49 protein-coding genes, 2 pseudogenes and 1 riboswitch (1 of these 52 cut by a window edge) are annotated in these 55,843 nt (G+C 74.5%); of the genes and pseudogenes, 17 read left to right on the top strand and 34 right to left on the bottom strand.

Features of this window, described 5'->3' with window-relative positions; genetic code table 11:
- Positions 1-203, bottom strand: the 5' end (the start) of a protein-coding gene (locus ABD944_RS35325) for a helix-turn-helix domain-containing protein (protein WP_345184383.1). The gene continues 343 nt to the left of window position 1, outside the view; 203 of the gene's 546 nt are visible here — the first part of the coding sequence; its start codon is at positions 201-203; the stop codon falls past the left edge of the window.
- Between the two features lie 73 nt (positions 204-276).
- Here ABD944_RS35325 and ABD944_RS35320 point away from each other — a divergent pair, with 73 nt between their 5' ends.
- Positions 277-1,008 carry an aspartate/glutamate racemase family protein gene (locus tag ABD944_RS35320; RefSeq protein WP_345184381.1) on the top strand — a complete coding sequence of 244 codons (732 nt, stop codon included), beginning with the start codon at positions 277-279 and terminating at the stop codon, positions 1,006-1,008.
- A gap of 26 nt (positions 1,009-1,034) precedes the next feature.
- Entirely contained in the window at positions 1,035-1,826 is a 792-nt protein-coding gene (locus tag ABD944_RS35315) for an isocitrate lyase/PEP mutase family protein (RefSeq protein ID WP_345184378.1), read from the top strand.
- Here the strand turns inward: ABD944_RS35315 and ABD944_RS35310 are convergent.
- From ABD944_RS35310 to ABD944_RS35300, 3 genes are read right to left on the bottom strand one after another with little or no spacing between them, the layout of a single operon-like run.
- Positions 1,813-3,249 (bottom strand): NAD(P)/FAD-dependent oxidoreductase, encoded by a 1,437-nt coding sequence (locus ABD944_RS35310; RefSeq protein ID WP_345184372.1) that lies wholly within the window; start codon positions 3,247-3,249, stop codon positions 1,813-1,815. The genes ABD944_RS35315 and ABD944_RS35310 overlap by 14 nt on opposite strands.
- Before the next feature lie 50 nt (positions 3,250-3,299).
- Positions 3,300-3,887: a GNAT family N-acetyltransferase gene (locus ABD944_RS35305; protein ID WP_345184370.1), complete on the bottom strand. Its 588-nt coding sequence runs from the start codon at positions 3,885-3,887 to the stop codon at positions 3,300-3,302.
- On the bottom strand, positions 3,880-4,551 hold the full coding sequence (locus tag ABD944_RS35300; RefSeq protein WP_345184367.1) for a carboxymuconolactone decarboxylase family protein: 672 nt from the start codon (positions 4,549-4,551) through the stop codon (positions 3,880-3,882). The genes ABD944_RS35305 and ABD944_RS35300 overlap by 8 nt, the downstream gene beginning before the upstream one ends.
- A 162-nt stretch (positions 4,552-4,713) precedes the next feature.
- On the opposite strand from ABD944_RS35300, the gene ABD944_RS35295 reads away from it, so the two are divergent.
- Together ABD944_RS35295 and ABD944_RS35290 are read left to right on the top strand one after the other, a co-directional pair.
- Positions 4,714-5,778 carry a GNAT family N-acetyltransferase gene (locus ABD944_RS35295; RefSeq protein ID WP_345184363.1) on the top strand — a complete coding sequence of 355 codons (1,065 nt, stop codon included), beginning with the start codon at positions 4,714-4,716 and terminating at the stop codon, positions 5,776-5,778.
- Positions 5,762-6,547, top strand: coding sequence for a class I SAM-dependent methyltransferase (locus ABD944_RS35290; RefSeq protein ID WP_345184361.1), 786 nt, complete (start codon positions 5,762-5,764; stop codon positions 6,545-6,547). Before ABD944_RS35295 ends, ABD944_RS35290 begins: the two co-directional genes overlap by 17 nt.
- A 3-nt stretch (positions 6,548-6,550) precedes the next feature.
- Here ABD944_RS35290 and ABD944_RS35285 read toward each other — a convergent pair whose 3' ends face one another.
- The 10 genes and pseudogenes from ABD944_RS35285 to gap form a co-directional block, all read right to left on the bottom strand.
- A complete protein-coding gene (locus tag ABD944_RS35285) occupies positions 6,551-7,822 on the bottom strand; it encodes a serine hydroxymethyltransferase (RefSeq protein WP_345184359.1) in 1,272 nt (423 codons plus the stop codon).
- 53 nt (positions 7,823-7,875) lie between these two features.
- Positions 7,876-7,962, bottom strand: a riboswitch (ZMP/ZTP riboswitch).
- Between the two features lie 104 nt (positions 7,963-8,066).
- A pseudogene (locus tag ABD944_RS42570) lies at positions 8,067-8,900 on the bottom strand (DMT family transporter); the annotation flags it as partial.
- Between the two features lie 109 nt (positions 8,901-9,009).
- Positions 9,010-9,501, bottom strand: coding sequence for an Lrp/AsnC family transcriptional regulator (locus ABD944_RS35275; RefSeq protein ID WP_345184353.1), 492 nt, complete (start codon positions 9,499-9,501; stop codon positions 9,010-9,012).
- 77 nt (positions 9,502-9,578) lie between these two features.
- Positions 9,579-10,826 (bottom strand): MFS transporter, encoded by a 1,248-nt coding sequence (locus ABD944_RS35270; protein ID WP_345184350.1) that lies wholly within the window; start codon positions 10,824-10,826, stop codon positions 9,579-9,581.
- On the bottom strand, positions 10,823-11,758 hold the full coding sequence (bla, locus tag ABD944_RS35265; protein ID WP_345184347.1) for a class A beta-lactamase: 936 nt from the start codon (positions 11,756-11,758) through the stop codon (positions 10,823-10,825). The genes ABD944_RS35270 and bla overlap by 4 nt, the downstream gene beginning before the upstream one ends.
- Before the next feature lie 281 nt (positions 11,759-12,039).
- Positions 12,040-12,411: an RNA polymerase-binding protein RbpA gene (locus tag ABD944_RS35260; protein WP_149258133.1), complete on the bottom strand. Its 372-nt coding sequence runs from the start codon at positions 12,409-12,411 to the stop codon at positions 12,040-12,042.
- An 82-nt stretch (positions 12,412-12,493) separates the two neighbouring features.
- A complete protein-coding gene (gene secG, locus ABD944_RS35255) occupies positions 12,494-12,736 on the bottom strand; it encodes a preprotein translocase subunit SecG (RefSeq protein ID WP_089313386.1) in 243 nt (80 codons plus the stop codon).
- A gap of 139 nt (positions 12,737-12,875) precedes the next feature.
- Positions 12,876-13,685: a triose-phosphate isomerase gene (gene tpiA / locus ABD944_RS35250; RefSeq protein WP_345184344.1), complete on the bottom strand. Its 810-nt coding sequence runs from the start codon at positions 13,683-13,685 to the stop codon at positions 12,876-12,878.
- 2 nt (positions 13,686-13,687) lie between these two features.
- Complete coding sequence (locus tag ABD944_RS35245) at positions 13,688-14,875, bottom strand: phosphoglycerate kinase (RefSeq protein WP_345184342.1); 1,188 nt, start codon at positions 14,873-14,875, stop codon at positions 13,688-13,690.
- Positions 14,876-14,950: 75 nt separating this feature from the next.
- The gene (gene gap, locus ABD944_RS35240) at positions 14,951-15,955 is read right to left on the bottom strand and encodes a type I glyceraldehyde-3-phosphate dehydrogenase (protein WP_345184339.1); all 1,005 of its coding nucleotides are present in this window, start codon (positions 15,953-15,955) and stop codon (positions 14,951-14,953) included.
- Between the two features lie 210 nt (positions 15,956-16,165).
- Here gap and ABD944_RS35235 point away from each other — a divergent pair, with 210 nt between their 5' ends.
- From ABD944_RS35235 to ABD944_RS35220, 4 genes are all read left to right on the top strand, one after another.
- On the top strand, positions 16,166-16,906 hold the full coding sequence (locus tag ABD944_RS35235; protein ID WP_345184336.1) for a hypothetical protein: 741 nt from the start codon (positions 16,166-16,168) through the stop codon (positions 16,904-16,906).
- Positions 16,903-18,210 (top strand): hypothetical protein, encoded by a 1,308-nt coding sequence (locus tag ABD944_RS35230; RefSeq protein WP_345184333.1) that lies wholly within the window; start codon positions 16,903-16,905, stop codon positions 18,208-18,210. Before ABD944_RS35235 ends, ABD944_RS35230 begins: the two co-directional genes overlap by 4 nt.
- Before the next feature lie 143 nt (positions 18,211-18,353).
- On the top strand, positions 18,354-19,424 hold the full coding sequence (locus tag ABD944_RS35225; RefSeq protein WP_345184331.1) for a hypothetical protein: 1,071 nt from the start codon (positions 18,354-18,356) through the stop codon (positions 19,422-19,424).
- A 179-nt stretch (positions 19,425-19,603) separates the two neighbouring features.
- The gene (locus ABD944_RS35220) at positions 19,604-21,349 is read left to right on the top strand and encodes a heparinase II/III domain-containing protein (RefSeq protein ID WP_345184329.1); all 1,746 of its coding nucleotides are present in this window, start codon (positions 19,604-19,606) and stop codon (positions 21,347-21,349) included.
- Between the two features lie 239 nt (positions 21,350-21,588).
- Here the strand turns inward: ABD944_RS35220 and whiA are convergent, their stop codons facing one another.
- The 4 genes from whiA to uvrC form a co-directional block, all read right to left on the bottom strand.
- On the bottom strand, positions 21,589-22,569 hold the full coding sequence (whiA, locus tag ABD944_RS35215) for a DNA-binding protein WhiA (protein WP_345184327.1): 981 nt from the start codon (positions 22,567-22,569) through the stop codon (positions 21,589-21,591).
- Between the two features lie 61 nt (positions 22,570-22,630).
- Entirely contained in the window at positions 22,631-23,599 is a 969-nt protein-coding gene (locus ABD944_RS35210) for a gluconeogenesis factor YvcK family protein (protein WP_345184325.1), read from the bottom strand.
- A 52-nt stretch (positions 23,600-23,651) separates the two neighbouring features.
- Entirely contained in the window at positions 23,652-24,530 is an 879-nt protein-coding gene (gene rapZ / locus ABD944_RS35205; protein ID WP_345184323.1) for an RNase adapter RapZ, read from the bottom strand.
- Positions 24,527-26,515 (bottom strand): excinuclease ABC subunit UvrC, encoded by a 1,989-nt coding sequence (gene uvrC / locus ABD944_RS35200; protein ID WP_345184320.1) that lies wholly within the window; start codon positions 26,513-26,515, stop codon positions 24,527-24,529. Before uvrC ends, rapZ begins: the two co-directional genes overlap by 4 nt.
- Positions 26,516-26,683: 168 nt before the next feature.
- On the opposite strand from uvrC, the gene ABD944_RS35195 reads away from it, so the two are divergent.
- A complete protein-coding gene (locus ABD944_RS35195) occupies positions 26,684-27,853 on the top strand; it encodes a mechanosensitive ion channel family protein (protein WP_345184318.1) in 1,170 nt (389 codons plus the stop codon).
- Here the strand turns inward: ABD944_RS35195 and ABD944_RS35190 are convergent.
- From ABD944_RS35190 to ABD944_RS35175, 4 genes are all read right to left on the bottom strand, one after another.
- Positions 27,840-28,337, bottom strand: coding sequence for a Rieske (2Fe-2S) protein (locus ABD944_RS35190; protein ID WP_345184315.1), 498 nt, complete (start codon positions 28,335-28,337; stop codon positions 27,840-27,842). The two genes, ABD944_RS35195 and ABD944_RS35190, sit on opposite strands and share 14 nt — an antisense overlap.
- Positions 28,338-28,431: 94 nt before the next feature.
- Entirely contained in the window at positions 28,432-28,872 is a 441-nt protein-coding gene (locus tag ABD944_RS35185) for a Rieske (2Fe-2S) protein (RefSeq protein ID WP_345184313.1), read from the bottom strand.
- A 55-nt stretch (positions 28,873-28,927) separates the two neighbouring features.
- Positions 28,928-31,765, bottom strand: a complete 2,838-nt coding sequence (gene uvrA, locus ABD944_RS35180; RefSeq protein WP_345184310.1) for an excinuclease ABC subunit UvrA — start codon at positions 31,763-31,765, stop codon at positions 28,928-28,930.
- Between the two features lie 272 nt (positions 31,766-32,037).
- Entirely contained in the window at positions 32,038-32,829 is a 792-nt protein-coding gene (locus tag ABD944_RS35175) for an MBL fold metallo-hydrolase (RefSeq protein ID WP_345184308.1), read from the bottom strand.
- Positions 32,830-32,899: 70 nt separating this feature from the next.
- Here ABD944_RS35175 and ABD944_RS35170 point away from each other — a divergent pair, with 70 nt between their 5' ends.
- Positions 32,900-33,664, top strand: a complete 765-nt coding sequence (locus ABD944_RS35170; protein ID WP_345184306.1) for a maleylpyruvate isomerase family mycothiol-dependent enzyme — start codon at positions 32,900-32,902, stop codon at positions 33,662-33,664.
- Between the two features lie 13 nt (positions 33,665-33,677).
- Here the strand turns inward: ABD944_RS35170 and ABD944_RS35165 are convergent, their stop codons facing one another.
- Positions 33,678-34,376 (bottom strand): Crp/Fnr family transcriptional regulator, encoded by a 699-nt coding sequence (locus ABD944_RS35165; protein ID WP_345184304.1) that lies wholly within the window; start codon positions 34,374-34,376, stop codon positions 33,678-33,680.
- Between the two features lie 102 nt (positions 34,377-34,478).
- Positions 34,479-38,294 (bottom strand): tetratricopeptide repeat protein, encoded by a 3,816-nt coding sequence (locus tag ABD944_RS35160; protein WP_345184302.1) that lies wholly within the window; start codon positions 38,292-38,294, stop codon positions 34,479-34,481.
- 266 nt (positions 38,295-38,560) lie between these two features.
- Here ABD944_RS35160 and ABD944_RS35155 point away from each other — a divergent pair, with 266 nt between their 5' ends.
- Positions 38,561-39,226 carry an MBL fold metallo-hydrolase gene (locus ABD944_RS35155; protein WP_345184300.1) on the top strand — a complete coding sequence of 222 codons (666 nt, stop codon included), beginning with the start codon at positions 38,561-38,563 and terminating at the stop codon, positions 39,224-39,226.
- 141 nt (positions 39,227-39,367) lie between these two features.
- Positions 39,368-39,901, top strand: coding sequence for an ATP-binding protein (locus tag ABD944_RS35150; protein WP_345184298.1), 534 nt, complete (start codon positions 39,368-39,370; stop codon positions 39,899-39,901).
- On the opposite strand, the gene ABD944_RS35145 is transcribed toward ABD944_RS35150, so the two are convergent.
- On the bottom strand, positions 39,894-41,165 hold the full coding sequence (locus ABD944_RS35145; RefSeq protein ID WP_345184295.1) for a hypothetical protein: 1,272 nt from the start codon (positions 41,163-41,165) through the stop codon (positions 39,894-39,896). The two genes, ABD944_RS35150 and ABD944_RS35145, sit on opposite strands and share 8 nt — an antisense overlap.
- Before the next feature lie 159 nt (positions 41,166-41,324).
- Here ABD944_RS35145 and ABD944_RS35140 point away from each other — a divergent pair, with 159 nt between their 5' ends.
- Genes ABD944_RS35140 through ABD944_RS35130 form a run of 3 tightly spaced genes read left to right on the top strand, consistent with a single transcriptional unit; the run spans position 41,325 to position 43,849 of the window.
- Positions 41,325-42,410, top strand: a complete 1,086-nt coding sequence (locus tag ABD944_RS35140; RefSeq protein WP_345184293.1) for an S-(hydroxymethyl)mycothiol dehydrogenase — start codon at positions 41,325-41,327, stop codon at positions 42,408-42,410.
- Positions 42,410-43,054: an MBL fold metallo-hydrolase gene (locus ABD944_RS35135; RefSeq protein WP_345184291.1), complete on the top strand. Its 645-nt coding sequence runs from the start codon at positions 42,410-42,412 to the stop codon at positions 43,052-43,054. The genes ABD944_RS35140 and ABD944_RS35135 overlap by 1 nt, the downstream gene beginning before the upstream one ends.
- Positions 43,055-43,105: 51 nt before the next feature.
- On the top strand, positions 43,106-43,849 hold the full coding sequence (locus tag ABD944_RS35130; protein ID WP_345184288.1) for a hypothetical protein: 744 nt from the start codon (positions 43,106-43,108) through the stop codon (positions 43,847-43,849).
- Between the two features lie 22 nt (positions 43,850-43,871).
- Here the strand turns inward: ABD944_RS35130 and ABD944_RS35125 are convergent, their stop codons facing one another.
- Together ABD944_RS35125 and ABD944_RS35120 are read right to left on the bottom strand one after the other, a co-directional pair.
- Complete coding sequence (locus tag ABD944_RS35125) at positions 43,872-45,473, bottom strand: adenylate/guanylate cyclase domain-containing protein (protein ID WP_345184286.1); 1,602 nt, start codon at positions 45,471-45,473, stop codon at positions 43,872-43,874.
- A gap of 74 nt (positions 45,474-45,547) precedes the next feature.
- On the bottom strand, positions 45,548-46,042 hold the full coding sequence (locus tag ABD944_RS35120) for a winged helix-turn-helix transcriptional regulator (protein WP_345184284.1): 495 nt from the start codon (positions 46,040-46,042) through the stop codon (positions 45,548-45,550).
- A 91-nt stretch (positions 46,043-46,133) separates the two neighbouring features.
- Between ABD944_RS35120 and ABD944_RS35115 the strand changes: the two genes are divergently transcribed.
- Positions 46,134-47,522 carry an MFS transporter gene (locus ABD944_RS35115; RefSeq protein ID WP_345184281.1) on the top strand — a complete coding sequence of 463 codons (1,389 nt, stop codon included), beginning with the start codon at positions 46,134-46,136 and terminating at the stop codon, positions 47,520-47,522.
- A gap of 6 nt (positions 47,523-47,528) precedes the next feature.
- On the opposite strand, the gene ABD944_RS35110 is transcribed toward ABD944_RS35115, so the two are convergent.
- The 3 genes from ABD944_RS35110 to ABD944_RS35100 are packed head-to-tail and all read right to left on the bottom strand — an operon-like array spanning position 47,529 to position 50,228.
- Positions 47,529-48,926, bottom strand: a complete 1,398-nt coding sequence (locus ABD944_RS35110; RefSeq protein ID WP_345184279.1) for a vWA domain-containing protein — start codon at positions 48,924-48,926, stop codon at positions 47,529-47,531.
- A 1-nt stretch (position 48,927) separates the two neighbouring features.
- Complete coding sequence (locus tag ABD944_RS35105) at positions 48,928-49,797, bottom strand: AAA family ATPase (protein ID WP_345184277.1); 870 nt, start codon at positions 49,795-49,797, stop codon at positions 48,928-48,930.
- Complete coding sequence (locus tag ABD944_RS35100; RefSeq protein WP_345184275.1) at positions 49,794-50,228, bottom strand: hypothetical protein; 435 nt, start codon at positions 50,226-50,228, stop codon at positions 49,794-49,796. Before ABD944_RS35100 ends, ABD944_RS35105 begins: the two co-directional genes overlap by 4 nt.
- A 128-nt stretch (positions 50,229-50,356) precedes the next feature.
- Here ABD944_RS35100 and ABD944_RS35095 point away from each other — a divergent pair, with 128 nt between their 5' ends.
- Positions 50,357-50,698, top strand: coding sequence for a hypothetical protein (locus ABD944_RS35095; RefSeq protein WP_345184273.1), 342 nt, complete (start codon positions 50,357-50,359; stop codon positions 50,696-50,698).
- A 210-nt stretch (positions 50,699-50,908) separates the two neighbouring features.
- Here ABD944_RS35095 and ABD944_RS35090 read toward each other — a convergent pair whose 3' ends face one another.
- The 4 genes and pseudogenes from ABD944_RS35090 to ABD944_RS35075 form a co-directional block, all read right to left on the bottom strand.
- Complete coding sequence (locus tag ABD944_RS35090; protein WP_345184271.1) at positions 50,909-53,104, bottom strand: acyl-CoA dehydrogenase family protein; 2,196 nt, start codon at positions 53,102-53,104, stop codon at positions 50,909-50,911.
- Between the two features lie 75 nt (positions 53,105-53,179).
- The gene (locus ABD944_RS35085; protein WP_345184269.1) at positions 53,180-54,184 is read right to left on the bottom strand and encodes a TerC family protein; all 1,005 of its coding nucleotides are present in this window, start codon (positions 54,182-54,184) and stop codon (positions 53,180-53,182) included.
- Positions 54,185-54,411: 227 nt separating this feature from the next.
- Complete coding sequence (locus ABD944_RS35080; protein WP_345184267.1) at positions 54,412-55,605, bottom strand: glycosyltransferase family 4 protein; 1,194 nt, start codon at positions 55,603-55,605, stop codon at positions 54,412-54,414.
- Positions 55,598-55,843, bottom strand: a pseudogene (locus tag ABD944_RS35075) (virulence factor MviN); the annotation flags it as partial. The pseudogene ABD944_RS35075 and the gene ABD944_RS35080, both read right to left, overlap by 8 nt.

Genomic DNA, 55,843 nt, shown 5'->3' with positions numbered 1-55,843 from the left:
GGGTCCACCAGGCGGCTGAAGGGCACGCCCAGGGCCGTCGCCAGGGCCCACAGCGTCTCCACACTCGGGTTCCCGGCGCCCGACTCCAGCTGGGAGAGCGTCGACTTGGCCAGGCCCGCGCGCCTGGCCAGCTCCGTCTGGGACACCCCGGCGCGCTCGCGCTCCCGCCGGATCGACGCCGCGATCACCGCGATCACATCCACTCGCCCGCTCCCACCCTCCGAAGGTAGTGTTCACTGTACTGGACGATTGTTCGCTACAACGAACGGACTGAGCATGAGGCACCTCGGCATCCTCGCCCACAGCGCGGAAGGCGCCGCGCTGTGCTTCCGGACCTTCTGCCAGGAGGGCTTCCGCGAGCTGGGCCCCGACGACCACCCGGACGTGACGCTCGACCTCATCGCGCTCGCGCGCAGCATGCCCTCGTGGGACGCCGGTGACCACGCCCCGATCAGGGAGATCCTGGCCGAGAGCGCCCGGCGGCTCGCCGCGGCGGGCGCGGACTTCTTCGTCTGCCCCGACAACACCGCGCACCTGGCCCTCGAACACCCCGGCGCCGACCTGGCGCTTCCCGGCCTGCACATCGTCCAGGTCGTCGCCGACCAGGCCGCCCGCGACGGCCGCACGCGCGTCGGCGTGCTCGGCACCCGCTACACCATGGACGGGCCGCTCTACCCGCGCGAGCTGGCCGCGCGCGGCATCGCCGCCGAGGTCCCGGACCCGGCCGACCGGGAGACCGTCGACCGGATCATCTTCGACGAGCTGGTCAACGGGGTCTTCACCGAGGACTCGCGCCGCGAGTACGTCCGGATCATCGAGCGCCTCGCCGCACGCGGGTGCGACGCGGTCGCGCTGGTGTGCACCGAGATCCCGCTCCTGGTCACGCCCGAGGCGTCGCCGCTGCCCACGCTCGACTCCACCCGCCTGCTGGCCCGCGCCGCCTTCGACGTGGCCGCGGACCGGCGCCCCGTCCCGGCCTGGCGCGGCGGACGCTTCGACGCCCGTTGAAACGACCCGCCCCTAGATTGCCGGTCATGGACTTCGGCGAGGAGAAGGCGAGCCGCTTCCGGCGGCTCCACCACGGGGACCGTCCGCTGGTGCTGCCGAACGCTTGGGACTTCGCGAGCGGCGCGGCGCTGGTGGAGGCCGGATTCCCGGCGATCGGCACGACGAGCCTCGGCGTCGCCGCGGCGGCCGGGAAGACCGACGGGGCGGGCGGCACGCGCGCGGAGACGATGGCGCTCGCCCGGACGCTGGCGCGGCTGCCCGTCCCGGTGACCGTCGACGTCGAGGGCGGGTTCTCCGACCGGCCCGGCGACGTGGCCGCGCTCGCCGCCGAGCTCGCCTCGTACGGGATCGCCGGGATCAATCTGGAGGACGGCCGCGCCGGCGGCGCCCTCGCCTCCGCCCGCGACCAGGCGGCCGTCATCGCGGCCGTCAAGGAGGCCGCGCCGGGGGTGTTCCTCAACGCCCGCGTCGACACGTTCTGGCTGGGCGCGCCGGACCTGGAGGAGACGCTGCGGCGGGCGCGGGCGTACGCGCGGGCGGGAGCGGACGGGATCTTCGTCCCGGGGATCGCCGGCGACGCCGACGTCCGGGCGGTCCTGGAGGCCACCGGCCTGCCGCTGAACGTGCTCCACCTGCCGGGCGAGACCGACTACCCGCGGCTCGCCCGGCTCGGCGTGCACCGGGTGAGCACCGGTTCACTCCCGTTCCGCGCGGCACTGCGCGCGGCGGTCGCCGCGGCCCTCGGCGTGACCGGGGAGGGCGACGCCCCTCACGTGCCGTCGTACGGGGACGTCCAGCGGCTCGTCAGTGGCCGGTGATCCGGTCGGCGAGGCGGGCCAGGCCCGAGGTGCGCGCGGACGGCGCGGACGACTCGCGGGCGTCGGCCGCGCGGTAGAGGGCGTACATCGCGTGGACGCCGAGCCAGCGGAGGGGTTCGGGCTCCCAGCGGCGGACGCGGCGGTCCACCCACGGAAGCGCCGTCAGGTCGGTGTCACGGCCCAGGACGAGGTCGCGGAGGGTGCGGCCGGCGAGGTTCGCGGTGGCGACGCCGTGGCCGGTGTAGCCGCCGGCGTGGCCGAGCCCGGTCGCGCGGTCGAGGACGACCGTCGCGCACCAGTCGCGGGGGACGCCGAGGACGCCCGACCAGGCGTGCTCCACCGCCCCCTCATCGGCGACGGCGGGCAGCATCCCGGCGAGCATCGTCCAGAGCGCGTCGACGGTGGACGGCTCGGTCCGGCCGCCGTCGTCCACGCGCGACCCGTACCGGTAGGGGCGGCCCCGGCCGCCGAAGGCGATGCGGTCGTCGGCGGTGCGCTGCGCGTACATGTAGTAGTGCGCCATGTCGCCGAGCAGCTCGCGGCGCTCCCACCCGATCTCCTTCCAGGCGCGGGCGGGCAGCGGCGTCGTGACGATCATCGAGCTGTTCATCGGGAGCCAGTCGCGGCGGTGGCCGGGCAGCGCGGCGGTGAAGCCCTCGGTGGCCCGCAGCACGTACTCGGCGGCGACGGTCCCGAACGGGGTGACGGCGGCGGCCGCCCCGTCCGGCCGGCGTGGGTCGATCCGCACGACCGGCGTCCGCTCGTAGATCTGCACGCCGAGCCGCCGGACCGCCGCGGCGAGCCCCCGGACGAGCGCGGCGGGCTGCACGCGCGCGGCGTGCGGGCTCCACGCGGCGCCGGTCGCGCCCTCGACGCGCAGCCGCTCGTCGCGTTCGGCGGCGGGCAGCGGGACGAGGTCCTCGTCGCTCCAGCCCCACTCGCGCGCCTCCTCCACCAGGGCGGCGAGGCGGGCGCGCTGGGCGGCGTTCCGGGCCACGTGCAGGACGCCGCCCTTGACCAGGCCGGCGTCGACGTCCTCGGCGCCCGCGACGCGGACGACCTCGTCCACCGCCCGGAACATGGCGTGCTGCAGCGCGATCGCGGCGGGACGGCCGTGCCGGGCGGCGTAGCGCTCCCGGGATCCCGCGATCTCCCCCAGCACCCAGCCGCCGTTGCGCCCGGACGCGCCGAACCCCGCGAACTCGCGCTCCAGCACGACGATCCGCAGGTCGGGGCGGGCGCGCTTGAGGTAGTAGGCGGTCCAGAGCCCGGTGTAGCCGGCGCCGACGACGCACACGTCGGCGGTGCGCGGGCCCGGCAGGCGGGGGCCGGGTTCGGGGCGTCCGGCCGCCCGGTACCAGTGGGAGACGCCGCCGTTGGCGAAACCGGGAGCCAGGGGCGCCCGGCCCGGGGAGGAGCTCATGGGCTCATCCTGCTGCATTCCGCAGCAAAATCAACAGGCGGCAACGGATTCTAGGGCACAGCGTCGACTTTTCGACGGGATCCGACCCAACGCGAGCGTTCGGCGGCGTAGTACGCGGCGCCGTCGGGCCCGGCGGGGCCCTCCCGCCACCGGCGCATCCCGAGCTGGAGCGCGATCTGCGACGACGCGGGGTTGGCCGTGTCGATCTCGGCGGTGATCCGGTGCACCCCGACCACTCCGAACGCGTAGTCCAGGACGGCGCGGGACGCCTCGGCGGCCAGCCCCCGCCCCCAGTGGTCGGGCTCCAGGCTGTAGAGGATCTCGACGTCCACGCCGTGGCCGAGCGGACCCTCGTGGTGGCTGAGCCCGGCCACGCCCGCCAGCGGGCCGCCGGGCGCCGCCGCGCCGCCGCCCGGGGACGCGGGGGCGGGGCGCAGCGCCCACAGCCCGTAGCCCTCGGTGGCGAAGTCCCGCTCGCTGGCCTCGATGATCTCGCTGACCTGCACGGGCGTGACCACCCGGTCGTCGAACAGGTGGCGGCGGACGAGGGGCCCCGTCCAGTGCGTCAGCAGGGCTCCGTGGTCGCGCATCGACACCGGGTGCAGCACGAGCCGGACGGTGCGCAGCACCTCACTCATACCCGTCCCCCGCGGCGGGCCACTCGGGCGCGGCCTCCCCGTCGGGGACGCCGACGCGGAACACCCGCAACTGCAGCGCGAGCGCCTGGTAGTAGCCGACGAGCGTGACCAGCTCGACGAGGGCCGTGCGGCCGAGGGTGGCCACCGCCTCGGTGTAGACGGCGTCGGCGAGGTCGCCCTCGGCCACGAGCTGGCGCGCCGCCTCGTACACGACGCGCTCGCGGACGTCGGCGAGCATCGGCGCACGGCCCTCGCGCAACGCGTCCGTCTCCTCGTCGGCGAGCCCCTGCCGGCGCCCGATCCGCTCGTGGGCGTACCACTCGAAGTCGGAGCGCAGGTGCGCCGCCACGACGAGGGTCGCGATCTCGCGCTCGCGCTTAGTGAACCCGGTGCGGAAGCGCAGCGCGGCGCCGAGGTCCTGCAGCGGCAGCCCGACGGGAGGGCTGTAGAGCATCGCGTTGAACGGGCCCTGCAGGCGCCCGATGTCGTCGGCCAGGGCGAAGGGGGGATTGCGGTCGCCGGCGCGGGGCCCGCCCGTCACCGCCTCGTAGACGGCTCGCTGCTCCTCGCTGAGCGAACCGGGGAGGAGCAGCGGGAGCCTCGTCGGGGACGGGCCGCGCCGCGGTCGGTCGTTGACGCGCTCACCGGTCACGGGGTCGATCACTCACCGCACGCTAGGCGCTCGGAGCGGGCGGCTCAACCCCCGTCCGGAATGTGAAACCCCTGGCACACGATGACGTAGCGGCCGCGTAACACGCGTCGGCGACCCTTGTCGGCGACCGCACCGGACACGAACGGGGCACCCGGCCCCCGGAGGGAACCTCCCATGCCGCTGCTGCGCATCCGCACCGAGATCGAGGACCGTCCCGGCCGCCTCGCCTCCCTCACGGCCGCGCTGGCCCAGCGCGGCGCCAACATCCTCGGGCTGTCGGTCCAGCTCGACGCCGACGGGGTGGTCGACGAGTTCATCGTCGACGTCCCGCGCGGCGGCCCGGACGCCCGCGCCCTCGCCGAGGCGCTGGGCGCGGCGGGCGGCACCCGCACCGCCGTCCTCCCCGCGCGCCCCCACGAGCTGGTGGACGAGCCGACCCGCGCCCTCGCCCTGGCGGCCCGGCTCCGGGCCGAGCCGCACGCGGTGCCCGAGATCCTCGGCGAGCTGCTGCGCGCCGACGAGGCACGCTGGGACGCCCCCGGCGACGAGGACCCCGACCACCGCGACCTCCTCGACCCGGTTCGCGGACGCTCGGTCCGGCTCCGGCGCGCCGGGCTGCCGTTCACCGCGACGGAGGCGGCGCGGGCCGACGCGCTGGTGCGGGCCGCGCTCCCGGCGGCGCCGCGCCCGTCGGCGTCCCGGCGGATCGCGCTGCGCGACGGGACGCAGGTGGTCGTCCGGCCGGTCGAGCCGCGCGACGGCGACGCCGTGCGGGCGCTGCACGAGCGCTGCTCGCTGGACAGCCGCCGGATGCGCTACTTCAGCCCCAAGCCGTACCCGCCGCGCCGGTCGTTCGAGGGGTTCTGCGATCCCGCGCGGGGCCTGACGCTGGTCGCCGAGGGCCCGGACGGGTCGCTGCTGGCGCTGGCGCACCTGGTCCTCGTCCGCGACCCGGGCGCGGCGGAGGTCGCGTTCCTGGTCGAGGACGCCTGGCAGGGCCGCGGGCTCGGCCGCGGCCTCGCCGGGCTGCTGCTCGCGCTGGCCCGGGACCGCGGCCTGGTGGAGGTGCGGGCGACCGCGCTGAGCGAGAACGCCCGGATGCGGCGGCTGCTGACCTCGCTCGGCGGGCGGACGCGGCGCACCGGGGACGCCGCGATCGTGGAGATCAGGCTGCGGCTGGACGGCCGTCCCGCCGAGCCGGGGGCGCTGGCAGGATGGGCGGGTGAGCGGCGTATATGACGATCCCTGGGCCTACGAGCTGGCGTGCTCGTTCCGCGACGTGCCGGCCGAGGTGGACGTCCTGCTCGGCTGGTGCGCCGAGCAGGGCCTCGCCCCCGCCACGGCGCTGGAGCTCGCCGCCGGGCCCGCCGAGCACGCCCGCGAGCTCGCCCGCCGCGGGCTGGCGGCGACGGCGCTCGACCTGAACCCGCGCATGTGCGCCTACGCGGCCCGCGAGGCCGAACGCGCCGGCGTCGGGCTGGAGGTCGTCGAGGGCGACATGACGCGGTTCGCGCTGGGCCGCCGGTTCGACCTCGTCGCGACCATGCTGGACTCCACGTCCCACCTCATGACGCTGGACGCGTTCGTGGCGCACCTGCGGTGCGCCGCCGCGCACCTGTCCCCCGGCGGCCTCTACGTCGTCGAGATGTCGCATCCCCGCGACCGGCTGGGCGACGACCCGAGCGTCACCACCGGCTGGACGGTCGAGCGGGACGGCGTCCGGGCGAGCGTGCGCTGGGGCGAGCCGTCCGACCGGCTGGACCCGGTCACCCAGATCGCCGACGACCGCGTCACGATGACCATCACCGGGCAGGGCGCGGAGCCGCGGGTCGTGCGCGACGTCGTGCCCTACCGGTTCTGGACCGCCACCGAGCTGGACGCCGCGATCCGCCTCGCCGGCGGGCTGGAGGCGGTCGCGCAGTACGGCGACTTCGGGGTCGGCGAGGGGGCGGTGCCCCTCGCCGACCCCGGGGCCTGGCGCATGATCACTCTGCTGCGCCCGCGCTGAGCGTCAGGGCGCGGACCGCCAGCCGGGCATCGGGAACGACGCGAGCAGGTCGCGAACCTGCCCGGCGACCCGGTCCAGCACCGCCTCGTCCTGCTTGGCGGCGGCCTGCACGACCTCGTCGATCCATGCGGCGAGCTGCGGCATGTGCTCCTCGCCGATCCCCCGGGTGGTGATCGCGGCGGTGCCGAGCCGCAGCCCGGACGGGTCGAAGGGCTTGCGCGGGTCGAACGGGACGGCGTTGTAGTTCAGCTCGATGCCGGCGCGGTCGAGGGCCTGCGCGGCGGGCTTGCCCGCGACGCCCTTGCCGGTCAGGTCGATGAGGATGAGGTGGTTGTCGGTGCCCCCGGAGATCAGGTCGTAGCCGCGGTCCAGCAGCGCGGCGGCCAGCGCCTTGGCGTTCGCGACCACCTGCCGCGCGTACCCGGCGAAGTCCGGCTGCGCCGCCTCCTTCAGCGCGACGGCGATCGCGGCCGTCGTGTGGTTGTGCGGCCCGCCCTGCAGGCCCGGGAAGACGGCCTTGTCGACCGCCTTCGCGTGCTCCGCCGTCGACAGGATCATGGCGCCGCGGGGGCCGCGCAGCGTCTTGTGCGTGGTGGTGGTGACGACGTCGGCGTGCCCGACCGGGGACGGGTGCGCGCCGCCGGCGACCAGGCCCGCGATGTGCGCGATGTCGGCCGCCAGGACCGCCCCGGCCTCCCGGGCGATCTCGGCGAACGCCGGGAAGTCGATCGTCCGCGGGACCGCGGTGCCGCCGCACCAGATCAGCTTCGGCCGCTCCTTGAGGGCGAGGTCGCGCACCTGGTCCATGTCGACGCGGCCGGTGTCGGCGCGCACGTCGTAGCGGACGGGGCGGAACCACTTGCCGGTGGCCGAAACCGACCAGCCGTGCGTCAGGTGGCCGCCCATCGGCAGCGACAGGCCCATGACCGGGTCGCCGGGCTCCAGGAACGCCATGTAGACGGCGAGGTTGGCGGGCGAGCCCGAGTAGGGCTGGACGTTGGCGTGCTCGGCGCCGAACACGCCCTTCGCCCGCTCGATGGCGAGCAGCTCGATGGGGTCGACGTTCTGCTGGCCCTCGTAGTAGCGCTTGCCCGCGTAGCCCTCGGAGTACTTGTTGGTCAGGACCGTGCCGGCGGCCTCCAGCACCGCCTCCGAGACGTAGTTCTCCGAGGCGATCAGGCGGATCTTCTCGTACTGGCGGCGGGCCTCGGCCTCCACCAGCGCGGCGATCTCGGGGTCCTGGCCCTGCAGATGGGGTACGGCCGGTTCGTGCATCGTGAGCCTCCGCGCTGCTCGCGCCGGGGCTTCGGGCACCCCGGCGAAGGGGACCCGTACACCCAGGCGCGCGGTGTGCGGACTACTTTCGCTCCCCGGTGGTCGTCTCCACCTTGACTGCGCCAGTCGCGTGGGCGCCATCATACCGGGCCGGCCCGCGCCGGCGGGGCGCGCGTGCGGGGACCGAGACCAGGAACAGCCCGCCCAGCAGCAGCAGCGACCCCGCCGCGACCGGCGCCGACATGCGCTCGCCGAGGACGGCCACGGCCAGGCCGGCGGCGACGAGCGGCTCGGCGAGGCTGAGCGTCCCGGCGGTCGCGGCCGTCACCCGGCCGAGGCCGGTGACGAAGAACATGTACGCGGCGGCGGTGGCGGCGATCCCGAGCCAGGCCACCAGGGCCGCCGAGCGCGGCGCGGCGAGGGCGGGCAGTTCCGGCAGCGTCCAGGGAAGCAGGGCCGCTCCCCCGGCCAGGAGCGTCACCGACACCGCTCCGGCCATCCCGGCCCCTCGCATCCCGCCGCCGTGACCCGTGCGCGTCTCGGCCGACACCAGCACCTTGGCCGAGACCGTGTAGACGCCGAAGCACGTGCCGCCGGCCAGGCTCAGCGCGATCCCGGCGGGGTCCGCGTGGACGGCCTCCCCCGGCACCATCAGCAGCGCCACGCCGCCGACCGCGCAGGCCGTCCCGGCCCACCAGCGGCGGCCGAGCCGGGCGCCCAGGACGAGCCGCTCGCAGAGGCCGGTGGAGACGGGCGCGAGCCCGAACACGACGGCGGTCGCGACGGCCGCGCCGGTCCGGTCGACCGCGCTGAAGAACGACGCCTGGAAGACGCCGGTCGCCGCCGAGGCCGCCGCGAGGGGCGGCCAGGTGCGCCTGGTCAGCGCCAGGAACGCGCGGCGGTCCGCCACGAGTACGAGGACGGCCAGGACGAGCCCGCCCGAGAGGATCCGGGCGCCGCCGACCGCGACCGGGTCCGCGGACGGACCCGCCAGCACCTGCGCCGGCCCGACCGTTCCCCAGAGCACGCCGGCGGCGAGCACCAGCAGCACACCGGATGTGTTGTTCCATCGGTCCATGCCGCCGAAGCTAGGCGAACATGCGGAACTCAGACCTTAGGACCGTCATTCGTTCGCTTCAAACGACCGAGGCCGTCATTCCTTCGCCGCTCACGGAGAACTGCATACCTCAGCTGTAGGGCGTTCGGCCTTCAGGCCGGTGGTCCGACGGAAGTTCGGACTGCTCGACCGGCTGCACGTAGTCGTACACGACGATCGTGCGGACGTCCACGTACTCCTTGCGGCGCGCCAGCCGGTCGAGGACGAAGTCGCGCAGGTACGCGGTGCTCGGCACCGCCACGTGGACGAGCAGGTCCTCGTTCCCGGTCACGACGAAGACCCCGATCGTCTCGGGCATCGAGGCCATGCTGTCGCGCGCGGACTCGATCGCCTCGCGCGACTGCGGCCGGATCCTGATCGAGATCAGCGCCTGCACGCCGCGTCCCAGCCGCTCCAGGTCGGCCGCCGCGTGGAACCCGGTGATGACGCCCCGCGAGCGCAGCGCCCGCGTCCGCTCCAGGGCCGTGGACGGCGCGATCCCCACCGCCTCCGCCAGCTCGCGGTTGGTCTGCCGCCCGTCCCGCTGCAGGCGCCGCAGGATCGCCTGGTCGACCGCGTCCATGTGGTCCCTCCCGAACTGCCCGGCGGACGCCGAACTCCCGCGCGGGAATCGCGCCCGGACGTCCCGTCCCCCGAAGATTATTCGCCGCGGGCCGGGCCCGCCACGGGGCCCGCCATGGTGTCCGCCGCGGTGCACGCCACCGCCAGGAGCGCGCAGGCGCCGACGCCGGTGAGGGCCCACGCCGCGCCCGCCGGGCCGAGGTCGAAGAGGCGGCCGATCACCAGGTCGCCCGCGAAGGAGAACATGCCGGCGCAGAACGCCAGTACGCCGTAGTAGGAGCCGAAGCACTCCGGCGGAGCGCGCCGGGCGGTCCGCTGGAAGACCGAGGGCTGGACGAGGCCGTTGGCGACGCCGTTGAGGACGGCCGCGAGCATCAGCGGGCCGGGTCGCGTGCCGTCCAGCGCCGCGAGGACGAAGAACCCGGCCGCGGCGCACAGCAGGCCGGTCCGCAGCACCCACGGCCGCTCGCCGCGGCGCCGGACGGCGACGAGGGGCTGGACCGCCGCCGCGACCATCGCCAGCAGGGAGAAGCTGAGCGTCGCCACCGCGGGCGTGAAGCCGAGGAGGGGCACGGCCGTCATGATGTGGGTGGCGAGCAGCGTTGTGGGCGCGGTCAGCAGCGCGAAGTAAAGGAACGCCCGATCGGCGAGCACCGCCCGCACGCCCGCGAGGACGTCGCGGGGACGCGCGGTCGTGCTTCTCCCGCCGGACCGGGGCACGAGAAGGAAGAGGACGCCGGCGACCACCCAGAGTGCGGCGGCCGCCCCCGTCAGGAGCGCGAACCCGGAGCCCGTGCCCAGAAGGAGGAGCCCCATCGGCGGGCCCGCGACCGTCGCCAGGTGCTGGGCGGCGACGTAGGCGGCGAAGCCGCCCGACCGGCCGGCGGGGCCGACGGACGCCAGCAGGCTGTGGCCTGCGGGGTTGTAGAGCGCCCCGCCGACCGCGATGGCGACGGCCGCGCAGAGCAGCGCCCCCACGCTACCGGCGAACCCGAGGCCCGCGAACCCCAGCGCGCGCACGGCGCAGGAGATCATTCCGGTCCGGCGCGCGCCGAGCAGGTCGGTGACCGCGCCGACCGGCAGGAGCAGCGCGAACTGCAGGCCCACCCGCACGCCGAGGACCAGGCCGACCGTGCCGGCCAGCAGCCCGAGGTCGTGCCGGAGGTGGGCGACGAGGTGCGCCATCACCGCGAAGAAGCCGAGGCTGGCGGCGAGCTGGATCGCCACGACCACCGCGACGACCCTGCGGTCGGACGGGTTCGCGGCGGGGGCGGGCGGTGGGCCGGGGGGCGCGGGGGCGGGCGCGGGGACGGAGACGGCGGTCACAGTCCTGCCCGGGACAGGTCCGAGACGACCAGCGCGGTGGCCTCCGCGATCAGGGCGTTCTTCGGCGGGGTGTCGTAGCCCGGGCGGTCGGACATGACGGCCACCATCAGCGGGGCGCCCCGGGGAGGCCGCACGACGGCGATGTCGTTGGCCCGGCCGTAGTCGCCGGTGCCGGTCTTACTGGCCGCCTTCCATCCCCGGGGCAGACCCGCCCTCACGCGCTGGGCTCCGACGGCCGTGGCGCTGCGTTCGAGCCAGCCGCGGACCAGAGCGCGCTTGCCGGGCTCCAGCGCGTCCCCGAGGACGATCGCGCGGTAGTCGGCGGCGATCGCCCGGGGGCTCGTGGTGTCGCGGGGGTCGTCCGGACGCACCCTGTTCAGCTCGGGCTCGTAGTCGTCCATGCGGCCGACGGTGTCGCCGAGGCCCCGCAGGTAGGCGGTCAGCCCCGAAGGTCCGCCGACGTCGCGCATCAGCAGGTTCCCCGCCGTGCCGTCGCTGAAGCGGATGGCGGCGTCGCACAGCTCCCGTATGGTCATCCCGGTGGCGACGCGGTCCTTGGTGATCGGTGAGATGGAGTTCACGTCGGCCCGGGTGTAGGTGACGCGCTCGTCCAGGTGGCCGAGCGGGTTGCGGTGCAGCACCGCCGCCGCGGCGAGCGTCTTGAAGGTGGAGCAGAACGCGAAGCGCTCGTCGGCGCGGTAGGCGACCTCGGCTCCGGTCCCGGTCGCCAGCGCGTACACGCCGAGGCGGGCGCCGTGCCGGCGTTCGAGCGCCGCGAACCGCGACAGGTCCGGCGGCGCGGCCGAGCGCCGGGCGGGCGGCGAGGACGGCACGGACGACGAACGCTCCTTGTCGCCGCATCCCGCCAGCGGCAGCAGGGCCGCGGCGGCCAGCAGCGCCCGCCGGGAGGAGCCTGACTGCTCGGATGGCATGCGGAGGCACCTGCTTTCCCGGCGGCGGAGGGCGGACGCCGCCCAGCAGACCAGAGCAGCACTCGTGACGTCCAATATGGATATCACTCGTACCGTCATACGCATCTCCATATCAGCGCTGATCAGGCAGGCCGGCCGAGGCGCCTCACGGCGACCGGCGATTCTGCCGAAGCCCGTGCCCCGCGGCGCCGGCGCCCGGCGGCCCAGGATCCGGCGGCCGGAAAAACCGTGTGGCCCGACCCCGGAACGGGATCGGGCCACACGGTGCGGCTTCGGCGGCGTCAGCGGGCCGCGGCCTCCATGGCCTGCTTGACGGCGGCGCGCTTCTGCCGGAGCTTGGCGAGCGCCTCCTCCAGGATGGCCTCGCCGTCCTCGTCGCTGCGCCGCTCCTTCACGTACGCGAGGTGGGTCTTGTACGGCTCCGTCTTCGGCGGGGCCGGGGGGTTCTCGGAGTCCTGGCCGGCGGGGAACCCGCAGCGCGGGCAGTCCCAGGTCTCGGGGACCGCGACGTCCGTCGCGAAGCTGGGGCGGGTCTCGTGCCGGTTGGCGCAGTAGAAGGTCACCCAGACGCGGGGGGCGGCGTCGCCGCGCTCCGCCTCTCCCATCGGACCGGCCCCGACACGGCTGCCCCGAATCGCGTTGCCACTACCCACGGAATACTCCTCGCTTGGTGTGCCGCCGCCGCCCGTGACCTTCGAGGACGGCGCGGCGCTCGCATGTGTTGGACGGGCCGGCTCAGCCGACGCCCTTGTGCTTGAACAGCAGTCCCAGCACGACGATCGAGGCGAACCAGACCACCCCGACGCCGATGGTCAGCCGGTCGAGGTTGCGCTCGACCACCGACGACCCTCCGAGGGAGGACGAGACGCCGCCGCCGAACATGTCGGACAGGCCGCCGCCCTTGCCCTTGTGCATCAGGACGAGGACCACCATCAGCAGGCTCGTGACGATGAGCACGATGGACGTTGCGATGATCACGTTTCTTCAGCGCCTTGTCTGTAGTTCAGGACGGAGGTCGAGCCGGACCGGGCGTTTACCCGTCAGCTACGAAGGGTACGACGAAGTCCCCGCTGGTTCGGCAAGAACCCCCGGTTCACGCGGAATTGATCAGATGTGATCAGACCGGCAGATCCCGGTACCGGCAGATCTTGACGAACTCTCCCGGGTCCAGGCTGGCACCTCCGACCAAGGCGCCGTCCACGTCGGCCTGCGCCATGATCCCGGCGACGTTGCCGCCCTTCACCGAACCGCCATACAGGATACGCGCCTCGTCGGCCACACCGCCGTCGTACAGCTCGGCGAGCCGCGTGCGAATGGCCCCGCAGACCTCCTGCGCGTCCTGCGGCGTGGCGACCTCGCCGGTGCCGATCGCCCAGACGGGCTCGTAGGCGATCACCGTGCGCCGCACCTGGTCGGCGGTGATCTTCTCAAGCCCGCCGTCGACCTGCGCGAGCACGTGCGGGACGTGCCCGCCGGCCTTGCGGACCTCCAGCCCCTCGCCCACGCACAGGATCGGGGTGAGGTCGGCGGCGAGCGCGGCCCTGGCCTTGGCGTTGACGACCGCGTCGTCCTCGGCGTGGTACTGGCGCCGCTCGGAGTGCCCGACGACGGCGTAGGTGCAGCCGAGCTTGGCCAGCATCGCCGCGGAGATCTCGCCGGTGTAGGCGCCGGACGCGTGCTGGGAGACGTCCTGCGCGCCGTACTGGATGCCGTACTTGTCGGCCTCGATCAGGGTCTGCACCGAGCGGAGCGCGGTGAACGGCGGGAGCACCGCGACGTCGACGGCCGCGTAGTCGGCGTCCTTGAGCGCGAACGCCATCTTCTGGACGAGCGCGATCGCCTCGAGGTGGTTGTTGTTCATCTTCCAGTTGCCGGCCATGAGCGGCTTGCGGCCGGTCGGGCCGCCGGAAGGGGTCGCGCGGGCCATCGTCAGTCCTCCAGGGCTTGCAGGCCGGGCAGCGTCTTGCCTTCGAGGTACTCGAGGCTCGCGCCGCCGCCGGTCGAGATGTGGGAGAAGGCCGCCTCGTCGAAGCCGAGCAGCCGGACGGCGGCGGCCGAGTCGCCGCCGCCGACCACGGTGAACGCGCCGGAGTCGATGAGGCCCTGCGCGACGGCGCGGGTGCCGTGCGAGTAGGGCTCCATCTCGAACACGCCCATGGGGCCGTTCCAGAAGACCGTCCTGGCGTCGGCGAGGCGCGCGGCGAACAGCTTGCCGGACTCGGGCCCGATGTCCAGGCCCAGCCGGTCGGCCGGGATCGCGTCGGCGGGCACCACGTCGTGGTCGGCGTCCGCGGCGAACGCGGTGGCCGCGACGATGTCGACCGGCAGCACGAACTCGACCCCGGTCTCCTCGGCGCGGCGCAGGTACTCGCGGACGGTGTCGAGCTGGTCCTCCTCGAGCAGGCTCCGGCCGACCTCGTGGCCCTGCGCCTTGAGGAAGGTGAACACCATGCCGCCGCCGATGAGGATGCGGTCGGCCTTGCCGAGCAGGTTGTCGATGACCCCGAGCTTGTCGGACACCTTGGACCCCCCGAGCGCGACCGCGTAGGGGCGCTCGACGTCCTCGGTGAGCTTCCTGAGCACCGCGACCTCGGCGGCGATCAGCCCGCCCGCGGCGTGCGGCAGCCGCTTCGGCACGTCGTAGACGGACGCGTGCCTGCGGTGCACCGCGCCGAACCCGTCCCCCACGTAGACCTCGGCGAGCGCGGCCAGCCGGTCGGCGAAGGCGCCGCGCTCGGCGTCGTCCTTGCTGGTCTCGCCCGGCTCGAAGCGCAGGTTCTCCAGCAGCGCGACACCGCCGTCGGCGAGGCCGTCGGCCGCGGCGCGGGCGGAGTCGCCCACGACGTCGGTCGCGGACGCCACCGGCGCGCCCAGCAGCTCGCCCAGGCGGGCGGCGACCGGCGCGAGCGACAGCTCGGGCTTGACCTGCCCCTTGGGGCGGCCGAGGTGGGCGCAGACGATGACCCGGGCGCCCCGGGCCCGCAGCGCCTCGATCGTCGGCAGGCTGGCCCGGATCCGCCCGTCGTCGGTGATCCGCCCGTCCTGCAGCGGGACGTTGAGGTCCGCGCGCAGCAGGACGCGCCGTCCGGCGACGTCGAGGTCGTCAATGGTGCGCATCGGGATGCGGTGTCCTTCCGTACACGGCCCCGCCGTGGCCGCGCGTCGCGCGGCCACGGCGGTGACGGGCTTCGGTTACAGCTGCGAGCCGACGAGCTTGACGAGGTCGACGAGGCGGTTGGAGTAGCCCCACTCGTTGTCGTACCAGCCGACGACCTTCACCTGGTCGCCGATGACCTTGGTCAGCCCGGAGTCGAAGATGCAGGACGACGGGTCGGTGACGATGTCGCTGGAGACGATCGGGTCCTCGGTGTAGGTGAGGTAGCCCTTGAGGGGGCCCTCGGCGGCCGCCCGGAACGCCTCGTTGACCTCCTCGACCGTCACGTCGCGGGACAGCTCGACGGTGAGGTCGGTGGCCGAGCCGGTCGGCACCGGGACGCGCAGGGCGTAGCCGTCCAGCTTGCCCTTCAGCTCCGGCAGCACCAGGCCGATCGCCTTCGCGGCGCCGGTGGAGGTCGGGACCACGTTCAGCGCGGCGGCGCGGGCGCGGCGCAGGTCCTTGTGCGGGGCGTCCTGCAGGTTCTGGTCCTGCGTGTAGGCGTGGACCGTCGTCATCAGGCCCTTCTCGATGACGAAGTTGTCGTGCAGCACCTTGGCCAGCGGGGCCAGGCAGTTGGTGGTGCAGGACGCGTTGGAGATCACCGTGTGGTTCGCCGGGTCGTACTTGTCCTCGTTGACGCCGAGGACGACGGTGAGGTCCTCGTTCTTCGCCGGCGCGGAGATGATGACCTTCTTGGCGCCGTTGTCGGCGTGCACCCGGGCCTTGTTCGCGTCGGTGAAGAAACCGGTCGACTCGACGACGATGTCGGCGCCGACGTCGCTCCACTTGAGGTTCGCGGGGTCGCGCTCCTCGAAGGCCCTGATGGCCTTGCCGCCGACGACGATCTCGTTCTCGGTGGCGCGCACGTCCTCGGGGAAGCGGCCGAGGATGCTGTCGTACTTGAGCAACTGGGCGAGCGTGGCGTTGTCGGTCAGGTCGTTGACCGCCACGACCTCGATGTCGGCCCCGGACGCCTTCACCGCGCGGTAGAAGTTGCGGCCGATCCGGCCGAACCCGTTGATGCCTACTCGGATGGTCACGGAACCGCTCTCCTCGTACGTCGTATCGCCCGGTGCCAGCCGGGCTCACCTACGGTCGATCCGGGGTCATCCCCCACCTCAGACCCTATCCAATGACCCACGAGTAGCCCGACACCGGTTTCGTGGGAACCACGGGTGAGCCCGTCTCCCCCGGTAGGGGGACATCCCTCCTTTCACGACATAGCACGATCATCACTACACTCCGGGGCCATGTGGCGCGGGTGGTCGGTTCTGTTGGCGGGGCTCGTGGGGGCCGTGCTGCTCGGCGGACCGGCCGGGGCGGCGCCCGCCCCGGACCGCGCCGGTCCGGCGAACCGCGCGGACGCCATCGCCGCCGCGCTCCGCCGCGACCCCGTGTACGTCACCGACCACGCGCCCCGCGCGCTGCCCCCGGACACCGCCGCGCGGATCAGGGCGTCCGTCGCCCGGCTCCGCGTCCCGGTGTACGTCGCGGTGACGCCGACCTCGGGCCTCGGCCCGCAGAGCGCGACCGAGTCCTTCGCGGCTCTGCTGCGCGACCGGCTCCGCAAGGACGGCGTCTACATCGTGGTCCCCCCGTCCGGCGGCAGCGGCGAGATCCGCCAGTTCGGCGACGTCCGCGGGCTCCCGATCGAGGACGCCTGGTCGGCCGCGAACTCCGAGACCCCCTACGACGCGGGCGCCGCGCGGGTGGTCGCGCTGTTCGTGGACATCGCCCTGTCGGGGCACGCCAGGGAGCGCCGCGACCATCCGCGGCCGCGGCCGAAGTCGAAGGTCCGCGAGGCCCTCGACGCCGACGACGCGGCCGACCGGCGGGCTTCCCGCATCGAGTGGAGCGTGTTCGGCGGCGGCGCGGCGCTGAGCGGGGCCTCGATCCTCGGCCTGCTGGTCGGCCGCCGCGTCCTGGCGGCGCGGCGGGCGCGGCGGCCGGGACGATCGCCGAAGAAGAACACCGGGAAGGCACGCAGATGAGGCGGCTTCCGGCGGTGCTCGCCGCCCTCACACTCGCCCTCGCCGCGCTCGCGGCGCTCCCCGGCGCCGCCGCGGCCGACGAGCCGCCCCCGTACGCCTACCACCGGCTCGACCGGGTGGGCGCCGCGCTGGCCAGGGACCCGCTGTTCGTCGACCCGGACCTCGCGCAGGCGCTCGGCGCGTCCGACCGCGCCCGCCTCCGCGCGGTCCTCGCCGGGACGGCGAAGCGGCTCGGCACGCCGGCGTACGTCGTCGTGATCCCCAACCCGAGCGAGTCGGAGTCGCAGGGCCGCGACGACGCGTTCCTGTTCATGCTGCACGACCGCTCGCGCCGCGACGGCCTCTACGTGATGGCCGACGGGCACGGGAATCTGGAGTCCGAGGCGTTCAACGTCCCGCGCCGGGGCCTGTCCGCGTTGGATGAACTGGACGAGGAGGACGCGCCGGGCGCCGCGAGACCCGCCGACTCCGAGCGCCCGTTCGACGGGCTCGCCGACCGGATCGTCCGGCGGCTCGACGGCTACGCGGCGGCACCCTCGGCGTCCCCCACCATGCCGCGGCTGTACTCCAGTCCGGACCCGTTCGGGCAGGAGAACACCCTGACGCCCGACGAACCGGAGATCAAGGCGCCGCTGCTGACCGGGCTCCTGCTCGCCGGGCCCGCGGCGGCCGCGGTCCTGTACTGGCTGGGTCTCGGCGTCCTGGCCCTGCGCCGGGGCGGGCTGTCGCGCTCCCCGAACCGGCCGAGGACCCGCCGGCACGACCAGGCGCGCACCAGGCCGAGCATCCGCTGGCTGCGCCGGCACGGCGCCAAGGACCTGGAGAGGCTCCGCCGCCTGCTCACCACGGCCGACAGCGAGCGCGGACGCGCCTACGCCGTGTCCGCCTACGACGCCGCGCAGATCCTCTATGACGACGCCAAGGATGACGAGGGCAAGGCGATCGACCTCGTCGGCGCGATCGTGCTGGCCCGCCAGGGATGCGTCGCCCTGACCCGCGACATCGAGTCCCCGCCGTCCCCGTGCCTGGTGAACCCTCTGCACGGCAGCTCGGTCGTGCGCAAGCGCGTCCGGAAGCTGGAGAAGGACCACGGCGGGGCCCTGCCGAGGCAGTGCCCGCTCTGCGCTAACTGCCGGGATCTCGACAAGAGGCAGGCGCTCGACGAGCGGCGCCTCCTGCAGATCCCGGGGCCGGACGGCCACCGCCCGCACACCCTCGTCCCGGGCGTGTGGCGCGACACGGCGTGGGGCGCCCACGGCAAGACCTTCCTCCCCCGCGTGATGAGGTACCTCGGTGTTGACTGAACCGTCCCCCGGCGAGCGGCTGGCCGCCGCCCCTGCACCGCTCCCCCGTCTACGTCGACCCGTCCCTGGCGCCGGCGCTCCCCGCGGCGGCCCGCCGCGAGGTCATCGCCAAGCTCCGCAAGGCCCCCGCGCCGGTCTTCGTCGTGCTGGTCCCCATCGTCAAGGGCGGCACGTGGACGGACGGCGAGCAGCTCGCGACCGTCGTGCACGACCGCCTCGGCCGCGACGGGATCTTCATCACCTTCGACGACGACTCCCAGGACCTGAGGGCGCGCGAGTGGGGCGGCGACCACCGGGCCGACCGCGCCGCCTGGGCCGTCGCCCTGGACCGCGCCATGGACGACGCGCCGCTCGCCGCCCGGCTGTCGCGCGTCGCCGACCTGATCGTCTCCGGGACCGGCCAGCAGGAGTACGACCGGGTCTCCGCCGAGATCGACAAGCGCTACAGGGCCCGGCACGGCACCGCGCCGGGCGAACGCGGCGCGGACGGGAACGAGGCGGACGGGGGCGGCCTCGCGCTGCCCCTCGGCGCCGGCGCGGCGGCCGCGGCCGCGGCCGGGGTCGCCGGGTTCCTGCTGTGGCGGCGGCGCCGGATGGCCTCCGTCCGCCGCGAGGGGGAAGGGCTGCTGATGCCCCGCACCGTGTTCGCCACGGCGCACCGCGCCACCGAGGACCAGCTCCGCGAGCAGGCGTCCCGCGAGGTCATCGCGTTCGGGGAGCTGCTGGACGACAGCACCGTCCCGACCTCCGGCGAGCGGGCCCGCGCCCTGGTGGCCCGCGCCCTCGACGCCTACCAGGCCGCGGGGAAGACCCTAGACGCGGCGCGGGGCGTCCCCGACCTTGCCGGTGTCCTGGTCCTCCTCGACCAGGGCCGCGACGCCCTGGCCTCCGCGCAGGCGGTCGCCAAGGGCCGGTCGGAGATCCCGCCCGTCCCGCTGTGCTTCTTCAACCCGCTCCACGGCGACGCGACCAGCGAACTCGACTGGCGGCCCGTCGGCTCCCGCAGGCGGCTGAGCGTCCGGACCTGCCGCGCGTGCGCCCGCGCGGCCCGCGACAAGCGCGCCCCCGAGGTCCTCACCGACCGCCGCGACGGCCGGGAGGTCCCCTACTACGAGGCCGACCCGTCCGGCAGCGTGTGGGCCGAGACCGGCTACGGCCAGCTCCGCGACGACCTCATCGAGCGCGTGCTGCGGGGCGACAACAAACCGCGCTGACCGCACGCCCCGATTGTTTACCGTCCCTTCACCGGCGGCCGTCCGGCGGCAGCCCACTTCGCGTGTGTGGTGGGACTGTGGCCCATCGATCAGGGAGAGGCGCCCGCGGGGCGGGTTGCGCCGCGCTCCTGCTGTCGCTGTCGTGCGGCTGCCACGGCGGCGTCCCGTCCGCCGCACCCGTGACCGCGCGTGCCGCGGCGCGGGCGGTCTGCCTCGGCTACAACGGCCTGGACAGGGTCAACCCGGCGGCGCAGGTGCGCGCGGGCCGGTTCGCCACTCCGAAGGTCGCCCCCGTCCGCGTCGCCGACGGGACGGACGTGGACTGGGGCCTGGCCCCGGACGGCAACCGGTCGTGGCAGCTCTGGTTCCATTCCCTCGAATGGCTCGGCGGCCTCATCAGGGAGTACGAGCGGACCGGTGACCGCGCCGCGCTGCGAACGGCCGCGGGCGTCGCCCGGGACTGGCTCGCCGACAACGCCCGCCCCGAGCGGTTCTCCGCGCGCCGGCGCGAGGCGATCGACCAGGCCGCCAAGTTCCGCCTCGCCACCCTCGTCTGCCTCCGCAGGCACCTGGCCGGACGGTGGCTGGACGAGGCCATCGCGGCCCACGCGCGGTGGCTGGCCCGCCCGGAGCACTACTCGGGGCCCTGGAACCACGGGACCGACGAGTCGATGACGCTCATGACGGCGGGCTGCGGCATCGGCCGGGCGGACCTCGCGGAGCTCGGCCACCGGCGCCTGCTCGACGCGGTCCTCGCCCCGCCCGGCGGCGCGCGGCCGGCCGTCGACGACGAGGGCGCCGGGAACGAGCAGTCCGCGCGCTACACCGTCTACAACCGGAGCCGGTGGCGGCTCGCCTTCCGGGTGATGCGCGAGTGCGGCCGTCCCGTCCCCGCCGAACTCGTCCGCCGGCACAAGCTGATGGACGAGTTCATCGCCTTCCAGACCACACCCGGTGGCGACCTGCTCCAGATCGGCGAGTCGGACGCGTCCAGAGCCTCCGACATCGACTCGCCCGGAACGGGCCCGCTCAGATACGTCGCGACGCAGGGCGCGGAAGGCGTCCCGCCGAAGGAGAGGGCGCGCGTCTACCGCGCCGGGTACGTGGTGGGCAGGTCCGGCTGGGGCCGGGACGGCCGCTCCTTCGCCGAGGAGACGGCCTACACGGCGCGCTTCGGACCGGGCCGGTACGCGCACGGGCAGAACGACCACATGGCGCTCACCTTCCATGCGCTCGGCCGCGACATCCTCGTTCCGAGCGGCCACATCGGCTACAGCGACACGACCTGGCGCAGGTGGCTGGCCTCGCCGGAGGCGCACAACACGCTCGTGGTGCGGGGCGCGCCGTTCCGCGAGAACGCGGCGACGGCGCTGGTCGCGCACGAGTTCCGGCGCGGCGCCGACACGTTCCGGTTCTCCGACACCGCCTTCGCCGGGACGGCCCGATTCCGCACGGTGCTCGCGGCCTCCGATCCCGACGCCGTCGCCGTGCTGGACGAGGTGCGCTCCGCCGCCCCCCGCTCCGTCGAGCAGCTCTGGCACCTGCCCGCGGCGTTCACCGCCGTTCCGGCCGGGACCGGCGCCGTCGCCACCGCGGGCCCTGTCCGCGTCCACTTCATCCGGTTACCGCTCCCCGGCACCACAGGCGGACCCGCCACGGTCACCCGAGGCGCCCTGGACCCGCCGCAAGGCTGGATCGCCCCCTCCACCCGCAAGAGACTCCCCGCCCCGGTGGTGACGATTCCCGCCCATGGAAGGACCCGGCAACTTCGCATACTGACCCTGATCGCCCCCGTCCGCGGCGAAGGACCGAGAATCCAGACCCGCACACTCCCGGACGGAACACTCCACGTAGAGGCGACCTTCTCCGCCCACAACCTGACCTTCGAGGCCACCCCCGACGGCGCCCTTCACCGCCTCCCCTGACCGGCATCCACATTTCAGCGCTCTCGGACGTGCCACGCCATGACGCTCTTGGAGTAGACCTGAGCGAGGCCGCGGGCCGGGCGGCCGGAAGGCGCTCTAGCGCCTGGAGGTCGCACGACCCGCCGAGCCGGGCGACCGGAGCGCCACGACGGCAACCCGCACGGGCACGGAAACCAGCACCGTGGCGTGAGGATCGCCCGGCTCGCAACGGGGGTTCCAGGGGGTCGCCCCCCTGGGAATCACTGCGCGAGCATGTCGGCGGTGAGGCTGGCCTCCGTGCCGGGGATGCCCTGGTCGCCGGCGCGCTTGTCGGCCATGGCGAGGAGGCGGCGGATGCGGCCGGCGATGGCGTCCTTGGTGAGGGGCGGGTCGGCGAGCTGGCCGAGCTCCTCCAGGGAGGCCTGCTTGTGCTCCAGGCGGAGGCGTCCGGCGTTGACGAGGTGCTCGGGGGCGTCGTCGCCGAGGATCTCCAGGGCGCGGGCGACGCGGGCGCCGGCGGCGACGGCGGCGCGGGCGGAGCGGCGCAGGTTGGCGTCGTCGAAGTTGGCGAGGCGGTTGGCGGTGGCGCGGACCTCGCGGCGCATCCGGCGCTCCTCCCAGGCCAGGACGCTGTCATGGGCGCCGAGCCGGGTGAGCAGGGCGCTGATCGCGTCGCCGTCGCGGACGACGACGCGGTCGACGCCGCGGACCTCGCGGGCCTTGGCGTGGATCTTCAGGCGGCGGGCGGCGCCGACGAGGGCGAGGGCGGCCTCGGGGCCGGGGCAGGTCACCTCCAGCGACATGGAGCGGCCGGGTTCGGTGAGGGAGCCGTGCGCGAGGAACGCGCCGCGCCAGGCCGACTCGGCGTCGCAGGCGGCGCCGGCGACGACGTGCCGGGGCAGTCCGCGGACGGGCCGGCCGTTGTTGTCGATGAGGCCGGTCTGCCGGGCGAGCGACTCGCCGTCGCGGAAGACGCGCACGACGTAGCGGTTGCCCTTGCGCAGGCCGCTCGGGGCGAGCACGACGACCTCGGAGGTGTGCCCGAACACCTCCGAGATGTCCTTGATCAGCCTCCTCGCCGCCACACCGGTGTCGATCTCGGCCTCGATCACGATGCGGCCGCTGACCAGGTGCAGGCCGCCCGCGAACCGCAGCAGCGTCGAGACCTCGGCCTTGCGGCAGCACGGCTTCAGCACCGTGAGCCTGCTCAGCTCGTCCTTGACCACACCGGTCATCGCCATCTGATGAACCCTCCCCCTATCGGACTTCCAGCAGTGTGGCCGATCCCGGCCGCGCCGGTCGTCACTCGGTGAATATCTGTACGAAGGCTTGGGCCAGACGGGCGGGTTCATGACGCGGCGATCCGTCGTCGGCGGCGACGTCGGCCAGCACGAGACGTCCGCCGAGGTCCTTGACGGCCTTGTCGAGGGCGTCAGGGTCGTCCACGACCCCGCGGTCGGCGAGGACGACGTCCACGCGCAGGTCGGGCGCGTGCGCCTGCAGCACCTCCAGATGGGTCTGCGGCGAGAAGTCGTCGGTCTCGCCGGGCTGCTGCGCGAGGTTCAGCGCGACGACGCGGCGGGCGCGGGAGGTGGTGAGGGCGCGGGCCAGCGCGGGCACCTTCAGGTGCGGCAGGACGCTGGTGAACCACGAGCCGGGGCCGAACACGATCCAGTCGGCGTCGTCGACGGCGGCGAGGGTCTCGGGGCAGGCGGGCGGATCGGCGGGCACCAGGGACACGCCGAGCACGCTGCCGGGCGTCCTGGCGCACGCCACCTGGCCCTTGACATGGGTGATCTCGTCGGGCCTCGCGGGGTCGGCGCCGCGCACCTCGGCGACGATGTCCATCGGGACGGCCGCCATCGGCAGCACGCGGCCGTGCGCGCCGAGCAGCCGGCCGACCCAGTCGAGCCCGGCGACGGTGGAACCCGGTGAGGCGCCGTCGCCGCCGAGCAGCTCCCACAGCGCGACGATGAGCAGGTTGCCGACGGCGTGGCCCTGCAGGTCGCCCTCGTTGCGGAAGCGGTGCTGGACGACGTCCCGCCAGGTCTGGCCCCACTCGTCGTCGCCGCAGAGGGCGGCGAGCGCCATCCGCAGGTCGCCGGGCGGCAGCACGCCGAGCTCGCGGCGCAGCCGGCCGCTGGAACCGCCGTCGTCGGCGACGGTGACGATCGCGGTCAGCCGGTCGGTGACGCGGCGCAGCGCCGACAGCGACGCGTAGAGGCCGTGGCCCCCGCCGAGCGCGACGACCTTCGGGCCGAGGGGCTTCACCGTGCCGTTTCTCTCCTCGTCCGGGACTCCCGCCGGGTCCCGGCGCGGTCCGTCATTCGCGGCCGAGGTCACGATGGGCGACCTGCACCTCGATGCCCTCGTCCCGCAGCCGGGCGGCGATCTGTTCCGCCATGGCAACACTACGGTGTTTTCCACCGGTACATCCCACGGCAAGCGTCACGTAGTGCTTGCCCTCGCGTTCATACCCGTCGGCGAGGAGCCGCAGCACCTCGGCGTAGGCGTCCAGGAACTCCTTGGCGCCGCGCTGCCCGAGGACGTAGTCGCGGACGGCGGCGTCGCGGCCCGTCTTCGGCCGCAGCTCCGGCACCCAGTGCGGGTTCGGCAGGAACCGGCAGTCGACGACGAGGTCGGCGTCGACCGGCAGGCCGTACTTGTAGCCGAACGACACCACGGTGGCGCGCAGGCTGGACTCGCCGCTGTCCGTGCCGAAGAAGCCGATGATCTTGTTGCGCAGCTCGTGCACGTTGAGGCCGCTGGTGTCGATCACCAGGTCGGCCTCGGCGCGGACCTCGCGGACCAGGTCGCGCTCGCGGGCGATGCCGTCCACCAGGCGGCCGTCGCCCTGCAGCGGGTGGGGGCGGCGGACGCTCTCGAACCGGCGCACGAGGTCGGCGTCGCCGGCCTCCAGGAACACCACGCGCGGGTGGACGCCGCGGGCCTCCAGCTCGGCGATCGAGGAGTGCAGGTCGTCCGTGAACGCGCGGCTGCGGACGTCCACGACGACGGCGATGCGCGGCACCGCGTCCTTCACCCGGCCGCCGAGGTCGGCCATCGTGGCCAGCAGCCCGGGCGGCAGGTTGTCGACCACGAACCAGTCGAGGTCCTCGAGCGACTTGGCCGCGGTGCTGCGGCCCGCCCCGGACATGCCGGTGACGATCACGATGTCCGGGATCTTGGTCTCGCTGGTCATCCGCTACTCCCCCTGTGCTCCCCGTCGTCCCCGCCGGGTCCCTCGCCCCCGCCGTCCGGCGGCGCGGCGCCGCCGTGCAGCGCCGCCACGATGCTCTCGGCGCTGCGCATGCCGATTCCCGGGACCTCGGCGACCTGCGCGGGCGTCGCGTCCTTCAGCCGCTTCAGCGACCCGAAGTGCTTCAGCAGCGCCGCGCGGCGCGCCGGACCCAGACCAGGAACGTTATCGAGTTCGCTGACCGTCATGGACCTGGACCGCCGCTGCCGGTGGAAGGTGATGGCGAACCGGTGCGCCTCGTCGCGGACCCGCTGGACGAGGAACATGCCCTCGCTGTTGCGCGGCAGGATCACCGGGTCGCTCTCGCCGGGAAGCCAGAGCTCCTCCAGCCGCTTGGCGATCCCGCACACCGCGATGTCGTCGACGCCGAGCTCGTCGAGGGCGCGCTGCGCGGCCGCGACCTGCGGGGGGCCGCCGTCGACGAGGACCAGGTTGGGCGGGTAGGCGAACTTGCGCGGCCTCCCGGTCTCCGGGTCGATCGGCTGGTGCGCGCCCTCCTCCGGGTCGCCGAGGGAGTCGAGCTCGCCGGTCTTCTCGCTCTCGGCCAGGTAGCGCCTGAACCGTCGGGTGATGACCTCGTGGATGGAGCGGACGTCGTCCTGCCCCTGCACGGCCTTGATCGTGAACCGGCGGTACTCGCTCTTGCGGGCGAGGCCGTCCTCGAACACGACCATGGACGCGACCACGTCGGTGCCCTGCAGGTTGGACACGTCGTAGCACTCGATCCGCAGGGGCGCGTCGTCGAGCTCCAAGGCTTCCTGGAGCTCCTGCAGCGCGCGGCTGCGGGTGGTGAGGTCGGAGGCGCGGCGGGTCTTGTGCTGCTTGAGCGCCTCGTGGGCGTTGCGCGCGACCGTCTCCAGCAGGGTCCGCTTGTCGCCGCGCTGCGGGACGCGCAGCCGGACGGGCCCGCCGCGCTGCTCCGACAGCAGCTCGGTCATGGCCTCCACCTCCGGCGGCAGGGCCGGGACGAAGACCTCACGGGGCACCGACTCGCTCTCGCCGTAGATCTGGATGAGGAAGTGCTCGACCAGGTCGGCGGTGGTGACGTCCTCGACCTTGTCGACGACCCAGCCGCGCTGCCCGCGGATGCGGCCGCCGCGCACGTAGAACACCTGGACGGCCGCCTCCAGCTCGTCCTCGGCGAAGGCGACCATGTCGCAGTCGGTTCGGTCGGGGAGCACGACCGCCTGCTTCTCCAGGGCGCGCTCCAGGGCGCGGATGTCGTCGCGGAGCCGGGCGGCGCGCTCGTACTCCTGGGACGCGGCGGCCTCGCGCATGTCGCGTTCGAGGCGCTTGATGAACCGGGTGGTGTTGCCCGCCATGAAGTCGCAGAAGTCCTCGGCGAGCAGCCGGTGCTCCTCCGGCGAGACGCGGCCGACGCACGGCGCCGAGCACTTGCCGATGTAGCCGAGCAGGCAGGGGCGGTCGAGCTGGTGCTGCCGCTTGAACACGCCGGCGCTGCACGTGCGGACGGGGAACACGCGCAGCAGCTGGTCGACCGTCTCCCGGATCGCCCACGCGTGGGAGTACGGCCCGAAGTAGCGCACGCCCTTGCGTTTGGCGCCCCGCATCACCATCACCCTCGGGAAGTCCTCGTTCAGGGTGACGGCGAGATAGGGATAGGACTTGTCGTCGCGGTAGCGGACGTTGAACCGGGGGTCGAACTCCTTGATCCAGGAGTACTCCAGCTGGAGGGCCTCGACCTCGGTGCCGACCACCGTCCAGTCGACGCGCGCGGCGGTCTGCACCATCGTCTGGGTGCGGGGGTGCAGGGCGGAGAAGTCGGCGAAGTAGGAGTTCAGCCGCGAGCGCAGGTTCTTGGCCTTGCCCACGTAGATGACCCGGCCGTGCTCGTCGCGGAACCGGTACACCCCCGGGGATTCCGGGATGGAGCCGGGTGCGGGTCGGTAGGTCGCCGGATCTGCCACGCTCGAAAGCCTAATGGGCGGCACCGACACGCCGTGCCCCGCGCCGCCGGAGGCCCCCGCCGATCCGGAGGGTGACGTAGATCTCTCCCCTCCGCCCGGATGTTCGCAAACCATGCGGAAAGGGAGGGTCAAACGGTTCCGCGGATCCGGAAGGGGGTCGTTGCGCACGTGTCCACGCTCTGGGCTTGGATCGTCCTGGCCGCCGTCGTCGGCACGTCCGTGATCGTCGTGGAGGGGGGCCGCCGGCTCGTCGCGGGCCGGCTGTCGCACCGCTGGCCCGGCGCCGGACGGGTCGCCCGGCGCTGCACCGCGCCCGCCTTCGCGTTCGCGGTGGTGGTGAGCTCCAGCACCGCGATGCCGTACCAGTTCATCGGCGGGCACGCCGAGGACGTGGTCCGGCACGCGATGCGGATCGCGGCGATCGGCGCCTCCACGTGGCTGGTGCTGCGGATCGGGTACGCGCTGAGCGACCCGCCGCTGACGCGGCTGATGCGGATCGAGGGCGAGCGCAACCGGCGGGCGCGGCGGGCCCGCACCCAGATGCTGCTGCTGCGCCGCATCGCCGCCGTCATCATCGTGGTGCTCGCCGTCGGAGCGGCGCTGTTCACCTTCCCCGCCGTGCGGGCGGTCGGGGCGGGGGTGCTGGCCTCGGCGGGCGTCGCCGGCCTGGTGGTCGGCATCGCGGCCCGGCCCACCCTCGGCAACCTGCTCGCCGGGCTGCAGCTGGCGTTCAGCGACGCGCTGCGGCTGGACGACGTCGTCGTCACGCAGGGCATCTGGGGCCGGGTCGAGGAGCTGACGCTGTCCTACGTCGTCCTGCAGCTCTGGGACGACCGGCGCATGATCTTCCCGGTGTCGCACTTCACCGAGCAGCCGTTCGAGAACTGGACGCGGCACTCCAGCCGTCTGCTCGGCTCGGTCGAGCTGCACGTGGACTGGACGGTCCCGGTCGAGGACCTGCGCGCCGAGCTGTACTCGGCGCTGAAGGACAACCCGCTGTGGGACCAGCGGGAGTGGATGCTTCAGGTGGTGGACGTGCTGCCGAGCGGCCTCGTCACGGTGCGCGCGCTGATGAGCGCCGCCGACTCGGCGAGCACCTGGGACCTGCGCTGCGACGTGCGCGAGCACCTGGTCTCCTACATCCGCGACCGCCACCCGGAGGCCCTCCCCCGGCTCCGCATCGGCCCCGAGCCGGTCGCGGACGGCGCCGAGGCGGGGGCCGGCGACCCGCCCCCGGCCACCGAGGAGGAGGTGGCGGAGGGGCGGCACGCCGACGGCGCGCGGGCCGTCCCCCGCGAGGACGGCCCGGCGCGCGCGAAGTCGCTCAGGCGAGCATGATCTTTCCGCCCTGGACGGTGACCTTCTTCGCCGCCAGGGGCTCGTCGGCGGGCGGGCTCGCCACCGAGCCATCCGTGATCTTGAATTTGCTGCCGTGGCAGTGGCAGTTGATCGTGCCCCCGGACACCGATCCGACGCCGCATCCCCGGTGGGTGCAGGTCGCGGAGAACGCCGTGAACTCGCCCTGGCGGGGCTGGCAGACGACGACCTTGGCGTCCTCGAACACCTTGCCGCCGCCGACGGGGATCTCGCCCACCGAGGCCAGAGCCGCGCCCGATCCGCCCTCGGAGCCGGCGCCCCCGGAGCCGGCTCCGCCCCCGTCGTCGCCCGACCCGCCGCACGCCGCCGCCAGCCCGGCCACGCCCGCGAGTCCGGCGCCGATGAGCAGCCCCCTGCGGGTGCCGCCCGCGGCGCCGTCCCCCGGCGCGCCCTCCCCTGGCGCGAGCTCCGTTCCGTCCGCCTGCGTCTCGGACCTGTGTGGCATCCTCGCCCCTCCGGTGACCTCTGTCGGTTCCTGTCCGTCACCGGGAATCACGGATCCGCGAGCGCGCCGGTTCAACGCGGGCCCGACTCGATGATCAGGTGACGACGATGCCGCCGCCCTCGACCCGCACGGGGTACTCCTTGAGGGGCTCCTTCGCCGGACCGCGCTGCACCGAGCCGTCGGCGATCCTGAACTCGCTGCCGTGGCAGTGGCACTTGATCAGCCCGTTCGAGACCCCGCCGACCGTGCAGCCCTGATGGGTGCACACCGCCGTGAACGCCTTGTAGGCGCCCTGGCTCGGCTGGGTCACCACGACCTTCTCGTCGCCGTAGACCTTGCCGCCGCCGACCGGGATGTCGGCGGCCTTCGCGACCTGCTTGCCCTTGAGGTCCGCGGCGGGCGTGGCCCCGCCGCCGGACGCGCAGCCCGCGAGGGCCGCGGCGCCGAGCGCCCCCGTCCCGCACAGCACCGCACGCCGGCCGACTCCCCCGCTCCCGGCGGCCTCGGCGGCCCCGGGCGTCACTTCGTCTTCCATGGCTCCATCCTGGTCGACGGCCTCACCCGTCCCGCACCGGCCCGCCTCCGGGACCTCAGGCGAGGAGCTTCTTGAGGAACTGGCCGGTGTGGCTGGCCTCGACCTCGGCGACCTTCTCGGGGGTGCCGGTCGCGACGACCGTGCCGCCCCGCGAGCCGCCCTCGGGGCCCATGTCGATGATCCAGTCGGCGGTCTTGATGACGTCGAGGTTGTGCTCGATGACCAGGACCGTGTTGCCCTTGTCGACCAGGCCGTTCAGCACGCCGAGGAGCTTGCGGATGTCCTCGAAGTGCAGGCCGGTGGTCGGCTCGTCGAGCACGTAGATGGTGCGGCCGGTGGAGCGCTTCTGCAGCTCGGAGGCCAGCTTGACGCGCTGCGCCTCGCCGCCCGACAGGGTCGGGGCGGGCTGGCCGAGCCGGACGTAGCCGAGGCCGACGTCGTTCAGCGTCTTCAGGTGCCGGTGGATCGCCGTGATCGGCTCGAAGAACTCCGTGGCCTGCTCGATCGGCATGTCGAGCACCTCGGAGATCGTCTTGCCCTTGTAGTGGACCTCCAGGGTCTCCCGGTTGTAGCGGGCGCCGTGGCAGACCTCGCACGGGACGTAGACGTCCGGCAGGAAGTTCATCTCGATCTTGATGGTGCCGTCGCCGGAGCAGTTCTCGCAGCGGCCGCCCTTGACGTTGAAGGAGAACCGGCCGGGCTGGTAGCCGCGCACCTTCGCCTCGGTGGTCTGCGCGAACAGCTTGCGGATGTGGTCGAACACGCCGGTGTAGGTCGCCGGGTTGGACCGCGGGGTGCGGCCGATCGGCGACTGGTCGACGTGCACGACCTTGTCGAGCTGGTCGACGCCGTTGACGCGCTTGTGCTTGCCGGGGACGGTCTTCGCGCCGTTCAGCTTCTTCGCCAGCGAGTTGTAGAGGATGTCGTTGACCAGCGTCGACTTGCCGGACCCCGACACACCGGTGACCGCGGTGAGGACGCCGAGCGGGAACGCGACGTCGACGTCGCGCAGGTTGTTCTGCTGCGCGCCCTTGACGGTGACCTCGCGGCCCCGGGTGCGGGGCCGCCGGATCTGCGGGACGGCGATCTCGCGGCGGCCGTCCAGGTAGGCGCCGGTGAGGGAGCGCTCGGACTTCTTCAGGTCCTCGACCGTGCCGGAGACGACGATCTCGCCGCCGTGCTCGCCCGCGCGCGGGCCGATGTCGACGATCCAGTCGGCGGCGGCGATGGTGTCCTCGTCGTGCTCGACGACGATCAGGGTGTTGCCCATGTCGCGCAGCCGGAGCAGCGTCTCCAGCAGCCGGTGGTTGTCGCGCTGGTGCAGGCCGATCGACGGCTCGTCGAGCACGTACAGGACGCCGACCAGGCCCGAGCCGATCTGCGTCGCCAGCCGGATGCGCTGGGCCTCCCCGCCGGCGAGCGTGGCGGACGCCCGGTCGAGGGTCAGGTAGTCGAGGCCGACGTCCAGCAGGAAGCCGAGCCGGGCGTTGATCTCCTTGAGGACGCGTTCGGCGATGTGCGTCTCGCGCTCGTTCAGTTCGAGCGCGAGCAGGAACTTCGCGGCCTCGCCGATCGGCATCGCGGCGACCTCGGCGATCGACATCCCGCCCATGGTGACGGCCAGCACGACCGGCTTCAGCCGGGCGCCCTCGCACGTCGGGCACGGGATCTCGCGCATGTAGCCCTCGAAGCGCTCCCGGCTGGAGTCGCTCTCGGACTCGGCGTGGCGCCGCTGGATGTAGGGGACGACGCCCTCGTAGGCCGTGTAGTACGACCTCGTGCGGCCGTAGCGGTTCTTGTAACGGACGTGGACCTGCGTCTCGTGCCCGTTGAGGATCGCCTTGCGCGCCTTGGCGGGCAGCCGGTCCCACGGCGTGTTCAGGTCGAAGCCCATCGCGTCGCCCAGCGCCGACAGCAGCCGCAGGAAGTAGTCGCTGACGTGCCCGCCCGACCACGGCTGGATCGCGCCCTCGCCGAGCGAGAGCTCCCCGTCGGGGACGACGAGCTCGGCGTCGACCTCCATGCGCGTCCCGAGGCCGGTGCAGTCGGGGCAGGCGCCGTACGGCGAGTTGAACGAGAACGAGCGCGGCTCCAGCTCCTCGAACGACAGGTCGTCGTAGGGGCAGTAGAGGTGCTCGGAGTACATCCGGGTGCGGTGCTCGTCGTCCTCGGGCAGGTCGACGAAGTCGAGGACGATCGTACCGCCCGCCAGGCCGAGCGCCGTCTCGACCGAGTCGGCGAGCCGCTGCCGGGCGGAGTCCTTCACCGAGAGCCGGTCGACCACGACGGAGATGTCGTGCTTCTCCTGCTTCTTGAGCTGGGGCGGCTCGTCCAGGCGGATCATCTGCCCGTCGACCAGCGCCCGCGAGTAGCCCTTGGACTGGAGTTCGCGGAACAGCTCCAGGTACTCGCCCTTGCGGCCGCGGATCACCGGCGCCAGCACCTGGAACCGGGCGCCCTGCTCCAGTTCCAGCACCCGGTCGACGATCTGCTGCGGCGCCTGCCGGCTGATCGGCCGGCCGCACTCGGGGCAGTGCGGGTGCCCGATCCGGGCGTAGAGCAGCCGCAGGTAGTCGTACACCTCGGTGATCGTCCCGACCGTGGACCGGGGGTTCTTGCTGGTGGACTTCTGGTCGATCGAGACCGCCGGGGAGAGCCCCTCGATGAAGTCGACGTCGGGCTTGTCCATCTGCCCGAGGAACTGCCGGGCGTAGGCCGACAGCGACTCGACGTACCGGCGCTGCCCCTCGGCGAAGATCGTGTCGAAGGCCAGGCTGGACTTCCCGGAACCCGACAGACCGGTGAACACGATCATGGAGTCCCGCGGGAGGTCGAGCGAGACGTCCTTCAGGTTGTGCTCGCGTGCTCCACGCACGATGAGTCGGTCATGCACGTTCTTCCGGTTCCTCTTCTGGGCGCGGCGATCTGCGTATACGGCTCGGTATCAAGGCTAGCCACGGGGAGCGACAGGCTCCCCCGGCTTCTCAACAGCGGCGCTCGCCGCTGCATTTCATGACGCTACCCGGCCGGTCCGAGCGGTCGGGACGGCACCATCGCACCGTACACGTGTTCGAACGCCGCCCGCCACCGGAACGCCGTCAGGGCGCGGCGCCCCCTTCCGACCACCCGGAACGCGCTTCGCGCGCGGTCGCGGCGGGACCGCGGTCACTCGTCGTCGAGGGCGTGGGAGAGGTAGCGCTCGGCGGAGCGGCGGACGGCCTCCTTCCCGCCGCTGTAGACGATCTTCTTCCACCAGGCGCCGTAGACGCGGTCGAAGTCGTAGGGCTCCAGGAGGCGCAGGGCGCGGCGGACCGTGCGGGGGCGCTCGGGGATGTAGTTCGGGTAGGAGTACATGAAGCTCACCCAGTCGCGGTCGTCGACGACCTGCACGATGTCGCCCGAGAAGAGGGCGCGGGCGTCGCGCCAGTGCAGGACCTGGCCGCCCGCGAAGTGGACGCCCGCGTTGATCAGCGTGAGGCCGTCGGCCAGTTCGAGGGTGTCGCCCGACCAGAAGGCGACCGCGTCGTCCGGGCGGGCCACCCAGCTGCGGTCGGCCTCGTGGACGTACACGGGCGCGTCGAACGCCCGCGCCCACTCGATCATGGTGCCGTAGTAGTGCGGATGGCTGATCGCGATCGCGGAGACGCCGCCGAGGTCGTTCACCCGGCGGACCAGCTCGTCGTCGATGTGAGTGACCATGTCCCACAGGACGTTGCCGGACGGGGCGCGCAGGAGGAGGGCGCGCTGGCCGATGGCGATGGACGGCTCGGCGCCGATACCGACGACGCCCGGGCCCTCCTCGGCGACGCGGCCGCGGTGGCCGGCGCGCAGTTCCTCCAGGGTCGTCCACCGCTGGCCCTCCCAGCCGACGTACTGCCGCTCGTCCTCGCAGATCGGGCAGTCGGGGCGGGGCCCGGCGTACTGGACGCCGCAGGTGACGCAGATCGGAAACTCCATGATCACCATTGTCTGGCGCGGGCCGGGCTCGTGCGACAGGATGGAGGGTCCTTTTCGCCGAGGAGGGGTCATGGACTGGCGCGACGTGATCGACGAGCTGGACGCGGGCGTGGAGCGGATCGCCGCCACGCTGGAGGGGCTGTCCCCCGGCGACCTGCGGGGCGCGTCGGGGCTGCCGGGGTGGAGCCGCGGGCACGTGGCGACGCACATCGCGCGCAACGCCGACTCCCTGTGGAACCTGCTCGAAGGGGCGCGCACGGGGACGGAGGTCCCGCAGTACCCGAGCCTGGAGCGGCGCGACGCCGACATCGCCGCGGGCGCCGGCCGCTCCCGCGACGAGCTGGTCGCCGACGTCCGGGCGACGCAGGCGCGGTTCTCCGAGCAGGCCCGGTCGCTGCCCGCGAGCGCGGCGGAGGCTCCGGTGCGGGCGATGGCGGGCTGGCCCCATCCCGCCTGGTACACGGTGTTCCGCCGCTGGAACGAGGTGGAGGCCCACCACGCCGACCTGGCCGCCGGGTACGGCCCGGCCGACTGGCCGGAGCCCTACGTCCGCTGGTCCGCGGCGGCCACGCTGGCGGACCTGGCGGCGCTGCCGGACCGGCTCCTCGGGGAGCCGGCCGGGCTGCGGATCACCGCGACCGACTCCGGCGAGACCGCCGACCTCGGCTGGACGCCCGGCGGCCCGGAGGCGTCCGGCTCCGGGCGGGCGCTGCTGGGCTGGCTGAGCGGACGGTCCGACGGCGCGGGCGTGCACCTCCGCCCGGACGGTCCGCTGCCCGTGCCGCCGCCCTGGCCGTACGAGCCCTCCCGGTTCCGCGAGGAGGCGGGCTTCTGAGCGGGCCGGGGGACTAGGGGAGGTCGTCGCCCGCGAGCCGGTGCAGGGCGTCCGCGGAACGGACGGCGATCGCGCTCCGGGCGACGGTCACGCGGCCGCGCACGGGCTCGGCCGCGAGGATCTGCGCGACCTTGCGGCGGCCCATCCCGGCCCAGCGGCCGAGGTCCTGCTGGGTGACCGGGACCTGGACGACGACGCCCTCCTCGATCACGCCGTCCGGGCGCTCCCGCTTGACCGGGGAGCCGAACCGCGCCGCCAGGCGCAGGAGGCGGCCGGCGAGGCGGCGCTCGGGGTCGTCGGGGAAGTGCGCGACGCGCAGCTCGTTGGCGTCGCGGAGCCGTTCGGCGAGGACGGCGGCGACCGCCCACACCGAGCCGGGCTGGGCGTCCAGGACGCCGCGGAAGCGCGCGGCGGGCAGCACGATGGCCTCGACCCGCGTCAGCGCCTCGGCGTTGGCGTGCCGGACCCCGCCGTCCACCGCCTCCAGCTCCCCCACCAGGTCGCCGGGGCCGAGGACGTCGAGGATGGCGGTCTCGCCGTCCCGGTCGACCCAGACCTTCACCGCCCCGGACCGCAGGACGAAGACCTGGGCCGCGCGGGTGTGCTCGCGCGTCAGGAACGCGCCGGGCCTGATCACCACCGGCGCGCCCGCCCGCCGCAGGGCCTCCTGGGCGCGGGGGGTCAGCGCGTCCCAGAACCGGGGGGTCTGCATCTCGCCTCCTCACCGGACCCGGATCCGGCCGGGCCCCGGCTTCATGATCGCTTGCTCGCGGTCCAGTGAACGCGCCCCGGGGCCGGCCGACCAGGTCGCCGGTCACATCTCGGGCGGTCTTTCCGGGGCGAGCAGGCCGTCCAGGGCGCGGACGCGGCGGGCGCAGTCCGCGGCTGCCGCGTGGTCGCCGAGGGCCAGGCGGGAGTCGCGCAGCCGTTCCAGCGCCCGCCGCAGCCCCCGCTGGTCGTCGGTCTCGCGGCGGATGGCGATCTCGGCGGTGACGTGCTCCACCGCGCGGTCGTGCTCGCCGGTCAGCTGGGACGCGCGGGCCATGCTGTGCAGGGCGTGGGCCTGCTCGCGGGTGGCGCCGAGCTCGGCGGCGAGGTCGAGGGCGCGCCGCCCGGTGGCGAGGGCGTCGCCGGCGCGGCCGAGGTCGAGGTGGATGGCGGCGAGGTGGCCGAGGCCGACGGCCTCGCTGTGCCGGTCGCCGACCTCGCCGAGGATGCGCAGGGCCTCCAGCTCCCGCTCCAGGGCCTCCTCGGGGCGGCCGGCGCGGCGCAGCACGGCGGCGAGGGTGTCCATGCCGACGCCGAGGCCGTACCAGTCGCCGCCCGACTCGCGGATGCCGAGCGCCTGCCGGGCGGCGCGCTCGGCCTCCTCGGGCAGGCCGAGCCGCGCGTAGGTGCGGGCCAGGCTGCCGAGCGTCCCGGCCATGCCGCCCCGCGCGCCGAGCCGGTGCCACAGGTCCAGGGCCTCCAGGCCGAGGACGAACGCCTCCTGGTGGCGGCCGAGGCGCCGCATCACCACCGACAGGTGCTCCAGGTCGTTGGCCTCGCCGTGCTGGTCGCCGATCTCGCGGCGGATCTCCAGCGCGCGCAGGAGGTGCTCGCGCGCCTCGCGGTACCGTCCGAGGCGCCAGTGGACGATCCCGATCTGCGCGAGCGCCTCGGCCTCGCCGTGCCGGTCGCTGGTCTCGCGGTGCAGCCGCAGCGCCTGCCCGCAGTAGGTGAACGCCTCGGCGAACCGCGTCGCCTCGCACATGAGCATGCCGAGCGTGGCCAGCGCGCGCGCCTCCCCGTGGCGGGCGCCGAGGGCGCGGTAGGTGCGCAGCGCCTGCTCGGCGTCCTGCTGCGCCAGGTCGCGCAGGCCGAGCGCGGCGTTCATCCGCGCGAGCTCGGTCAGCGCCTGCGCGGCGCCGTGCATGTCGGCGAGTTCCTGGCGGATGGCGAGCGCTTCCAGAGCGTGCGAGACCGCGCCGTGGACGTTGCCTTGGCGGCGGTGGACCTGGGCCACGGTGAGCAGGGTCTCCGCCACGCCGGGTTGGTCGTGGGTCCGGCGGCGGACGTCGAGCGCCCTGGCGGCGTGGTCCAGAGCCGTCTCGTAGTCGCCGAGGCCCAGGTGCGCCCGGGCCAGGATGTCGTGGCCCTTGGCCGTTCCAGCGTCGTCTCGCAGTTCCCCGTGGACGGCGAGGGAGCGCCGGGCGTGGTCGATCGCCGTCAGGTAGCGGCCCAGCGCCACGTGGACGTCGGCCAGGGTGGCCAGGGTGGCGGCCTGCCCGTAGCGGTCGGGCGGGTCGGCGGCCCGGAACCCGCGCCGCGCGTCCTCGCCGTAGCCGATGGCCTGGACGGAGTCGCCCAGCTCGAAGTGCGCCATCGCCAGGTTGTGGAGCATGACGGCGGCGGCCGCCCAGTCCTCCTCGGTGCGGGCGGCGTGCAGGCCCACCTGGTGGACGGCGATGCTGTCCTCGCTGTAGCGGCGGAACTCCTGGAAGTCGAACAGCGCGTCGGCGAGCTCCCAGCACGTGCGGTGCAGGCCGAGCCGGGCGGCCTGGTGCACCGCGGCGACCAGGTTGCGGCGCTCGGCCTCGAACCAGGCGAGTCCGGCCGCGCGCTCCGCGGCGGTGGACGGACGCCCGTGCGCCTCCCCCGGATGCGTCCGGGGACGGGACCGCGCCGCCATGGCGTGGCCCGCGCGGCGCGCCTCGGCGAGGTAGCCGGCCAGGAGCCGCCGCTGCGCCGCCTGGAGCTCGCCGTCGGAGTCCTCGCGCAGCCCCCGTTCGCGGGCGAAGTCGCGCAGCAGGTCGTGCATCCGGTAGCGGTCGGGCCCCACGTCGTGCACCAGGTAGGCCTGGCGCAGGCCCTCCAGGCATTCGCGCGCGTCGCCGACCGTGCCGTCCAGCAGGGCGGCGAGGGCGGTGGGCGTGAAGTCGGGGCCGGTGACCAGGCCGAGCCTGCGGAACGCCTCGCGCTGCCCGCGGCGCAGGCTCCGGTAGGCGACGTCGAACGTCGGGCTGAGGACGGCCAGCAGCGCCGTCCCGGACGTTCCGGGCGCCGCGCCGTCGCCCAGGCCCGCCCCCGCGAGGCCCGGCCCGTACGGCGCGGCGTCCCGGACGTCCCGGGCCGCCAGTTCCCGGACGGTCCCGGCGATCGACTCGCCGGGGTTCTCGGCGAGCCGCCCGGCCATGACGCCGAGCGCGAGCGGCAGGTGGCCGCATTCGCGGGCGAGCCGCTCGACCGCCTTGTCCTCCTCCCTGAGGCGGGGGTCGCCCGCGCCGAGGACGTTGGAGATGAGGTCCACGGCCTCCTGCGTCGCCATCTCCCGCAGTTCCAGGGTCCGGACGTCGGCGCCTTCGAGCAGGGCCGGCAGCCGCCGCCGGCTCGTCACGACCACCAGCCCCGAGGCCATCGCCGCCAGCAGCGGCCTGATCTGCTCGGGCCGGGCGGCGTTGTCCAGGATCAGCAGCATCCGCCGGTCGCCGAGCAGGGACCGGCACTGCGCCGCCAGCTCCGCCTCCGTCCTCGGGACCTGGTCGCCGGGCACGCCCGCCGCGCGCAGCACCTGCCCCATCGCCTCCGCCGGGGTGACGGAGCTGCGGGACGTGCCGCGCAGGTCGGCGAACAGGACGCCGTCGGGGAAGCGGTCGAGGACCCGGTGCGCCCAGTGGAGCGCCAGCGTGGTCTTGCCGACGCCCGCCATGCCCTGGACCACTACGGCGCGCGGCCACACGGACTGGCCGACCAGCAGGTCGAGCTTGCCGAGGCTGACCGCGCGTCCGGCGAAGTAGGGGTCGTCGGCGGGGAGGCGGACGGCGGGCGGCCGGGCCGGCGCCGCCAGGCGCACCGGTTCGCGCGCCGCGATCCCGGCGCCGCCGTCCGGCTCCCGGGCCCGCTCGGGCGCCCGCTCGGGCTCGGCGGCCGGCCAGTCGTCGCCCCAGGGGCTCGCGGCGCGGCGGAGCCGTTCGACGTCGAGGACGGTCAGCGGGCGGGCCCGCCGGTCGAGGATGCCCTTGGCCCGCCACGTCCGGAACCAGCGCACCAGCGTCTCGCGGGAGATCCCCGCCCAGTTGGCCAGCTCCGCCTGGCTGAGCCGCAGGGGGATCCGCGTGCCCTGGCCGGGAGCGGGCTCGCCGAACCGGTGCGCCAGCTCCAGCAGGTGGTAGGCGAGCCGCTGCGGGTGGTCCGCGGCCCGCACGGCGTGCCGGCGGCCGCCGTAGGTGACGCTCTCGGAGACGGCGTGCATCATCGCCTCGGCGACCTGCGGGCTCGCCGCCAGCAGGCTGCGGAACTTGCCGCGGTCCACGCGCAGCGCCGTGACGTGGTCCAGCGCGGCGACCGTGGCGCGCTGCGGATGCCCCCACGGGCCGAGGACTCCGACCAGGTCGCCCGCCCCGAACAGGTCGATGATCGACTCGTCGCCGTCGCTGGAGTCCACGAACTCCTTGGCGACCGCGTTGCTCGCGGCCCGCGGCGACGCCTTGAACACCACGTAGACGGCCGGCGCGACCGTCCCCTGGTGGCACAGCATGCCGCCGGGCGGGATGTCGGCGCGCCGTCCCATGGCGCGCAGGGCCTGCCGGTCGGTGGGGGCCAGTCGCTCCCAGAAGCTGCCCGGCCGGACGCCCGGCCCGTCGCCGATCATCCGGTCGCCCTCCCGCCGCGGCGCGCCCCCGGCGGCGTCCCGCGCTGCCGCGCGGGACGGAACGCGGTCGTCACCGCCTCACCGCCCTTCCGGGGTCGGACCTGATCTTCCGGTTCCCATGGTGCGGGGAGAAGGCGGGAAAGTCCGTCCGGCGGCGCACGGTTCGGCTGCGTCTGGTGACTCATTCCAGGCGCGCACCCCGAGCGCGGGTGATCGCGGGAGCCGATGATGGAAGATGGTCTTCGAACGAACGACGGGGAGGACGCATGACCTACACCGGTAACGTCGAGGCGGGCGGGCGTCCGGACGTCCGGGAGCTGCCCGGGCTGCGGGTGACGAAGGTGGCGGTCGGCCCGTACGACAACAACGCCTACCTGCTGCGGTGCACCGCGACCGGCGAGCAGCTGCTGATCGACGCGGCCAACGAGGCGCCCCGGCTGCTGGAGCTGATCGGGGACGGCCCCCTCGCGCGGATCGTCACCACGCACCGCCACGAGGACCACTGGATGGCGCTGAGCGAGGTGGCGCGGGCCACCGGCGCGCCGGTCGTCGCCCATCCGCGCGACGCCGGGCCCCTCCCCGAGCCGGTCGCCGAGCCGGTGGAGCACGGCGACACCGTCGCGGTCGGGCAGGCGTCCCTCGACGTCATCCACCTGCGCGGCCACACGCCCGGCTCGATCGCGCTCCTCTACGACGCCGGCGGCGAGCTGGCCGACCGCCCGCACCTGTTCACCGGCGACAGCCTGTTCCCCGGCGGCGTCGGCAACACCTGGGGCGACCCGACGCGCTTCCGGCAGCTGCTCGCGGACGTGGAGGAGCGCGTCTTCGACCGCCTCCCCGACGCCACCTGGTTCTACCCGGGGCACGGCAAGGACTCGACGCTCGGCCGGGAGCGCCCCTCGCTCCCGGAGTGGCGCGCCCGCGGCTGGTGACGCTCGCGGCTCGGCCGGAACAAGTGGCGGGGGACGTTCGTTTGCCCCAACACACTTCCGGCCCGAGACCAGGAGTCGACCATCCCCCCACCTCACGAGGCGGATCCGGGACCCGCGCTGCGCTACCCGGCGGGTTCGCTGGTGCTCGTCGCCGGCCTGCCCGGCTCCGGTAAGAGCACGCTGCTCAACCGCCTGTACGGGCTGCGCGGCGACGAGACGGCCCCGGTGCGCGCCGGGGACGTCCGGGTGATCGACTCGCGCCAGTCGCGCAACTGGTGGGCGCGGTTCCTCGGGCCGCTGCCCGTCCGGCTGCGGACCCCGATCGTCCAGAGCACCCACGTCTGGCGCATCGGCCGCGCGATCGTCGCCGGGCACGGCGTCGTCGCCCACACGCGCGGCACCTGGCCGCACATCCTGCACGGCTTCGCCTGGCTGGCGCGCCGCCGCGGCGGGCGGCTGCACCTGATCCTCATCGACGTCGCGCCGGAGACCGCCCGCGCCGGCCAGTACGCGCGCGGCCGCGTCGTCGCCGCCGCCCTCTGGACGCGCCACTGCCGCCGCTGGCGCCCCCTGATCGCCCGAGCCCGCAGCGGCGCCCCCCTGCCGCCCGCGGCCGGCGTCACCGTCCTCGACCGCGACGCCGCCGACAAGCTGCAGGCCATCCACTTCAGCTGAGCTCGCCGAACCAGCGCACGATCCGGGCGGTGCCCGCGAGGTTGGAGCCGAGGTGGCGGGAGCCGCCGTAGAGCCGGTCGCCCACCTCGACGACGGGCACGGCGGCGCCGCGGTCCCGGAACCGCGCCGCGCAGTGGTCGGTGTTGGCGGTGACCGCCTGCTCGTCCCCGGCCATCGCGTAGAGGCGGACCGGGACGCGCGGGGTCCAGGCCGTGCAGACCTCCGCGTCCACGCGCAGGGCCTCGGCGAACGATCCGGAGGGGTGGTGCAGCAGCGCGAGGCCGCGCGGGGTGAGGATTGCGCCCAGCGTGTCCGGGAGGCCGTCGAGCATGACGCGCCCGGGCGTCGTGCCGTCGAAGTACTTCTCGACGCGTGCGGCATAGGGCTCGCGGAACAGCTCCGAGGGGTCCTCGTAGATGCCTCCGTGGACGCGGTTCCAGGAGGTGAGCAGGTACGACGTGTACGCGACCGCCATCTTCGGAGCGATGTCCCCGCGCAGCAGGGCGGGCAGTTCCGCGCCCCGGAAGTCGTAGGCGCCGCTGATCGGGGCCACCGCGCGCAGGCGGAAGTGCGGGTCGGCGCCGCCCTGCAGCGCCCGGGCGAGGCCGAGCGCGGACGAGGCGCCCTGCGAGAAGCCGGTGACGAAGACCCGGCCGTCGAGGACGCGCCCCGCCCGCGGGGCGAAGTGACGCGCCGCGCGGAGCATGTCGAGGGACGCGCTCGTCTCGGACGGCACGTCCTTCCACGGATGGACTCCGGGTCCGAGACCCAGGCCGAGGTAATCGGGCGCGACCGCCGCGAACCCGGCCGCGGCGTAGGTGACGGCCGCTCCGGGCCCCCAGACGTCGTCCGCCGTCGAGGGGGCGTCGGGCTTGTAGCTCATGGTGCCGTGCGTGTACGAGACCGTCGCGAGGCGGCGGTCGCGGCTGCGCGGCAGCACGACCAGGCCGCTGGCGGTCGTCGCGCGGCCCCGGGCGTCGACCGTCCGGTAGACGAGCCGGTAGGTGTCGACGCCGTGGCGGACGGACGCGGTGTCGAAGTCCTCGGACGCGAGCCAGGCCCGGACCTGGTCGGCCGACATGGCGGCGAGGTGGGTGGCGGAGACCAGACGGCCTCGTGCGGCGTTCGGCTGGGCGACGGGCGCCGCCCGGTGCTCGGCGGTCGGGCGCTCGAACACCCCGGCGGACGCGGCGGAGACGCCGGCGGCCGTGATCGCGGCGGCGGCGAGCGTCCCGGCGGTGAGGCGGGTGAGGGTGCTTGTCATGGCGGCGAGCATCGCGCCCGGCCGCCCGGGTCCGCGTCGCCCCCGCAGGTGATCTCGTGCCCGCTACCTGAGAGGGTCCCCCGGCCGGATGGGGAGGAGGGGGGGCGGGCGGGGGCGTGGGTAGGGTCGGGGGAGGTCGAGACGACGAGAGGCGGCAGTATGGCGCAGCAGGTACGCGGGGTCGTCGCACCCGGCAAGGGTCAGCCGGTGCGGATCGAGACGATCGTCGTCCCGGACCCGGGGCCCGGCGAGGCGGTCGTCGACGTCCAGGCGTGCGGGGTCTGCCACACCGACCTGCACTACCGCGAGGGCGGGATCAACGACGAGTTCCCGTTCCTGCTCGGCCACGAGGCCGCCGGGGTCGTCGAGTCGGTGGGCGAGGGGGTGACCGAGGTCGCGCCCGGCGACTTCGTGATCCTCAACTGGCGCGCGGTGTGCGGGCAGTGCCGCGCCTGCAGGCGCGGACGCCCCTGGTACTGCTTCGACACCCACAACGCCGCCCAGAAGATGACCCTCGAGGACGGGACGGAGCTGTCGCCCGCGCTCGGCATCGGCGCGTTCGCCGACAAGACCCTCGTCGCGGCCGGGCAGTGCACCAAGGTCGACCCCGCGGCGCGGCCCGAGGCCGCCGGGCTGCTCGGGTGCGGGGTGATGGCGGGGCTCGGCGCGGCGATCAACACCGGCGGGGTCGGGCGCGGCGACTCGGTCGCGGTCATCGGCTGCGGCGGCGTCGGCGCGGCGGCCGTGCTCGGCGCCCGGCTGGCCGGGGCCGCCCGGATCATCGCCGTGGACCTGGACGAGCGCAAGCTCGCCACCGCGTCCTCCCTCGGGGCCACGCACACCGTGAACGGCGCGGAGAAGGACGTCGTCGCGACGGTGCGGGAGCTGACCGGCGGGTTCGGCGCGGACGTCGTCATCGACGCGGTCGGCCGCCCCGAGACCTACGAGCAGGCCTTCAACGCCCGCGACCTCGCCGGGACGGTGGTGCTGGTCGGCGTGCCGACCCCGGAGATGAGGCTGGAGCTGCCGCTGCTGGAGGTGTTCGGGCGCGGCGGGTCGCTGAAGTCGTCCTGGTACGGCGACTGCCTGCCGTCCCGCGACTTCCCCATGCTCATCGACCTCTACCTGCAGGGCCGCCTGGACCTCGACGCGTTCGTCTCCGAGACGATCCCGCTGGACGGCGTCGAGGCCGCGTTCGAGAAGATGCACCGCGGCGACGTGCTGCGCTCGGTGGTGGTGCTCTGATGGCCCGCGGATCCGGGGAACTGCGCGTCGACCGCCTCGTCACGTCCGGGACGTTCTCGCTGGACGGCGGGACGTGGGACGTCGACAACAACGTCTGGATCGTCGGCGACGACAGCGAGGCGATCGTCATCGACGCCGCGCACGACGCCGAGGCCATCGCGGCGGCGCTCGGCGACCGCCGGCTGGTGGCGATCGTGTGCACGCACGGGCACGACGACCACATCGACGCGGCGCCCGCCCTGCGGGCCCGCACGGGCGCGCCCGTCCTGCTGCACCCGGACGACCTGATGCTGTGGAAGCAGCGGCACCCGGACGCCTCGCCCGACGGGGAGCTGTCCGACGGCCAGGTCGTCACGGTCGCGGGCACCGGCCTGACGGTCCTGCACACGCCCGGCCACAGCCCCGGCGCGGTGTGCCTCCACGCGCCCGACCTGGCGACGGTGTTCTCCGGCGACACCCTGTTCAGCGGCGGCCCCGGCGCGACGGGCCGGTCGTTCTCCGACTTCCCGACGATCATCGCCTCGATCCGGGAGCGGCTGCTGACGCTTCCGCCGGAGACGACCGTCCGCACCGGGCACGGCGACTCCACCACCGTCGGCGCGGAGGCCCCGCATCTCGAGGAATGGATAGCCCGCGGCCACTGACCGGGATAGTGTCCCCGGTGGCGGACAGCCGTCCACGGCCGGGAGGGTGCGATGCGGCGCAGGGCACCGCTGGCGCTCCTGCTGTGCGGGGCGGTCGCGGGCTGCGGCCAGAGCGCGCGCGGCGCGGACGTGCCGGCGCCGGCCGTGCCGCCGCCGACCGCGCCGCCCGTGTCGGCCTCCGCGCCTCCGGCGAGCCCTCCTCCCCCGGCCGGCGTCCCCGCGACCGGCGAGCCCGTGCCGCTCGGGCGGGTCGCGGGGTGGCGCATCACCACGTACTACACGGCGCTGGAAAGCCTGTACGACGGCGAGCGGAAAGCGGTGCGCGGCTGCGCCCGCTTCCACTGCTCGCGCGGGAAGACCCCGCTCGGCTCCTATCCGAAGGACTTCCTCAAGGTCGTCCAGACCGAGGGCAGCGGGCGCGTCACCGAGGGGCCCGAGCGGGGCCGGTACCTGAACTGGTCGCACAGCGTCGGCTTCTGGCTGGACGACACCACCCGCGACTCGCGGGGGCGCCCGCTACGGGCGTGGGCGTCGGCGGCGGCCGACAGGTCCGTGCTGGCGCGGGGACGGCGGTTCGCGATCCTCGACTGCGGTGAGGACGGCGGCGGCCGCGCCGTCGAGGACGAGGTGTGCGCGGCGTTCCGGAAGGCCCGCTGGACGGTCACCGACCTGTTCCGCCCCGGATACGGCGGCCAGAACCACGCCGACGTCTACATCGGCGAGGAGAAGGGCTCGCGGCTGGCCGGGTCGCCGTTCTACACGACGCTGAGCGGCGCCACGCTCGTGGGGTCCTAGGACGTCCCGGACGCGGCGGCGGCTAGGACGGGACGCGCTCGACCGGGCGCGGTGAGGCGAGGCGGGTCGGCTGCGTCCGGCCCCGCAGGGTGACCTCGTCGCCGAGCGACCAGTGCGCCGCCTCGTCCGGTCCCGCCCCGGCGAGGAGGGAGCCCGCCGCCAGCACGCGCTCGCGGGTGGTCTTGGCCATGTCGGTGAGGCGGGCCGCCTCGTTCACCGGGTCGCCGATCACGGTGTACTCGAACCGCTCCTCGGCGCCGATGTGCCCGGCGACGGCCTCGCCCGCCGAGACGCCCACGGCGGCGCTCAGCGCCGGGACGTCCTCGCGCAGCCGGCGGGCCAGCTCGCGGGACGCGGCGAGCGCGCGGACGGGCGCGCCGTCCAGCGCGAGCGGCGCCCCGAAGATGGCCAGCGCGGCGTCGCCCTCGAACTTGTTGATCCAGCCGCCGTGCGCGCCGATCACCTCGACGACCACGGCGAAGAAGTCGTTCAGCAGCCGGACGACCTCGGCGGGCGGCCGGTCGGCCGCGAGCCGCGTGGAGCCGATGATGTCCACGAAGATCACCGCGACCTCGCGCAGCTCGCCGCCGAGGTCGATGCCGCGCTCCACCGCGACGCGCGCGGCGTCCGCGCCGACCTGGCGGCCGAACAGGTCCCGCAGCCGCTCGTGCTCGCGCAGCCCGGCCGCCATGTGGTTGAACCCGGCCTGCAGCAGCCCGACCTCGCTGGCGTCGTAGACGGGGACCTCGACGTCCAGGTCGCCGCGCTCGATCCGGGCGAGGCCGAGCCGCACCGACTCGACGGGGTCGGCGATGGCGCGGGCGGCGCCGTAGGTGACGCCGAGCCCGACGACCAGCGCGATGCCGCCGAGCGCGAGGACGGCGACGGCGAACTCCCGCACGGTGATCCTGGCGATGACGAAGGACCCGATCGCGAGGGTCATCAGCCCGAGGATCGGGACGGCGGTGCCGAGGCCCCAGGCCAGCACGGAACGGGCGACGACGCCGGGCAGCCCGGTCCGGCGCGGCATCTCGCTGCGCAGCGCGGTCGTCACCGCGCGCCGCAGCAGCCGCTCCGTCAGCAGGTAGACGACCGTGCAGGTGGTGAGGCCGCCGAGCAGGCTCGTCAGGCCCAGCTTGACGGCGAGCAGGCCCGAGAAGGGGGCGTTGATGACGACCCAGCCGACCGTCCCGATCCCCCACAGCGTCAGGTGCAGGGCCATCAGCCGCAGCGGCCCGTACAGCAGCAGGGAGCGCTCGTGCCGGTCGGGTTCGTCGTGCCGTTCGACCATGCGCCGGACGCGGCGGAAGAACCGTTCGCCGAGGACGAGGCCGACCGGCACCGCGGCGGTGACGTAGAGGGTGAAGACGACCAGGTTGACGAGCCGGATCCGCTCGGACACCTCGCCGACGGGGTCGGGGACGACGACCGCGAACGCGAGCACGACCAGGGCGCCGCCGAGGTTCGCCAGCGCGGTGGAGATCCGCACCAGGACCCTGGCCCGGTGGGCGATCTGGGCCCGGGTGTCGTCCGGGCCGCCGTCGATCAGCCGCCACAGGGGGCCGAGCACGCTGCCCGGCCGGAACCGGGCGCGGGGGGCGGTCTCGGCCCTTTCGGTGTTCATGAGCGAGGAGATTATCTGGTCGAATCCCCACAGACCCCACCGCCGGCGAGCGACCTCGGCGAGGGATCGCTCACTCAGGTGCGGATCGGCTCCAGCAGCCGGTGCGGGTTGCGCAGGAGCATGCTGACCGGGTCGGTGCGGCGGCGGACGCCGGGCCCGGCGTGGATCTCCAGCTCGTCCGGGGCGACGTGCCGCCCGCACGCGGCGCATCCCCCGTCCGGGCCGATCTCGGTCCCGCAGGCGAGGTGGACGAAGACGCGGCACGGCTCGGCGGACAGGTGGTCCTCCGCCCAGCGGGCGAGGGTGTGGACGACGGGCCACAGCTCCTTGCCCATCTCCGTCAGCACGTAGTCGTGGCCGTCCTTGACGAGGACGCCGGCGTCGACCAGCGACTGCAGCCGCGCCGACAGCACGGCGCGGGGGATGTCCAGGTGGACGAGGAAGTCGCTGAAGCGGCGGACGCCGTAGAAGGCGTCCCGGACGATCAGCAGCGTCCAGCGCTCCCCGACGACCTCCAGCGCGCGGGCCAGCGAGCAGTCCTGCGCCGCGTAGTCCTTGCCGAGTGCCATGCCACCACAGTACCCGCCCGGGGGTTCATTGATTGAACTCTGCCGTGCTACCGTCACCCCATTCAGTTCGTTCAATGAACTTGGAGACCGCATGACGACCCTGGCGACCCCCCGCGCCGCGCGCAGCGCGCCCGGCACCGCCGCCGCGCTGACGCTGCCGGCCGCCGCCACCCTCCTGGCCCTGATGAACTACTGCGCCCCCGCGGCGACGCTGGCCGACACCGCCCGCGGGCTTCACGCCGGGGCGACCGCGCAGATCTGGCTGATGAGCTCGATCAGCCTCGGCCTCGCGGCGGCGCTGCTGGCCGCGGGCAGCCTCGCCGACGACCACGGGCGCAGGCGCGTGTTCGTGATCGGCGCGGTGGCGCTCGCCGTCTCCAGCGTCGCGTGCGCGCTCGCGCCCAACGCCGCGGTGTTCATCGCGGGCCGCGTCGCGCAGGGCGCGGCCAGCGCCGCCCTGCTGGTGACCGGACTCGGCATCGTCGGCGCCTCGTTCCCGCCGGGTCCCCGGCGGGCGCGGGCCACCGGCCTGTGGGGCGCGATGGTCGGCCTCGGCATCGCGCTCGGCCCCATCGCCGCGGCCGGGCTGACCTCCGCCGGCGGCTGGCGGCTGTGGTACTGGGCCACGGTGGCCGCGTCCGCGGCGCTCGCCGCGGCGGCCTCCCGCGCGCTCACCGAGTCGCGGGCCGAGCGTCCGCGCGGCGTGGACGTGCCGGGACTGGCCACGATGAGCCTCGGCGTGGCGGCGCTGGTGGCCGCGATCACCTGGGGCCGCACCGGCTGGACGTCCCCGGGCGTCCTCGCGCTGTTCGCCGCCGCGGCCGTCCTGCTGTCCGCGTTCGTCCTCGTCGAGGCGCGGCGGCGGGAGCCGATGGTCGAGCTCGCCCTGTTCCGGCGGCCGGCGTTCCTGCTGTCGGTGACGGGGGCGCTCGTCACCGGGCTCGCCGTGATCGGGGTCATGACCTACCTGGCGACGATGATGAGCCTGGTGATGGGCCTGTCCGCGATCGCGGCGGCGCTGGTGCTGGCGATCTGGTCCGGGCTGTCGTTCGTCGTCGCCCTGCAGGCCCACCGCCTCCCGGCGCGGCTGCCCGTCCGGCGCCTGCTCGCCGCCGGGTTCGCGCTCGCCGGCGTCAGCGAGCTCGCGCTGGCGGCCCTGGCCCCGGACGCGCACTGGTGGCGGCTCGTGCCGGGCCTCGCCGCCGCCGGCGTCGCGAGCGGCCTGACCAACGCGATGCTCGCCCGGCTCGCCGTGGAGAGCGTCCCCGCCGACCGCGCCAGCATGGGGGCGGGCGCCAACAACACCGCCCGCTACATCGGGGCGTCGCTGGGCGTGGCGATCGTCGGGGCCGTCGCGACGGGGTTCGGGCACGACGCGGCCTCGCTGGCGCACGGCACGAACGTCGCGATGGTCGTCTCGGCCGTCGCCGCGCTCGCCTACGCCGTCCTCGCCCTGGTCATCCGCGACCGGGCCTCCTGAACCCGGCTAGGCGAGCTCCTCGATGAAGGCGGCCAGCTGGGTCAGGTTCCGGCACTCGTACATCGGGACCAGCTCGCCGTAGCGGGACGCGGCCGAGTCGCCGGTGTCCCACTGGGAGCGCGGCTCCGGGTTGAGCCAGTACGCGTGCCGGGCCCGGTCCGCCATCGACCGCACGATCGGCAGGGACAGCTCCCCGTAGTTGGACCGGGCGTCGCCGAGGATCAGCAAGGACGTCCTCGGAGTGACGGCGTCGCGGTACTTGTCGTCGAACACCTTGAAGGCGTGGCCGTAGTTGGACCGGCCCGTGATCCACACGAGGTCGGCCTCGGCGGCGAGGCGGGTCATCGCGCCGGTGACGTCCGCGCCCGGCGCGAAGTACTTGGTGATCTCGTCGGTGGCGTCGATGAAGGCGAACGCGCGGACCTTGGTGAACTGCTCCCGCAGCGCGAACGTCAGCAGCAGCGTGAAGTGCGCGAACGCCGACACCGAGTCGCTGGCGTCGCACAGCACCACCAGCTCGGGCCGGTGCGGGCGCCGCGGCCGGTGGTGGGTGGCGAGCGGCACTCCCCCGCTGGACAGGGACGCGCGGACCGTCCGGCGGAAGTCGAGCCGGCCCCGCCGCCCGTGCCGCTGCTTCTGGACGAGCCGGGTCGCCAGCCTGCGCGCCAGCGGGTAGACCTCGCGGCGCAGCGCCTCCATCTCGGCGCGGGTCGCGCCGGCGAAGTCGAGCCGTTCCAGCGGGGGGCGCACGGCGATGCGGGCGGTCCGCTCGACCCCGGTGTCCTCGGCGATGCGGCGCCGCACCTCGCCCGCGACGAGGCCGGAGAACCGGGAGATGCGGTCGCGGAACGTCCGGCGCGCGACGCGCTCGGCCATGCCGCCGCGCTCCCGCCCGGCCAGGACCGACTCCAGCAGCCGCGCCATCAGGGTCTCCGGCGACAGCGCGCTCATCACGCCGGAGGAGAACCACGACTCCTGCCCGGGCGTCCGGCCGTACTCGGCGACGGCCAGCCGGGCGAACCGGCGCAACCCGGCGTCGTCCCCGGACAGGAGCAGGTCGGCGAGCTCCTCCCGGCGCCGCTGCACCCGCGGGTCGAGCGCAGCGGGGACGGGCCTGCCGTCGTCGTCGACCGTCCTCGCCGGGCGCCCGGGGTCGGGCGCCGCTCCCGCGCCGTCCCCGACGGCCGCCGGGAACCACAGGTCGAAGAGCGTGTCGAACGTCGCGCGGTGCTGGGGCCGCTTGACGACCGTCGCGGCGTACGCGGCGCGCAGCGACTCCCGGTCGAGCAGGTCGACGGCCCGCACGGCGCGCACCGCGTCCAGCCCCTCGGCGACCGACACCGGCAGCCCGGCCCGCCGCAGCTCCGCGACGAACCCGGTGTGCCGGTCGACGAGTGAGGCCATGTCAGCCGCTCAACCCGAGTTCCTTGGCGGCGCGCTCCTGGTCGGAGGCGTGCTTGAGGACGACGCCGAGGGTGCGGCCCACGGCGGCCTCGTCCAGGTCGTCCAGGCCGAGGGCCAGCAGGGTGCGGGCCCAGTCGACGGTCTCCGCGATCGACGGCGCCTTCTTGATCTCCAGGTCGCGCAGCGTGCCGACGGTGCGGACGAGCTGCTCGGCCAGCTCCGCCTCGATGCCCGGCACCTGCGCGAGGACGATGTCGCGCTCCCGGTCGGGCGCCGGATAGTCCAGGTGCAGGTAGAGGCAGCGGCGCTTGAGCGCCTCCGACAGCTCCCGCGCCGCGTTCGAGGTGATCAGCACGAACGGGCGGCGGACCGCCGCCACCGTCCCGAGCTCGGGGATCGTCACCTGGAAGTCCGACAGCACCTCCAGCAGCATGCCCTCGACCTCGACGTCGGCCTTGTCCGCCTCGTCGATGAGCAGGACCGTCGGGTCGCTGCGGCGGATCGCCGCCAGCAGCGGCCGCTCCAGCAGGAACTCCTCGGAGAAGATGTCGTCGTGGGTCTCCTGCCAGGCCCGGTCGGCCGGAGCGGCCTGGATCGCGAGGAGCTGCTTCTTGTAGTTGAACTCGTAGAGCGCGCGGGCCTCGTCCAGGCCCTCGTAGCACTGCAGGCGGATCAGCTCCGCGCCGGTCGCCGCCGCCACCGCCTTCGCCAGCTCCGTCTTGCCGACCCCCGCCGGCCCCTCCACCAGCAGCGGCTTGCCGAGCGCCTGCGCCAGGAACACCGTCGTGGCGATCTCGTCGTCGGCGAGGTAGCGGACGCCGGCGAGCCTGCGCCCGGCGTCGGCGGGTGAGGCGAACATCGCGTCGGTCATTCCTTGCCCTTCCGCGCGGCGGCCTTCTTGTAGGTCTGGTTGGTCCCGGCGAACACGAGCGACGCCTTGTCCTCGCTGAGCGCGACGCCCCAGTAGGACGCGGTCTTCGGGTCGCCGCCGTTCCACGAGAAGCGGTACCTGCCGCCGCCCTCGGGGATGGCCGAACCGCTCCACAGCTTCTGCCGGCCCCGCACCCACACGCCGCTGCCGTCGGCCTTGAACTGGAAGTAGTCCTTGGCCGCGCCGACCCAGCGTCCCACCAGCGGCTTGACGTCGGCGGCCCGCACCGCCGGCAGCGGCGCCAGCGTGGTGGGCGGAGCGGACGGCGCGGCGTCCGCGGCCTGCTTCTCACCGCCGCCGCATCCCGCGAGGGCCAGCCCGGCCGCGGCGGCGCAGGCGGCGAGGGCGGTCGAACGGGCCCGCACTGTCACGGGGACCTCCGGATTTCCTGGGACAAGAGCGGAATCCTACCTGCGCGTCCGCTCACACCTGAGGGGTAGCCGCCACATGGCACCGGGGAGTGACGCGGCAGCCCTCCCCGCCCGCCTATAACGGTGTCATGACGACCCCACGACTGCCGCGCGACGACCTCACGGCGGCCATGGCGGCCCGGCGCGAGCTGGGGCCCGACTATGACGACGCCTTCATCGAGACGGTCGTCGACCGCATCGAGGAGACCCTCGACGCCCGCGCCGCCGCGCCGCGCTCCCGCCGCCGCGCCCCGGCGCCCGAGCCGCGGCACGGCGACCGCGACCACAGCCTGGCCATGGCGGTGCTGTCGCTGCTCGCCGCGATCCCGCTCAGCGCGATCGCCGTCGTCAACGCGGGCCTTCCCGGCCTCCTCATCGCCCTGGCCGGCATCGTCATCGTCAACTTCACCTACACCTTCCGGCCGCGCTGACCCAGGGGGGCGACCCCCTGGAACCCCCGTCACGAGCCGGGCGATCCTCACGCCACTGTGCGGCTCGTCGTGCCCGTGCGGGTGGGTCGGTGTCGCTCCGGTCGCCCGGCTCGACGGGCAGGCGCGTTGCGCTCGCTGCGCTCGCTCCACGCGCCTGCCCGTGGCCGGGGGCTGGGGTTCCTGCCCGTGGCCGGGGCTGGGGTCGTGGGGTTACTTGCCTGGTTCGGGGTCGCGGGGGAGGCCGAGGATGCGTTCGCCGATGATGTTGAGCTGCACCTCGGTGGTGCCGCCGTAGATCGTCATCGCGCGGCTGAACAGCATGGCGCGGCCCACGATGCCGCTCTCGGCCATCGGGACCTCGGTGGCCGCGGCCGCGCCCTGCGCCGCCCAGCAGTGGTCGGCGACGTCCTGGTTGAACTGGACGCCGAGCAGCTTGCGGACGCTGGCCTCCGCGCCCGGCTCCACGCCGTTCAGCTGCTTGAGCGTGGTGCGCAGGCCGAGCAGGTCGATCGACTGGCCCTGGGCGACGAGCCTGCCGACCTCGGCGGCCGCGACCGCGTCCAGCTCCCGGTTCGCGAAGAACCGCAGCAGCTCGGGGACGCCCATGCCGAGGCCGCCGCCGGTCGACAGCGACACCCGCTCGTTGGACAGGGTGTTGCGCGCGACCTGCCAGCCCTGGTTGACCTCGCCCACCACCCGGTCGTCGGGGACGAAGACGCCGTCCAGGAAGACCTCGTTGAACAGCGCGTCGCCGGTCAGCTCCCGCAGCGGGCGGACGTCCACGCCCTCGGACGCCATGTCGACGAGGAAGTAGGTGATGCCGTCGTGCTTGGCCGCGGCGGGGTCGGTGCGGGCGATGCAGAAGCCCCACTGGGCGTGCTGGGCGAGCGACGTCCAGATCTTCTGGCCGGTGAGCCTCCAGCCGCCCTCGACCCGCTCGGCCTTCATCGACAGGGACGCCAGGTCCGAGCCGGCGCCCGGCTCGGAGAACAGCTGGCACCACACGATCTTCCCGCGCAGCGTCGGCCGCAGGAACCGCTCCTTCTGCTCGTCGGTCCCGTAGCGGACGAGCGAGGGCACCAGCCAGGCGCCGATCCCGAGATTCGGCGTCTTGACCTTGGCGGCCCGCAGCTCCTGCTGGATCAGGATCTGCTCGACCGGCCCGGCCTCGCGCCCCCACGGCCTGGGGAAGTGCGGGACGGTCCAGCCCTCGTCGCCGAGGCGCTCGGCCAGCGCGTCCTTGTCCTCGATCGCGGCCAGCTCGGCGATCTCGGCGCGGATCCGCTCGCGCAGCGGCTGGGCGTCCTCGTCCAGCTCCAGCACGACCTCGCGGCGCCCGCCGTCCAGCGCGAGCGCGGCGACCTTGGCGGCCCAGCCCTTGGACGGGCCGAGCAGCGCCCGCAGCGTCAGGGCGCGGCGCAGGTAGACGTGGGCGTCGTGCTCCCACGTGAAGCCGATGCCGCCGAGGATCTGGATGGCGTCGCGGGCGGTCTGCACCCCGGCGTCCACCGCGATGACGGCTGCCACGGCGGCGGCGAACCCGGCCTCCTCCGTGCCCTCGTCCAGGGCGCGGGCGGCGTCCCAGGCGGCGGCGCGGGCCTGCTCCAGGGCGATCAGGCTGCGGGCGGCCTTGTGCTTGACGCCCTGGAACTGCCCGATCGGGCGGCCGAACTGCTCGCGGACCTTCGCGTACTCGGCGGCGGTCGTCACCAGCCACCCCGCCAGGCCCGCGGCCTCGGCGCCGAACAGCGCGGCGGCCAGGTCCCGGACCCGGCCGGCGGTGAGGCCGTCCAGGACGCGGTCGGCGGCGACGGAGGCGCCGGAGACCTCGACGGAGGCGACGCGCCGGACCCGGTCCAGGCTCGGCACCGGGGTGACGGCGAGGTCGGCCGCGTCCAGCGCGACCCACTGCTCGCCGTCGTCCACGGCGACGGGCAGCACGAGCACGTCGGCGAGCGCGGCGCCGAGCACCGTGGCCGCCGTCCCCGACACCACGAGCGCGTCGCCCTCGCGGCGGCCGGTCAGCTCGCCGTCCAGCGCGACGGCGGCCGTCCGCGACCCGTCGGCGAGGCCCGGGAGCAGCTCCGCTCGCAGCTTGGCGTTGCTGGAGGCGTCGATGACCGTGCTGGCGAGCACGGTCGGCAGGAACGGGCCGGGCGCGGCCGCGCGGCCCAGCTCCTCCAGCACGACCGACAGCTCCAGCAGGCCGAAGCCCTGCCCGCCGTGCTCCTCGTCCAGGTGCAGGCCCAGCAGGCCCTGCTCGGCGAGGGCCGGCCAGAACCCGGGCCTCGTCTCCTCCTCCGCGTCCAGCGCGGCCCGGACGGCCGTCGCCGGAATGTTGCGCTCGGCGAAGCCGCGCACCGAATCGGCGAGCGCCTCATGCTCCTCGGTCAGCCCGATGGCCATGCGTCAACCCTCTCTCGACCCTTTTGACCGAGATTCTAGAACAGCATTCGGATGATGGGGGGACGCGGTCCGCTCTCAGCTCTCGCGTGTCGCGCCGGTCTCCGCCCCGGCGGCGGGCTCGGCCTCCGGGAGCGGCTCGCGGGACGGCCTGCGGCCCGCGGCGAGGCTCGCCACCGCGGTGGCGGCCAGCGTCCCGGCGATCACGGCGAGCGACAGCCAGATCGGGATCTCGGGGGCCCAGCCGGCGCCGTACTCGTGCAGCGCGTGCAGGATCAGCTTGACGCCGATGAACCCGAGGATGAACGCCAGGCCGTGCCCGAGGTAGACGAGGCGGTCGGCGAGGCCGCCGAGCAGGAAGTACAGCTGGACGAGGCCCATGAGCGCGAACGCGTTGGCGGTGAAGACCAGGTACGGCTCGGTCGTGAGCCCGAAGATCGCGGGGATGGAGTCCAGCGCGAACAGCACGTCGGTCGAGCCGATAGCGATCATCACGATGGCCATCGGGGTGACCAGCCGGCGCCCGCCCCGCCGGGTGAGGAACCGGCTGCCGTCGTACTCGTCCGACGTCGGGATGACGCGCTTGGCCCAGCGCAGCAGCGCGTTCTCCTTGAACTCGTCCTCGTCGCCGCCGCGGACCAGGCCGATCGCCGTCCAGATGAGGAACGCGCCGAACAGGAAGAACACCCAGGTGAAGGTCGCGATGGCTGCGGCGCCGACCGCGATGAACGCGCCGCGCAGCACCAGCGCGATCACGATGCCCGCCATCAGCACCGTGTGCTGGGCGTGCTTGGGCACGGCGAACCTGGCGAGGATCACCATGAACACGAAGAGGTTGTCGACGCTGAGGCTCTTCTCCATGACGAAGCCGCCGAAGTACTGCGCGGCGTGCTCACCGCCGGAGAAGAGCCAGACGCCGAGGCCGAAGAGCACGGCGAGACCGATGTAGACCACCGACCAGAAGGCGGCGCGGCGGGTGGTGAACTCCCGCGTGTCATTGCGGTGGATCAGGAACAGGTCGGCGGCGATGATCGCAAGGATCGCCGCGATGGTGAGGCCCCAGACAAGGGGTGAGACCGACAACGTGAACACCTCCGGCGGACATGAGACGAGCGCCGGAGGTCTCTCCCGCCCTGCGATCGGGTACGGGCCGCGGAACCCGGGCCGGCATGGGCCGACCGTACTGACGAGAACCGCGCGCGGGGATACTCCCCTCCGCTTACCTGCTTCAACGCGGGCCGCTCCGGGGCGGTTCCCCTCCCCCGCGATTTTTCGGCGCCGCCTTCGAACCCGAGCGCGGGAAACCGCGTCTAAGGTCCGGTCAGCTCCAGGTACAGCCCCGCCAGCTGGTCAACGGCGTCGTCCTCGCCGGGCATCAGCGCCGACCGCCGGGCGGCGGCCGAGCCCAGCCGCGCCGCGAGCGCCGGATCGTCCAGGACGCGGCTCACCGCGCGCCCGAGCGCCTCCGCGTCGTTCGGCGGCACCAGCAGCGCCGCGTCGGACTCGGGCCCCTGCAGCAGCGCGGCGTCCTCGCCCCGCTCCCCGGCGCCCACCATCCCCGGGATCCCGCCGACGCGGGTCGCGACCAGAGGCCGGCCCGCCCGCAGGATCTCCTGGACGACCAGCGGCTGCCCCTCCCACACGCTCGGCACGACCGCCACATCGCAGGCGGCCAGCAGTCCGGCGACGTCGGAGCGGCGGCCGAGCAGCAGGACCGGCAGGTCCTCGGCCTCGATCCGGGCGCGCAGCTCGCCCTCCAGCGGCCCGTCGCCCGCGATCGCGACGAGCGGCGGCGGGGTCCGTCCCGCCCACGCCGCCGCGGCGTCCAGCAGCGTCGGCAGGCCCTTCTGCTCGGCGAGCCGGGCGACGGTGACGACCAGCGGCCGCTCCCCCACGCCGAGCTCGGCCCGCACGTCGGCGCGGACGGCGGGACCGGGCGGCGCCTGCGGCGCGGGCGCCGGGACGACGGCGTGCCCGACCGACCGGGCGCCGAGCGCCCGCATCCGCTCCTCCAGATCGGGCGAGACGCCGAGGACGCGGGTGGCGCCGCGCGCGACCACGCGTTCCAGCAGCCCGTAGACCGCGGCCGTCCGGCCACCGGCGATGACGGCGTTGTGGAGCGTGACGACCAGCGGCGGGCCGCCGCGGCCGGGGCGCAGCGGGCCCGGCACGACGCGCGCGCACGCCGCCACCGCGAGGGCCCCGGCGCGCAGGCCGTGGGCGTGGACGACGTCGGCGTCGCGCAGCAGCCGCCGCAGCCGGGCGACGGCTCTGGCGTCGCTCGCCGGACGGGGCCGGTCGGCAAGGTCGACCTCGGCGAACCGCGCGCCCCCGGCACCGAACCCGAACAGCTCGTCGGTGGCGGCGGGCCCGCACACCACGACGCGGGCACCGCGCTCGACCAGGCCGTCGGCGACGGAACGGACGTGCCGGCCGACGCCGCCGGCGGCGGTGCCGAGGACGAGCGCGACGCGCAGCCCGTCCAGATCCTGCCTGTCAGACATTGCGGGTGACCTTCCGGGTGAGGACGGCCCGCAGGTCCCGGCCGTCGATCACGAATGCGATGATCAGGAAGACGGCGCCGGCGGCCAGCGCGGCGAGCGCCCCGGTCCCGACGTTGCGCAGTTCCCCGGCCGGGCCCGTCCCGCCGAGGCCGAGCAGCGCCGCCGTCGCGTACCCGGCGGCGTCGAGCGCGGCGGCGCCGAGCAGCCCGGCGGCCAGGGCCCGCGGCACGCCGCGCAC

This window comes from Actinomadura verrucosospora, from assembly GCF_039540335.1.
Taxonomy (GTDB): domain Bacteria; phylum Actinomycetota; class Actinomycetes; order Streptosporangiales; family Streptosporangiaceae; genus Spirillospora; species Spirillospora verrucosospora.
This window is presented reverse-complemented; position numbering and strand designations above follow the sequence as displayed.

What these genes read in the sequence shown, in the direction of transcription:
- ABD944_RS35285 (WP_345184359.1), bottom strand. Translation starts at nt 7,822, where the DNA reads ATGCACGAACCGGCCGTACCCCATCTGCAGGGCCAGGACCCCGAGATC.
- ABD944_RS35080 (WP_345184267.1), bottom strand. Translation starts at nt 55,605, where the DNA reads ATGTCTGACAGGCAGGATCTGGACGGGCTGCGCGTCGCGCTCGTCCTC.
- ABD944_RS35275 (WP_345184353.1), bottom strand. Translation starts at nt 9,501, where the DNA reads ATGGACGCGGTCGACCAGGCGATCCTGCGGCGCCTGCAGCGGGACGGG.
- ABD944_RS35190 (WP_345184315.1), bottom strand. Translation starts at nt 28,337, where the DNA reads ATGCCACACAGGTCCGAGACGCAGGCGGACGGAACGGAGCTCGCGCCA.
- tpiA (WP_345184344.1), bottom strand. Translation starts at nt 13,685, where the DNA reads ATGGCCCGCGCGACCCCTTCCGGCGGCCCGACCGGCCGCAAGCCGCTC.
- ABD944_RS35135 (WP_345184291.1), top strand. Translation starts at nt 42,410, where the DNA reads ATGGCCCGCGGATCCGGGGAACTGCGCGTCGACCGCCTCGTCACGTCC.
- bla (WP_345184347.1), bottom strand. Translation starts at nt 11,758, where the DNA reads ATGCCATCCGAGCAGTCAGGCTCCTCCCGGCGGGCGCTGCTGGCCGCC.
- ABD944_RS35090 (WP_345184271.1), bottom strand. Translation starts at nt 53,104, where the DNA reads ATGGCCATCGGGCTGACCGAGGAGCATGAGGCGCTCGCCGATTCGGTG.
- rapZ (WP_345184323.1), bottom strand. Translation starts at nt 24,530, where the DNA reads ATGACCAGCGAGACCAAGATCCCGGACATCGTGATCGTCACCGGCATG.
- ABD944_RS35165 (WP_345184304.1), bottom strand. Translation starts at nt 34,376, where the DNA reads ATGCAGACCCCCCGGTTCTGGGACGCGCTGACCCCCCGCGCCCAGGAG.
- ABD944_RS35295 (WP_345184363.1), top strand. Translation starts at nt 4,714, where the DNA reads ATGCCGCTGCTGCGCATCCGCACCGAGATCGAGGACCGTCCCGGCCGC.
- ABD944_RS35145 (WP_345184295.1), bottom strand. Translation starts at nt 41,165, where the DNA reads ATGACAAGCACCCTCACCCGCCTCACCGCCGGGACGCTCGCCGCCGCC.
- ABD944_RS35105 (WP_345184277.1), bottom strand. Translation starts at nt 49,797, where the DNA reads ATGACCGACGCGATGTTCGCCTCACCCGCCGACGCCGGGCGCAGGCTC.
- ABD944_RS35320 (WP_345184381.1), top strand. Translation starts at nt 277, where the DNA reads ATGAGGCACCTCGGCATCCTCGCCCACAGCGCGGAAGGCGCCGCGCTG.
- ABD944_RS35095 (WP_345184273.1), top strand. Translation starts at nt 50,357, where the DNA reads ATGACGACCCCACGACTGCCGCGCGACGACCTCACGGCGGCCATGGCG.
- ABD944_RS35170 (WP_345184306.1), top strand. Translation starts at nt 32,900, where the DNA reads ATGGACTGGCGCGACGTGATCGACGAGCTGGACGCGGGCGTGGAGCGG.
- ABD944_RS35125 (WP_345184286.1), bottom strand. Translation starts at nt 45,473, where the DNA reads ATGAACACCGAAAGGGCCGAGACCGCCCCCCGCGCCCGGTTCCGGCCG.
- ABD944_RS35235 (WP_345184336.1), top strand. Translation starts at nt 16,166, where the DNA reads ATGTGGCGCGGGTGGTCGGTTCTGTTGGCGGGGCTCGTGGGGGCCGTG.
- ABD944_RS35110 (WP_345184279.1), bottom strand. Translation starts at nt 48,926, where the DNA reads ATGGCCTCACTCGTCGACCGGCACACCGGGTTCGTCGCGGAGCTGCGG.
- ABD944_RS35175 (WP_345184308.1), bottom strand. Translation starts at nt 32,829, where the DNA reads ATGGAGTTTCCGATCTGCGTCACCTGCGGCGTCCAGTACGCCGGGCCC.
- ABD944_RS35140 (WP_345184293.1), top strand. Translation starts at nt 41,325, where the DNA reads ATGGCGCAGCAGGTACGCGGGGTCGTCGCACCCGGCAAGGGTCAGCCG.
- ABD944_RS35245 (WP_345184342.1), bottom strand. Translation starts at nt 14,875, where the DNA reads ATGCGCACCATTGACGACCTCGACGTCGCCGGACGGCGCGTCCTGCTG.
- ABD944_RS35115 (WP_345184281.1), top strand. Translation starts at nt 46,134, where the DNA reads ATGACGACCCTGGCGACCCCCCGCGCCGCGCGCAGCGCGCCCGGCACC.
- whiA (WP_345184327.1), bottom strand. Translation starts at nt 22,569, where the DNA reads ATGGCGATGACCGGTGTGGTCAAGGACGAGCTGAGCAGGCTCACGGTG.
- ABD944_RS35155 (WP_345184300.1), top strand. Translation starts at nt 38,561, where the DNA reads ATGACCTACACCGGTAACGTCGAGGCGGGCGGGCGTCCGGACGTCCGG.
- ABD944_RS35310 (WP_345184372.1), bottom strand. Translation starts at nt 3,249, where the DNA reads ATGAGCTCCTCCCCGGGCCGGGCGCCCCTGGCTCCCGGTTTCGCCAAC.
- ABD944_RS35315 (WP_345184378.1), top strand. Translation starts at nt 1,035, where the DNA reads ATGGACTTCGGCGAGGAGAAGGCGAGCCGCTTCCGGCGGCTCCACCAC.
- ABD944_RS35185 (WP_345184313.1), bottom strand. Translation starts at nt 28,872, where the DNA reads ATGGAAGACGAAGTGACGCCCGGGGCCGCCGAGGCCGCCGGGAGCGGG.
- ABD944_RS35120 (WP_345184284.1), bottom strand. Translation starts at nt 46,042, where the DNA reads ATGGCACTCGGCAAGGACTACGCGGCGCAGGACTGCTCGCTGGCCCGC.
- ABD944_RS35230 (WP_345184333.1), top strand. Translation starts at nt 16,903, where the DNA reads ATGAGGCGGCTTCCGGCGGTGCTCGCCGCCCTCACACTCGCCCTCGCC.
- ABD944_RS35160 (WP_345184302.1), bottom strand. Translation starts at nt 38,294, where the DNA reads ATGATCGGCGACGGGCCGGGCGTCCGGCCGGGCAGCTTCTGGGAGCGA.
- ABD944_RS35130 (WP_345184288.1), top strand. Translation starts at nt 43,106, where the DNA reads ATGCGGCGCAGGGCACCGCTGGCGCTCCTGCTGTGCGGGGCGGTCGCG.
- ABD944_RS35305 (WP_345184370.1), bottom strand. Translation starts at nt 3,887, where the DNA reads ATGAGTGAGGTGCTGCGCACCGTCCGGCTCGTGCTGCACCCGGTGTCG.